At 38.8% G+C, this 57,671-nt stretch carries 51 protein-coding genes (2 of these 51 cut by a window edge); 38 read left to right on the forward strand and 13 right to left on the reverse strand.

The window, feature by feature from the left end; genetic code table 11:
• Nucleotides 1-877, reverse strand: the 5' end (the start) of a protein-coding gene (thrS, locus tag PQ456_RS10325) for a threonine--tRNA ligase (protein WP_273616045.1). Its footprint begins 1,040 nt before the window's first position; only the first 877 of its 1,917 coding nucleotides appear in the window; its start codon is at nt 875-877; the stop codon falls past the left edge of the window.
• Nucleotides 878-1,509: 632 nt separating this feature from the next.
• Here thrS and PQ456_RS10330 point away from each other — a divergent pair.
• Entirely contained in the window at nt 1,510-2,481 is a 972-nt protein-coding gene (locus PQ456_RS10330; RefSeq protein WP_273616046.1) for a D-2-hydroxyacid dehydrogenase family protein, read from the forward strand.
• Between the two features lie 525 nt (nt 2,482-3,006).
• Here the strand turns inward: PQ456_RS10330 and PQ456_RS10335 are convergent.
• From PQ456_RS10335 to PQ456_RS10345, 3 genes are all read right to left on the reverse strand, one after another.
• A complete protein-coding gene (locus PQ456_RS10335; protein ID WP_273616047.1) occupies nt 3,007-4,401 on the reverse strand; it encodes a hypothetical protein in 1,395 nt (464 codons plus the stop codon).
• A gap of 454 nt (nt 4,402-4,855) precedes the next feature.
• Entirely contained in the window at nt 4,856-6,304 is a 1,449-nt protein-coding gene (gene cls / locus PQ456_RS10340; protein ID WP_273616048.1) for a cardiolipin synthase, read from the reverse strand.
• Nucleotides 6,305-6,458: 154 nt separating this feature from the next.
• On the reverse strand, nt 6,459-7,808 hold the full coding sequence (locus PQ456_RS10345; RefSeq protein ID WP_273616049.1) for an MFS transporter: 1,350 nt from the start codon (nt 7,806-7,808) through the stop codon (nt 6,459-6,461).
• 305 nt (nt 7,809-8,113) lie between these two features.
• Here PQ456_RS10345 and PQ456_RS10350 point away from each other — a divergent pair, with 305 nt between their 5' ends.
• The 6 genes from PQ456_RS10350 (at nt 8,114) to PQ456_RS10375 (ending at nt 15,243) form a co-directional block, all read left to right on the forward strand.
• Entirely contained in the window at nt 8,114-9,169 is a 1,056-nt protein-coding gene (locus tag PQ456_RS10350; RefSeq protein WP_273616050.1) for an NAD(P)/FAD-dependent oxidoreductase, read from the forward strand.
• 214 nt (nt 9,170-9,383) lie between these two features.
• Entirely contained in the window at nt 9,384-10,724 is a 1,341-nt protein-coding gene (locus PQ456_RS10355) for a helix-turn-helix domain-containing protein (protein WP_273616051.1), read from the forward strand.
• Nucleotides 10,725-10,883: 159 nt separating this feature from the next.
• On the forward strand, nt 10,884-12,092 hold the full coding sequence (locus PQ456_RS10360; RefSeq protein ID WP_273616293.1) for a threonine synthase: 1,209 nt from the start codon (nt 10,884-10,886) through the stop codon (nt 12,090-12,092).
• Between the two features lie 213 nt (nt 12,093-12,305).
• Nucleotides 12,306-12,944, forward strand: a complete 639-nt coding sequence (locus PQ456_RS10365; RefSeq protein WP_273616052.1) for a DUF1906 domain-containing protein — start codon at nt 12,306-12,308, stop codon at nt 12,942-12,944.
• A gap of 219 nt (nt 12,945-13,163) precedes the next feature.
• Nucleotides 13,164-14,489, forward strand: coding sequence for an amidohydrolase (locus tag PQ456_RS10370; protein WP_273616053.1), 1,326 nt, complete (start codon nt 13,164-13,166; stop codon nt 14,487-14,489).
• A gap of 145 nt (nt 14,490-14,634) precedes the next feature.
• Nucleotides 14,635-15,243 (forward strand): undecaprenyl-diphosphatase, encoded by a 609-nt coding sequence (locus PQ456_RS10375; protein WP_273616054.1) that lies wholly within the window; start codon nt 14,635-14,637, stop codon nt 15,241-15,243.
• 147 nt (nt 15,244-15,390) lie between these two features.
• On the opposite strand, the gene PQ456_RS10380 is transcribed toward PQ456_RS10375, so the two are convergent.
• A complete protein-coding gene (locus PQ456_RS10380; protein ID WP_204824274.1) occupies nt 15,391-15,735 on the reverse strand; it encodes a DUF3243 domain-containing protein in 345 nt (114 codons plus the stop codon).
• Between the two features lie 375 nt (nt 15,736-16,110).
• Here PQ456_RS10380 and PQ456_RS10385 point away from each other — a divergent pair, with 375 nt between their 5' ends.
• Nucleotides 16,111-16,689: a hypothetical protein gene (locus PQ456_RS10385; protein ID WP_273616055.1), complete on the forward strand. Its 579-nt coding sequence runs from the start codon at nt 16,111-16,113 to the stop codon at nt 16,687-16,689.
• A 255-nt stretch (nt 16,690-16,944) separates the two neighbouring features.
• Nucleotides 16,945-17,496, forward strand: a complete 552-nt coding sequence (locus tag PQ456_RS10390) for a hypothetical protein (protein ID WP_273616056.1) — start codon at nt 16,945-16,947, stop codon at nt 17,494-17,496.
• Nucleotides 17,497-17,579: 83 nt separating this feature from the next.
• Here PQ456_RS10390 and mprF read toward each other — a convergent pair whose 3' ends face one another.
• Both mprF and PQ456_RS10400 read right to left on the reverse strand, forming a co-directional pair.
• Complete coding sequence (gene mprF / locus PQ456_RS10395) at nt 17,580-20,225, reverse strand: bifunctional lysylphosphatidylglycerol flippase/synthetase MprF (RefSeq protein WP_273616057.1); 2,646 nt, start codon at nt 20,223-20,225, stop codon at nt 17,580-17,582.
• A 363-nt stretch (nt 20,226-20,588) separates the two neighbouring features.
• Nucleotides 20,589-22,235 carry a multicopper oxidase family protein gene (locus PQ456_RS10400; RefSeq protein WP_273616058.1) on the reverse strand — a complete coding sequence of 549 codons (1,647 nt, stop codon included), beginning with the start codon at nt 22,233-22,235 and terminating at the stop codon, nt 20,589-20,591.
• Between the two features lie 386 nt (nt 22,236-22,621).
• Here PQ456_RS10400 and PQ456_RS10405 point away from each other — a divergent pair, with 386 nt between their 5' ends.
• Both PQ456_RS10405 and PQ456_RS10410 read left to right on the forward strand, forming a co-directional pair.
• The gene (locus PQ456_RS10405; protein ID WP_273616059.1) at nt 22,622-23,545 is read left to right on the forward strand and encodes a cellulose binding domain-containing protein; all 924 of its coding nucleotides are present in this window, start codon (nt 22,622-22,624) and stop codon (nt 23,543-23,545) included.
• A gap of 225 nt (nt 23,546-23,770) precedes the next feature.
• Complete coding sequence (locus tag PQ456_RS10410; protein ID WP_273616060.1) at nt 23,771-24,637, forward strand: VOC family protein; 867 nt, start codon at nt 23,771-23,773, stop codon at nt 24,635-24,637.
• A 106-nt stretch (nt 24,638-24,743) separates the two neighbouring features.
• Here PQ456_RS10410 and PQ456_RS10415 read toward each other — a convergent pair whose 3' ends face one another.
• Nucleotides 24,744-25,169 carry a DUF4190 domain-containing protein gene (locus PQ456_RS10415; RefSeq protein WP_273616061.1) on the reverse strand — a complete coding sequence of 142 codons (426 nt, stop codon included), beginning with the start codon at nt 25,167-25,169 and terminating at the stop codon, nt 24,744-24,746.
• Nucleotides 25,170-25,312: 143 nt separating this feature from the next.
• Nucleotides 25,313-25,774, reverse strand: coding sequence for a hypothetical protein (locus tag PQ456_RS10420; protein WP_273616062.1), 462 nt, complete (start codon nt 25,772-25,774; stop codon nt 25,313-25,315).
• A gap of 186 nt (nt 25,775-25,960) precedes the next feature.
• Between PQ456_RS10420 and PQ456_RS10425 the strand changes: the two genes are divergently transcribed.
• From PQ456_RS10425 to PQ456_RS10440, 4 genes are all read left to right on the forward strand, one after another.
• Nucleotides 25,961-26,461: a mismatch-specific DNA-glycosylase gene (locus PQ456_RS10425; RefSeq protein ID WP_273616063.1), complete on the forward strand. Its 501-nt coding sequence runs from the start codon at nt 25,961-25,963 to the stop codon at nt 26,459-26,461.
• Between the two features lie 120 nt (nt 26,462-26,581).
• Nucleotides 26,582-27,169 carry a TetR/AcrR family transcriptional regulator gene (locus PQ456_RS10430; protein WP_273616064.1) on the forward strand — a complete coding sequence of 196 codons (588 nt, stop codon included), beginning with the start codon at nt 26,582-26,584 and terminating at the stop codon, nt 27,167-27,169.
• A 47-nt stretch (nt 27,170-27,216) separates the two neighbouring features.
• The gene (locus tag PQ456_RS10435) at nt 27,217-28,668 is read left to right on the forward strand and encodes a DHA2 family efflux MFS transporter permease subunit (protein WP_273616294.1); all 1,452 of its coding nucleotides are present in this window, start codon (nt 27,217-27,219) and stop codon (nt 28,666-28,668) included.
• 150 nt (nt 28,669-28,818) lie between these two features.
• Nucleotides 28,819-29,436 (forward strand): flavin reductase family protein, encoded by a 618-nt coding sequence (locus tag PQ456_RS10440; RefSeq protein WP_273616065.1) that lies wholly within the window; start codon nt 28,819-28,821, stop codon nt 29,434-29,436.
• Nucleotides 29,437-29,513: 77 nt separating this feature from the next.
• Here the strand turns inward: PQ456_RS10440 and PQ456_RS10445 are convergent, their stop codons facing one another.
• Nucleotides 29,514-31,292, reverse strand: coding sequence for an ABC transporter substrate-binding protein (locus tag PQ456_RS10445; protein WP_273616066.1), 1,779 nt, complete (start codon nt 31,290-31,292; stop codon nt 29,514-29,516).
• A gap of 125 nt (nt 31,293-31,417) precedes the next feature.
• On the opposite strand from PQ456_RS10445, the gene PQ456_RS10450 reads away from it, so the two are divergent.
• The 5 genes from PQ456_RS10450 (at nt 31,418) to PQ456_RS10470 (ending at nt 35,734) form a co-directional block, all read left to right on the forward strand.
• Nucleotides 31,418-32,722 (forward strand): MDR family MFS transporter, encoded by a 1,305-nt coding sequence (locus tag PQ456_RS10450; RefSeq protein WP_273616067.1) that lies wholly within the window; start codon nt 31,418-31,420, stop codon nt 32,720-32,722.
• 135 nt (nt 32,723-32,857) lie between these two features.
• On the forward strand, nt 32,858-33,682 hold the full coding sequence (locus tag PQ456_RS10455; RefSeq protein ID WP_273616068.1) for a uroporphyrinogen-III synthase: 825 nt from the start codon (nt 32,858-32,860) through the stop codon (nt 33,680-33,682).
• A 120-nt stretch (nt 33,683-33,802) separates the two neighbouring features.
• On the forward strand, nt 33,803-34,612 hold the full coding sequence (thiD, locus tag PQ456_RS10460; RefSeq protein WP_273616069.1) for a bifunctional hydroxymethylpyrimidine kinase/phosphomethylpyrimidine kinase: 810 nt from the start codon (nt 33,803-33,805) through the stop codon (nt 34,610-34,612).
• A gap of 26 nt (nt 34,613-34,638) precedes the next feature.
• Nucleotides 34,639-35,253 (forward strand): hypothetical protein, encoded by a 615-nt coding sequence (locus PQ456_RS10465; protein WP_273616070.1) that lies wholly within the window; start codon nt 34,639-34,641, stop codon nt 35,251-35,253.
• 202 nt (nt 35,254-35,455) lie between these two features.
• Nucleotides 35,456-35,734 carry an HPr family phosphocarrier protein gene (locus PQ456_RS10470; RefSeq protein WP_273616071.1) on the forward strand — a complete coding sequence of 93 codons (279 nt, stop codon included), beginning with the start codon at nt 35,456-35,458 and terminating at the stop codon, nt 35,732-35,734.
• Nucleotides 35,735-35,882: 148 nt separating this feature from the next.
• Here PQ456_RS10470 and PQ456_RS10475 read toward each other — a convergent pair whose 3' ends face one another.
• Nucleotides 35,883-36,755 (reverse strand): AraC family transcriptional regulator, encoded by an 873-nt coding sequence (locus tag PQ456_RS10475; protein ID WP_273616072.1) that lies wholly within the window; start codon nt 36,753-36,755, stop codon nt 35,883-35,885.
• Nucleotides 36,756-36,966: 211 nt separating this feature from the next.
• On the opposite strand from PQ456_RS10475, the gene PQ456_RS10480 reads away from it, so the two are divergent.
• The 3 genes from PQ456_RS10480 to PQ456_RS10490 all read left to right on the forward strand — a co-directional run bounded on the left by PQ456_RS10480 (nt 36,967) and on the right by PQ456_RS10490 (nt 40,010).
• Nucleotides 36,967-38,220 (forward strand): ABC transporter substrate-binding protein, encoded by a 1,254-nt coding sequence (locus PQ456_RS10480; RefSeq protein ID WP_273616073.1) that lies wholly within the window; start codon nt 36,967-36,969, stop codon nt 38,218-38,220.
• Between the two features lie 67 nt (nt 38,221-38,287).
• Nucleotides 38,288-39,160, forward strand: a complete 873-nt coding sequence (locus PQ456_RS10485; RefSeq protein ID WP_273616074.1) for a carbohydrate ABC transporter permease — start codon at nt 38,288-38,290, stop codon at nt 39,158-39,160.
• Nucleotides 39,161-39,200: 40 nt separating this feature from the next.
• Nucleotides 39,201-40,010, forward strand: a complete 810-nt coding sequence (locus PQ456_RS10490) for a carbohydrate ABC transporter permease (RefSeq protein WP_273616075.1) — start codon at nt 39,201-39,203, stop codon at nt 40,008-40,010.
• A gap of 112 nt (nt 40,011-40,122) precedes the next feature.
• Here PQ456_RS10490 and PQ456_RS10495 read toward each other — a convergent pair whose 3' ends face one another.
• Both PQ456_RS10495 and PQ456_RS10500 read right to left on the reverse strand, forming a co-directional pair.
• Nucleotides 40,123-40,803, reverse strand: coding sequence for a response regulator (locus PQ456_RS10495; RefSeq protein ID WP_273616076.1), 681 nt, complete (start codon nt 40,801-40,803; stop codon nt 40,123-40,125).
• Nucleotides 40,804-40,825: 22 nt separating this feature from the next.
• Nucleotides 40,826-42,004: a sensor histidine kinase gene (locus PQ456_RS10500; protein ID WP_273616077.1), complete on the reverse strand. Its 1,179-nt coding sequence runs from the start codon at nt 42,002-42,004 to the stop codon at nt 40,826-40,828.
• A gap of 430 nt (nt 42,005-42,434) precedes the next feature.
• On the opposite strand from PQ456_RS10500, the gene PQ456_RS10505 reads away from it, so the two are divergent.
• From PQ456_RS10505 to PQ456_RS10575, 15 genes are all read left to right on the forward strand, one after another.
• Nucleotides 42,435-42,749 (forward strand): glutaredoxin family protein, encoded by a 315-nt coding sequence (locus tag PQ456_RS10505; protein WP_273616078.1) that lies wholly within the window; start codon nt 42,435-42,437, stop codon nt 42,747-42,749.
• Between the two features lie 84 nt (nt 42,750-42,833).
• Nucleotides 42,834-44,165, forward strand: coding sequence for an LLM class flavin-dependent oxidoreductase (locus tag PQ456_RS10510; protein WP_420540652.1), 1,332 nt, complete (start codon nt 42,834-42,836; stop codon nt 44,163-44,165).
• A 221-nt stretch (nt 44,166-44,386) separates the two neighbouring features.
• The gene (locus PQ456_RS10515; RefSeq protein ID WP_273616080.1) at nt 44,387-45,310 is read left to right on the forward strand and encodes a LysR family transcriptional regulator; all 924 of its coding nucleotides are present in this window, start codon (nt 44,387-44,389) and stop codon (nt 45,308-45,310) included.
• 596 nt (nt 45,311-45,906) lie between these two features.
• The gene (locus tag PQ456_RS10520; RefSeq protein WP_373461958.1) at nt 45,907-46,797 is read left to right on the forward strand and encodes a transporter substrate-binding domain-containing protein; all 891 of its coding nucleotides are present in this window, start codon (nt 45,907-45,909) and stop codon (nt 46,795-46,797) included.
• 35 nt (nt 46,798-46,832) lie between these two features.
• Nucleotides 46,833-47,603, forward strand: coding sequence for an amino acid ABC transporter permease (locus PQ456_RS10525; RefSeq protein ID WP_273616081.1), 771 nt, complete (start codon nt 46,833-46,835; stop codon nt 47,601-47,603).
• Nucleotides 47,600-48,310, forward strand: a complete 711-nt coding sequence (locus PQ456_RS10530) for an amino acid ABC transporter permease (RefSeq protein ID WP_273616082.1) — start codon at nt 47,600-47,602, stop codon at nt 48,308-48,310. Before PQ456_RS10525 ends, PQ456_RS10530 begins: the two co-directional genes overlap by 4 nt.
• Before the next feature lies 1 nt (nt 48,311).
• A complete protein-coding gene (locus PQ456_RS10535; RefSeq protein WP_273616083.1) occupies nt 48,312-49,064 on the forward strand; it encodes an amino acid ABC transporter ATP-binding protein in 753 nt (250 codons plus the stop codon).
• A 39-nt stretch (nt 49,065-49,103) separates the two neighbouring features.
• Nucleotides 49,104-50,138, forward strand: a complete 1,035-nt coding sequence (locus PQ456_RS10540; protein WP_273616084.1) for an LLM class flavin-dependent oxidoreductase — start codon at nt 49,104-49,106, stop codon at nt 50,136-50,138.
• 7 nt (nt 50,139-50,145) lie between these two features.
• A complete protein-coding gene (locus PQ456_RS10545; RefSeq protein ID WP_273616085.1) occupies nt 50,146-51,315 on the forward strand; it encodes an amidohydrolase in 1,170 nt (389 codons plus the stop codon).
• Nucleotides 51,316-51,521: 206 nt separating this feature from the next.
• Nucleotides 51,522-52,466, forward strand: coding sequence for an ArsR family transcriptional regulator (locus PQ456_RS10550; protein WP_273616086.1), 945 nt, complete (start codon nt 51,522-51,524; stop codon nt 52,464-52,466).
• A gap of 234 nt (nt 52,467-52,700) precedes the next feature.
• Entirely contained in the window at nt 52,701-54,410 is a 1,710-nt protein-coding gene (locus tag PQ456_RS10555; protein ID WP_273616087.1) for an ABC transporter substrate-binding protein, read from the forward strand.
• Nucleotides 54,411-54,432: 22 nt separating this feature from the next.
• Nucleotides 54,433-55,386, forward strand: a complete 954-nt coding sequence (locus PQ456_RS10560) for an ABC transporter permease (protein ID WP_273616088.1) — start codon at nt 54,433-54,435, stop codon at nt 55,384-55,386.
• 18 nt (nt 55,387-55,404) lie between these two features.
• Nucleotides 55,405-56,331, forward strand: a complete 927-nt coding sequence (gene opp4C, locus PQ456_RS10565) for an oligopeptide ABC transporter permease (protein WP_273616089.1) — start codon at nt 55,405-55,407, stop codon at nt 56,329-56,331.
• A 10-nt stretch (nt 56,332-56,341) separates the two neighbouring features.
• On the forward strand, nt 56,342-57,334 hold the full coding sequence (locus PQ456_RS10570; protein WP_273616090.1) for an ABC transporter ATP-binding protein: 993 nt from the start codon (nt 56,342-56,344) through the stop codon (nt 57,332-57,334).
• A protein-coding gene (locus PQ456_RS10575) for an ABC transporter ATP-binding protein (RefSeq protein ID WP_273616091.1) crosses the window boundary here: on the forward strand, nt 57,327-57,671 show its 5' end (the start). It continues 621 nt past the right edge of the window; 345 of the gene's 966 nt are visible here — the first part of the coding sequence; it begins with the start codon at nt 57,327-57,329; its stop codon lies off the right edge, out of view. Before PQ456_RS10570 ends, PQ456_RS10575 begins: the two co-directional genes overlap by 8 nt.

A 57,671-nucleotide genomic window follows, 5' to 3' on the forward strand; every position in this document is an offset into this window, starting at 1 on the left:
GATAACCATTTTTCAATTGCATCTCACGTGAAAAGTTCTCCAGTTCTGTCCGCAAAGCCATTCCTTTAGGCAAGTAAAATGGCATCCCGGGTGCTTCTTCTGAAAACATAAACAAATCGAGTTCTTTGCCTAATTTGCGGTGATCACGTTTTTTGGCTTCTTCCAGTACATGTAGATGTTCGTCTAATTGAGCTTTTTTCGGAAAAGCTGTGCCATAGATACGTTGTAACATTTTTTGATTGGAATCACCACGCCAGTATGCACCAGCAACATGTAACAATTTGAAAACTTTGATTTTTCCAGTAGAAGGAAGATGAGGCCCACGACAAAGATCGAAAAATTCGCCTTGCTCATAGATTGAAATTTCTGCATCTAGTGGTAGATCGTGAATCAGTTCTAATTTATAAGGATCATGGATGTCTGTAAAAATATCTATCGCTTCTGCACGGCTAATCACTTTACGGACAATAGGGAGGTTCTCGTTGATAATCTTGTGCATTTCTTTCTCAATATCATGCAATTGTTCTACAGATAAAGGGTTAGCAATATCGATATCATAATAAAATCCATCTGCAATAACAGGGCCAATACCAAGCTTTACTTGTTGATCACCGTATAGACGCTTAATAGCTTGTGCCATCAGGTGAGCAGTACTATGACGATACATAGCCAAACCTTCTGGATCATCCAGAGTGATGATCTGAGCAGCACAGTCTTGATCAATTATAGTATTGAGATCAACCAGCTTGTTATTGATCTTGCCGGCGATAGCTTGTTTACCAAGACTTGTACTGATCGAAGATGCGAACTCAGCAATGGATACAGGTGAATCTACAGAACGGATTGAGCCGTCAGGTAAAGAAATGTGAATAGACATGATAGATTCCTCCAACATATTAGAATGTAAGCGCAAAAAAGCACACTGTCCCAGAAAGGGACGAGTGCGCTTGGCTCGTGGTTCCACCCTAATTTGACCTCTCTGTAGAAATAGCTAAACACGCTATAATCATGCAGAGAACAGTCCTCATTGGAATCCATTAACGGGGATTAGGCGGTACGATCTAATAAGATAATCACAATGTATTATCGGTTCAATCATACGGCTACAAAGGGGTAATTGCACATTTGTCGACTGAAAAAGCTCTCAGCAATCGCTTTTCTCTCTGGGCAGCGCATAACGTGAATCATGTCTTTGGTCAAAGCCTGATATAAGTTGGGATGTGTTATTGATTCCTGATTATAGGAGTGTAATCGTAAAAGGTCAAGCAGAAAATAATAAAGATAATTATATAAGAATAATCTAACCTATATTATGGATACACTTAAAAAAGTATAAATATAGAATGATAATTTCTATACATGAAAAATTCATAATAATAAAATAAAAATTATGAATACAAAAAAAGAAAGTCAGTCAAAGGTAGCAATATGGTATATTAGTAAAAATAATTTATCTATCCACCGAGTTCATTTTACACAATAACCCATTAACCGAAGGAGTACTAGACGATGAAGCTGAACTGTGCCATTCTTGATGATTACCAGCATGTTGCCGAGCAGATGGCAGATTGGTCAGTAATCGAATCGCAAGTGAATATTGATAGTTATCACGAATATTTTGAAGATCGAAATGAATTGATTGAAGCGATTCAGGATTATGAAATTCTAGTTATCATGCGTGAACGGACGAAGTTTCCAGAAGATGTACTTCGTAAATTGCCTAATCTTAAATTATTGATTACTACAGGCATGCGCAACGCTTCGATTGACCTCAAAGCAGCAGGGAAATTAGGAATTACAGTCTGCGGAACACGAGGAAAAGGAGCTGCACCGACTGAATTAACATGGGCGCTTATTTTAGGATTGTCCCGTCATTTGATCCAAGAAAATGAATCGTTTCGCAACAATGGAGCATGGCAAAGTACGATTGGAATCGGATTACAAGGAAAAACATTAGGGCTATTGGGATTAGGTAAAATCGGACAACAAATGGCTACGATCGGGCAAGCGATGGGAATGAATATTCTGGCATGGAGTGAAAATCTAACAGCTGAACGAGCAGAGGCGGCTCATGTGCAATTGGCAGCTTCCAAAGAAGAACTATTAGCTGAAAGCGACTTTCTATCGATCCATCTGGTACTTAGCGATCGCACACGCCGAATAATAGGAAAATCCGAATTAGCTTTGATGAAGCCTTCTGCATACTTGATCAATACTTCACGTGCAGGCATTGTTGATCAGACTGCTATGATCGAAGCATTACAAGATGGGACGATTGCAGGAGCTGGATTAGATGTATTTGATACAGAGCCTTTACCGTCAGATCATATATTACGCAAATTACCCAATGTATTAGCAACACCGCATATTGGTTATGTATCCGATGATAATTACAAATGCTTTTATAAAGATGCAGTAGATAACATTGTAGGATATCTTAATAACGATATACAGCGAGAACTAATCTATGTGCGAACGTAACAATATACAATTTCAAAATTGATATCATTTTAAATAATAGTTAAGAAAAGTACTATTCTAATAGCTATTTTGCCAATTGATGTTGGAAATGAGCTTGTAAATATCGAAATATTATATATGAAAAGTCTGGAATTGTAGATATCACTTTGCTCGTGAAAAAGTGGTATTTATAGTTTGAGGCTTTTTTAGTATGAACAAATTGATCAGATGAATAAATCATAATTTTAGAGGGGGAATATATATTTACAACACTATAAAAATTATTTCATCATATGAAAAATTCACAATAATAAAACCAAAATAAAATCACCCGAGTTACACAACATAGATAACTCACTATTACGCTCCTGCACGTATCAAAAGCTAAATGATCTTAACGATAAAAGCAAACAAAAAACCGCCACATTATTGATTACGCATAAGTGGCAGTTTTTTATTAAAAACGTATAGATATAAATGATACCTTAAATCTCACAATGTTTACAGAATGATCGTTACACCATAGTACAAATCGCAAAAACGTAATTACTTAGAATCTCCGTTCAAATAATTGAAGAATGGCCCATCTACCCAGAATTGATAACTATCCACTTTTAGCGAAGGATCAAGCGCTTTGAAGCCAGCAGCCACATCAGCAGATTTTTCTTTCAAAGAGAACGATTGTACATAATAATTGCCTTGAGTGATTTTGTTATTGCTAATCACGTCATAGTCTTTGATTGCTGTCTGAGAATAGTAGAGCGGTTGCCACCAAGAGTTATAGATCAGCCCTTTTTGATCTTCACTATCTTTTTTCGCATAAGCTAGAATAACTTTTTGGAATTTGTTTTTGTCGGCACTATTAGCAAATTCAAAAGCCAAATCATATTCTTTAGCATTAGCGATATAATTGCCATTAGCGATCTGAGACACATGATAATCCTCAGTTGATTTAGGCTCGCCCCATTCTTTCAAATAAATAAATGCAGATGTTTTCGGTTCAAATTGTACTTTGGCAGAGATCCCTTCACTACGCAACAAACCAATCAATTGAACAGCATGTTTGATATCATCATGACCGTAATTTAGAGACAGTGCGTCTATAAAATTAGCTTCATAACGGCTATCTTTGACATTGTAACCAGTTACCAAGTTTTCTTCTAACGCTTTGTTCGCTAATTCTTGCAATTCTGGTGCTTGAATTAAACGTGACGTGTTATAAGCATCTTGCAATTTGGCATAGATATCATCATCACTGGTGTAACCGAGATAGTGTTTGTATTGCCCTTTAAATTGCAACACCTGTCCAAGCAATGTCTCTACAAATACAGGTGACGGAGAAGTAGATTGTGATGCAGTTACAGCTTTATACAGAGATTTCGGCAATAAACCACTGTCTACAGCTACAGCCAGTTCTTGACCTGTTTGGGTCGATAGAGAAGTTGGTTTGATCGCCAGCTTGGCAAGCGCTATTTTTACTTTAGCCGGAGGATATGTATACGCCAGTTCCTTGAGACCTGCTGCTTTGACAGCGAAATAAACAGCGGTACGTGCGTCTAACTTTTGATTAGGATGAACAGTAGTACTGGAGAGGATACCATTCTCATACAAAGCAGTGGCTGCCTTATATAGCTTATGGCTAGATGGGACATCAGTAAATGTAGCATCCGACTTTTCTGGAGTTAATTGAAGTGCTGTAGCAAGGTCTTGGATATACTGCCCACGACTAATCCCGTTCGCTACTGAAATATTGAATTTGGATTGTAAAAATTGTGAGTATTCCGAAGCGCTAACCTCATGCTGTGCGACAACCGCAGTAGCTGCATAACTGGTACTGCTGTATAACACAGGTGAAGCGACAACAGAGACAGCAAGTGTCCAGGCGATAACTGATTTACGAACAACTGACTTTTGTAAAAATGCTGTAGAAAATGGTAACATTCTTAATCCCCTCCAATTAATTACATAAATCCTATAGGTTTTATGAGAAATATTATTCTGAATCATAATATGGAGGGTACGAACTGTCAATCAAAATAAATGTGATCTATTGAATAGAAGATATTAATGACCAATATTAGAATAATAATCATAGATTTATCTAACATAATAGTTAATTTGTACAATAAAATACTTACTCTAAAGGGGAACTCAATGAATACAAAGATCATATGGAGTGCTTCTATAATTGGAAAAGGCTACAAAACTATGGGATCGTGCTGTAGATTATTATGCAGATTTTGATGAAAATCTTGATCGTTTACAGAAGCGTGCTAAAGATTGGAAAAACTATCAGTCTACGAATTAAATCAAATTATTAAATTAAAAAAACTCGCTATTTAACCCAAACATTCTTTCACAACAAGAATTCAGGCAGTAGCGAGTTTTTAGTTGTTTATAATATCGGAGAAAGCAGACGAGCGAATGATTCAAGCATTCGTTGATAAAGTGGACGATTCTCATAATCAGCCAGTGTAAGAACTTTGCTATCCAAGATATCTTGTAAAAAGAGTTCTTCTAGCTTGGTAGCTGTTTCGCTATCATAGACAATCGCATTCACTTCAAAGTTCAGCTTATAACTACGAATATCCATATTGGCTGTACCGACCGAAGCAATCGTACCATCGATTACCATTGTTTTGGCATGCAGAAATCCTTTTTCATACAGATAACAACTAACGTTCAGTTCTAACAATTCACGCAAATACGAGTAAGAAGCCCAGTAGACCATTTGATGATCTGGTTTTTTGGGGATCATTAGATGCACTTGAACACCGGAAAGCATTGCCGCTTTGAGCGCAGTAATCATACTTTCATCCGGTATAAAATACGGTGTCTGAATCATAATACTTTTTTTGGCTTCATAGATCATTTTGATATACGAATACTTAATCGTCTCCAAGCTGCTATCTGGGCCGCTGGATACAATCTGCATTCCAATCTTACCAGTAAATGGCTTGGTTACAGCAAACAGTGAATAATCTTCAGACATTGGAGTATTCAGTGCCAAATGCCAATCTCGCAAAAAGTGAGTCTGCATTTGCAAAATAGACGAGCCTTCTACACGTAAATGAGTATCACGCCAGTACCCGAATCGTTTGACTTTGCCTAGATATTCATCGCCCACATTGAAGCCACCGATATAACCACAATCTCCATCAATAATGACTAATTTGCGATGATTTCGATAATTTAATTTAAAATTAACTTTGGGAATACTAGGTGGGAAAAAGGCAGCAGCTTGACCGCCAGCTTCACGTAATTCATGGATAAATTTTTTGTTTACTTTGGAACTGCCCCACGCATCATAAATCAATCGTACAGTGACACCTTCGCGCGCTTTGGCTGTAAGGGCATCAATTAATTTGCGACCCAATTCATCCCGCTGAATAATATAATACTGGATATGAATATACTGCTTGGCGTTAGCAATATCTTCAAATAAAGCATCAAACTTTTCATTACCATCTGCAAAAATACGAACAGCATTATCCTGTGTATACAGTGCATAATTACTAATCAAATTCATATGCACTAATTCATGATAACGACCGATTGAAGGATCATTAAACGAGAAACTTCTGGAATGAAATTCTTGACGCTGATCTTCTACAACGGATTCAATAATCGACCTGAATTCTTTGCGCAATCTAAATTTTTTGACCCGACTCAAATTCTGACCAAAAAATAAATAGACAATAAACCCAACCACCGGTAAAAAGACCAGTATCATTAGCCATGCCCATGTAGCTCCAATATTGCGTCTTTCCAAAAACACAATAAAAAGAGCGAAAAAGATATTAATCGCAATAAAAATCCAGGAAAGATGCGATAAAATAGACATTCACCGTTTCCCACCTTAACTATGTAATAGAGTTCAACATTCAGCATACCAAAAAATAAGATATTACACACTATAAAAAGAAAAACTGCCAATAAAAGCCGGGTATCCAGCTATACTGGCAGTACGTATTGTATAAAATGTAACTGGTACCAAACTAAATTTTGATATGATGATCGGCAGGTTCTACAGGTTTACTACGCATATACCAGATTAACATGATTAGCGACAATACCGTCATCGTTAACAACACTACATAATTCATACGGTAAATTCCTGAAGACGACTCGAACGGGTTGCGAGCGATTAATAATCCGAAAACAGCTGTTGCTGTAGCACCACCGAAAAATTGAGTCAATTGGAAAACACCTACACCTGATGATAATTGCTTGCGTGGAAGCATACGAGATACTTCATTTTGTAGAGAAGCGCCTACGGCTGAGAACGAAGAAGCTAGCAACATATAAGCAGCCATCAATACATAAGGTGAGAAGGTGAGAAATCCGATTAATCCAGCAAATGTAACCACCATAATGATATAACCGATAAAAGATAACCGATAGTTACCATACTGATCGATCCAGCGACCGATAATAGGCGTCATAATCGCTGATAATATAGCACCCGGGAAGATCATTAATCCGCTAAATGAAGCCGATTGACCGAATACCTGATTAAGCACTAATGGGATTAGAAAAACCATACCTAAATTAATCGCAAAACAGCAAAATGACATAAAGAGCATTTTACGATAAGCGGTATTGCGGAACAGTTCGGGCAAAATAAACGGATTGGAAGATCGGCGTAAATGAAAGACCAATACGATAAAAGCTACAATAGCGATCAATAAGTTCACCCATGATAAGCGACCAATACTTAATAGTAGAGACGGGATAACAATCACCAATAATCCTGCTCCAACAATATCGAACTTTTGATCTTTTTTGAAAGAGAATTCCTTTTCAGAAGGAAGCATTTTCCAATAAGCAGGTACAAGCAAAACAATCAATCCTGTGACCAAAAACAACGAATTCCATCCCAGACTATCTGTTAGAAATCCACCCAATACAGGGCCTATACCAAAAGCAAGTGAACCACCTGCTGCAATAAGAGAAATCGATTTACCTCGTCGATCATTAGGCACATAACGTGTAGCAAGTACAAGCCCTAATCCTTGCATCGGCCCTGCACCAGCAGCTTGCAAAATACGAGCTAACATCGCCATCGGGAAATTATTAGCAGTAAATCCGATTACACATGAAGCAACTAATAGCAGTATGCCTACCATTAACAATTTACGTACAGGATACCAGTCAGATAAGCGACTAAAAATAACAACCGATAAAGCAAACACGATCGAATATCCTGAAATTAGCCATGAACCGAGCGAAGAGCTAATATGTAAATCAGCAAGAATACGCGGTAAAGAAACATTGAACATCGTTGTGTTCATAACAACTAGAAAAATACCAGCTGCCCACAACGGGATAACGACTTTATCTCTCATTCACAAACCCATCCTATCTGTAATCTACTTCTTTATACTTATATACTTACTAGACTATAGCTGAATATAATTGATATGGCAAAATGGATATAACCATTGTTGTTACATTTAATCGCTTACAATTCTGCTAACTGCCACAATTCTAATTATTTATTATTTTCAAATAAAATCATATTAAAAATAAAAAGCTGAAATACTATCTATTTTCTAGATAGTATTGAAACCGTTCATTTTCTAATCTATAATGATAATCATTATCAATTAAGACTATAAAGAATAACTTATCAAATAGGAGAGTGACTGTTGTGACAACTGCATTAGAGTTATATGATGTGACGATTATAGGCGGTGGACCCGCAGGATTATATAGTGCTTTTTATAGTGGAATGAGAGATATGAAAACCAAGATTATCGAATACAATCCGCAATTAGGTGGGAAAATCTTAATTTATCCTGAGAAAATGATTTGGGATGTAGGCGGACTTCCACCTTTGAGTGGAGCACAACTGATCGAAAACTTGATTCAACAAGCAATGACATTTGAGCCAACTGTCGTTCTCAATCAGAAAATAGCAGATGTGGAGCGGCTAGAAGATGGCAATTGGTTGCTTACAGCGGCAACAGGGGAACAGCATTATAGTAAAACGATTATTTTGGCGATGGGACATGGTATTCCAACGATGCGCAAATTAGAAATTGAAGGTGCAGATCGTTATGAAGTGACCAATCTTCATTATACTGTCCAAGAATTAAATATTTTTGCAGGCAAGCATGTTGTTATCTCTGGCGGTGGAGATTCTGCGGTAGATTGGGCAAATGCGCTACAACCAATTGCAGCTAGTCTAACAGTAGTGCATCGTCGTCATGAGTTTGGCGGACACGAGAAAAGTGTAGTAACGATGAAGCAGAACTGTAAAGAAGTACTGACACCTTATGGCTTAACAGCTGTTCAAAGTCATAATGGAACTCAGATTGATGAGATTACTATTACCCATGTAGAGACAGGCGAAGTACGTCATCTGCCTGTAGATGCAGTTATCGTCAATCACGGAATGATCGGTGATCTTAGCCCGCTACTTCACTGGGGAATAGAAGTTAATGAAAATGGACGTCCAATTATTGATGAGAAGCGTCAAACGACTCAACCCGGTATTTTTACTGCTGGAGACTTAATTGAATATACAAATAAATTATACTTAATTGCAGGTACATTCGTCGAAGGAGCAGCCGCTGTAAATAGTGCTAAAAAATACTTAGAACCAGAAGCCTACAGTCAAGCTTATGTATCTTCACACAACAAAAAATTTGAAGAAAAAAATAAAATGCTTGAATCAAAAGCTTCAGTGAATGTAACAGTATAAGTAGCATCATATAACAGAGAGACAAAAAGACTAAGGCAGAAGCTTTAGTCTTTTTTTGTTGGTATTTTTGTTGGTATAAGTGATGTGATATTAGGATTTATACTGAATTATGATTCCTATTTTGATTATTTTATTTTTAAGTATGTTAAAGCGCTTAAACTTCTGGTATATTATGGATATGTGTATAGATCTTACATCTGAGGAGGATACATACTTGTATAACATTCTGATGCTAGATGATGATCAAGAGATGATCGCAACAATAAGTCCTTTATTATTACATTCCGGGCTGAATATCCAACATATTTTTTCGGCAACTACATTTTCGCAGGGATTGGATTATATTCGTGAATACGATATTGATCTACTAATTACCGATCTTGAAGTAGAAGGCTTGAATGGAATAGATGATATGCAACAGGTGAAATTGATCAAACCTTCTATCGAAATAATAGTTGTTTCAACACATAATACATTTGAATATGCACAGGCAGCTATCCGTCTGGGTGTCAAAAATTACTTAATCAAACCACTTGAGCTTGAGCCGTTTCTAGATTCGGTGCGAGAAGTATTGTTGCATGTTAATATCGCTAGACCAGCGATTGAACATACTCATTGGGCTCAAGGCAATCATTTTCAGATGCAACGACATACGATTCAAAATCATATCAAGCTAAATCAGTTATTTGCTCCACATGCTTATATACCTCAAGAAGAATCGGTATATCAATCGTTAGGATTGCATGGTCCTTATTACGCTATGATCAAAATTCAGTATCAACCGCTTACTTCAAATCAGGTCGCTCTCACGGTAGCCGATCACTATTTGCTCAATTATGCGGTAATGAATCTGGCAGTCGAATTGGTGCACAATCAGTGGAATAGCGTTACTTTTGAGACAGATGAATGTGAAGTTAATATGATTATGCAATGGGATGAGACATCATATCTTCAAGGATGGCATCATAAGATTCGTCAATTGAATCAATTGGGGCAGTTATTGCATAACCATATTAATAACTATTTGCATATTCCCAATGTGATAGGGATCAGTCAGATTTTGAAAGGAAACGAATTTATCAATCAATTAAATATACAAGCTCACCGGGCATTAATGTGGCATACTCAATATCCAGATCATCATGTCTTTTATTATGGAGATATGTATTGGAAAAAGCATGAAGTCAGTGAGCCAACAGCAGTAATAGAAGAGAACAAAGGAAAGAATCCGTATAATCTGATCGTATCTCAGGTCAAAGCTTATATCGAAAAGTGTTATGGACAAAAAGGGTTAACTATTCATGATGTAGCCAAAAAAAATCATGTCAGCCCTAATTATTTAAGCTATTTGTTCAAAAAAAATACAGGCTTTAATCTATGGGAATATGTGATCAAGCTACGTATGGAAGAGAGTCGCAATTTATTGTTAGAAACAGATCTACGTAGATATGAAGTAGCAGAACGTGTAGGATATGAATCTCCAGAACATTTCAGCAAAATATTTAAACGATACTACGGCATCAGTCCTAGTGAATTCAAGCAATTGCAAGCTTAAATGGAATTTGATGCAGATTAAAATCGAGACAAAGATATATAATGCTTATTCATATGTAATAACCAAGTTAACACGTCAGATTAATTGGCAAAGCCGAAGAAGAACTGTTATGATTTGTAGTATTGATTTGCAAATTATAACAGGAAGCAGGAATCCATGATGACGTACAGTTATGTTTCTCATTTGGAATGTCCGGTATGTGATACAACGTATGATGCAAATAAAATTCAACAACTTTGTACCTGTGGTTCACCACTATTAGTACGGTATGATCTAGAACGTGTCCGTAATGAAGTGAAACGATCTGCTATTCGAGAACGCAATCCTGATCTATGGCGTTATCATGAATTATTACCTGTACAGCATGAAGATCATGTCATCACGTTAGGAGAAGGAATGACTCCTTTACTTTCTATGCCCAAGTTAGGTGAACGTTATGGACTGACTCATTTATATATGAAAGATGAAAGTTTGATTCCAACAGGAAGCTTCAAAGCAAGAGGAGCGGCAGTAGGCATTTCCAAAGCTAAAGAGTTAGGTGTCCAGCAATTTGCGATGCCAACGAATGGTAATGCAGGGGCGGCATGGGCGCTGTATGCGGCTCGCGCAGGGATCAAAGCAACGATTGTCATGCCTCAAGATGCGCCTTCTATTACTCGCACTGAAGTGTCTTTGTCTGGTGCAGAGTTATTTTTGGTCAATGGATTAATTAGTGATGCCGGTAAAATGGTTGCAGAAAAGGTAAAACACGATCAGATTTACGATGCATCTACACTCAAAGAACCTTATCGGATCGAAGGCAAAAAAACGATGGGCTTAGAAATAGCAGAACAACTAGGCTGGGCAATGCCAGATGTTATTTTGTATCCAACTGGTGGCGGTGTCGGTCTGATCGGTATTTACAAAGCGTTACAAGAACTGAAAGAAATCGGCTGGTTAGCAGGCAAATTACCTCGATTGGTTGCTGTGCAAGCCGAAGGATGCGCCCCGATTGTCAAAGCATGGGAAGAAAAGAAAGAGCGCTCTGAATTTTGGGAGCAATCAACGACGGTTGCTTTTGGGATTAATGTTCCCAAAGCACTTGGTGATTTTCTAGTATTGCGTGCATTGTATGAGACAGACGGTATGGCGATTGCTATTTCTGATCAAGAACTGCTAGAAGAACAACAACATATCGCTGAATATGAAGGTGCGTTTGTGTGCCCTGAAGGTGCAGCTACATTTGCCGCGGCTAAACGATTGACTGAACAAGGCTGGATCGGTCGTGATGAATCGGTAGTCGTGTTGAATACAGGAGCAGGTATTAAATATCCAGATACAGTGAAGATCGAAGTTCCATTGTTAGAAATTGGTGAATCGATTATATAAGTAATATAGAATAGGATCATAGACTGTAGCAGTTTTCACATCAGGTGAGGACTGTTTTTTTTATTACATAGACTATTTTGAGGTAGAAGTCATGATTAAAAAATCCTCAATTTATAATAGTGTAACTCTAACTGGAAAAATGTTACAATCTCCATATTAACAAGTACTTTTTGTTTTTGGTACACTATCTGATCAAAAAGGGGATACATCTCAATGAATCCAGCTGAAGAACGTCCAACAGACAAAGGTATTGATACAGAGTCGTTATGCGAAGAAAAAGCATTAGAGCTAAAGCAAGCCGGATATCATTTTATTGCTAGATATTACAATCAGAATAATCCCCACAAAAATCTAACAAAGACCGAAGCTCAAGCGCTAACTCAAGCAGGGTTGTATATTGTGGCTGTTTGGGAAAATGGATATCCAACATCGGTATCGTATTTCTCACAAGAAGTCGGAGAAAGTGATGCTACATCTGCCTACAATTATGCCAAACATACGATTGGACAGCCGCAAGGTTCTACGATTTATTTTGCAGTCGATTTTGATGCGTCACCAACAGATCTAAGCGAGTTTGTTCATCACTATTTTCAAAAGATTATTGATACCTTCAAAGAATTAGGCAATGAATATCATATTGGAGTCTACGGTTCAGGGCTGACTTGTGAATATATACTTAAAAACTTTTCCGAGATATCGTATACATGGTTAGCAGAATCATCAGGTTGGAGCAATTCTAGAACTTTTGAACAATGGAATATCAAACAAGTGGGAAGTGGAACAGAAGTTGGCTTCTCGGTAGACTTTAATGAAGCTCAAGGAGATGGCGGCGGATTTAGATTGGAATCATAATCTTTGTTTGCTTTACGGCTATTTGCGTTACGATATGTTATAGATCGCAAAAAAAGCAATCTCCAACTTACAATAAAGATCCAGCGATATTAAAAAGTAAAGTCTTATTCTAATCTAACTCAGATTGGGATAAGATTTTTTGTTGTTGACCTTAACGTTACGTCAATGTGTATGGTAAGAACAGAGCTTATAATCTTACTATACAGGAGGCAAAAAATAATGCGTGTCCATATTCGCAATACTACGATTTTGACGATGAATAAAGAAGAAGCACCTTTTCTCGGTGATATTGTGATCCATAACGATCGAATAGAGCATATTATTCACAAAGATCAGCAAACTATCGATCCTATCATTCTAGAACAGATAAATCATGACGATGTACAGGTTATTGACGGTACTGATATGGTGACGATGCCAGGCTTAATCAATGCACATCAACATACACCGATGAATTTGTTAAAAGGGTTTTCTGATGATCTTAAATTAATGGATTGGTTAGAAAAGAAAATGTTCCCTGCTGAAGCGCAAATGACTCCAGAAGATATCTATTGGGGTAGCCAATTGTCGATGGCTGAAATGATTCGTTCGGGCACAACAACTTTTGCCGATATGTATATGCATATGAATCAGATTGCTCAAGCTGTAGAGGAAGTCGGTATGAGAGCCTCGTTAACACGTGGATTGGTCTTTCATGACGATGATCAAGGTGCACGTATTCGGGAAGCGATAGAATTGGTAGAACAATGGCATGGACAAGCAGATGGGCGTATCACCACTATGTTCGGCCCGCATGCACCCTATACATGTCCACCGGATTCTTTGCTAGAAGTGATAGAACTTGCGAAGCAGTATCAGTTACCGATTCATATCCATCTTGCTGAGACGAAAGAAGAAGTAATCACGATGCGTGAACGTTATGAGCAGACACCGACACAATATCTATATGAGCTAGGATTATTTGAGCAATTGCATGTGATGTTAGCACATAGTGTTCATCTGACCAAACGAGATATTCAATATTTAACAGGAATGCGCGGAGGGGTTATTCATAATCCGGTGAGTAATTTGAAATTGGGTTGTGGTATTGCCCCAGTTACCGAAATGATGAAACAGGGGATTACGGTAGGATTAGGTACAGATGGAGCAGGAAGTGCTACAACACTGGATATGTTCCAGGAGATCAAAGCAGCCACATGGTTACAAAAATTAGACTATGGCGATCCTACCGTATTGCCTGCTTACCAGTCATTGCAAATGGCTACTATAGAAAGTGCCAAATTATTAGCAATTGATCATGAGACCGGTACATTAGAAGTAGGCAAAAAAGCAGATATGATTTTGATTGATTTACTTCAACCTCATTTACAGCCTGTCCATCATATTGTTTCTTTACTTGCGTATAGCGCAAATGGGGCAGATGTAGATATAACTATCGTAAATGGACAAATACTGATGAGACAACGCCAATTAATCACTATAGATGAGCAAGAAGTGATACGTCAGGGAAATATACGAGCCCAACGAATCGTAAACGGTATTTAATAGAAATGTATATCCGAAAGCCACTGCGTCTAGCATATAGATACAGTGGCTTTTTACATTATGTTTACATTAAATTTACACTGAGTTGATAAAAGTAAATGATTGCTTTAAAATATTGGGTTAGGATGTAAAGGAGGAACTGCAATTGAATGTTTCACAGGTGGACTATGAGGCTTTTCGCTGGATAAATGATGGAGCAACCATGTTTTCATTTATAAATCCATTGATGTTATTTTTATCAAAATATGCTGTTGTGTTTTTTGTGATTGGAGCATTGATTTATTGGTTTACTCGCGCACACGCTAATCGTCGTATGATTACGCAAGCTTTATTGTCGGCACTAATCGGATTTACAACAAGCTGGATATTAGGTAAATTATTTTACCGGGATCGACCCTTTGTCGATCATGAAGTATTCCAGTTAGTTCATCATGAAGCCAATGCTTCTTTTCCAAGTAATCATGCGTTAGGTGCATTTGTTATTGCTATGACGATCTGGTTATTCCGTCGTCGCGATGGTTGGATATGGTTGATTCTTGCTTCAGGTATCGCTATTGCTAGAGTCTGGACAGGTGTCCATTATCCTACAGATGTGCTTGCTGGAGCTTTATTAGGAGTTTTGATTGCTGTTGTAGTACATAGAGTATTTACACGAATATCACTCGCTAAAAGCTTGATGGAGTTAGGCATTTATCATTATGAACAAATCGAAAGAAAAGTATGGCGTAGTAAGTCAAGTTATCGTAATCGTTAAAATAGCCTAACCATCGCAACAAAAAAATCTGCTTTGAAGTCAACGTGTCTACGATCAGACACTGATGATTCAGAAGCAGATTTTTTTGATATATATCATTATTTATAAGCAATACAATCTTGCTAGAGACATAAATGACAAATTGTTTTATTTGTCTGCTTGAACCATGCGCACTAACAAGTGAGCCAGTTTGTGACGTTGGTCTTCATCGCCGACTTTCCACAATTCATATAACAATTTCTCTTCGCGGTTACGTGGTTCTTCGTGAGTAGCTAGATAATCAGCAACTTTTTGTGCAATTTTAGCTAACTTTTCTTCACCTAGTCCGATAGATTCCCCAAGTTGAATACGTTTGCCCAAATAAGACTTGAACGATTCAAAATTGCTTAAAATATCTTCTTTTTGATCATCACTCAAACGATTTAGTGTAGTTTCCACCTGTCCTGTTGCGATTTCTCCGTCTTTTTTAACGATATGTGATTCTTCTGACATTATGAATTCCTCCTCGTTGTTTGTGGTGTACTACGTTATATATAACCGCATCATACAATTCTAATCTTTTCACAATAAACTTCTTTCGAACCCTTAGAGCAGGTATTAGGACAAGGTATTAATTTTGTTATTCACTTTTAACTTTATTGCAACTTTTGCATAAAATATTTGCAGTATACTGAATATAGAAGTAAGCCACTTACTCACACCTGAACAAGACAAAAATCATACATTAATCACTAATTGGAAAAAAGTTACATGGTTCTGTAAGTACGTAATACGGGTAATAAAGGCTACACAAGGTTAATCAGTTACCAACACATTATTGTTGGCGGTCTATTGAGCTGACCGACCATTTTAAGGAGAGATGAAGCGATGTTTAAAACGATGATGGGTATTTTTGGTGCAGGGGCTGCTTCATTGATCCTCTTGACTTCTGGAAGCTTGACTCAGACTTCAGGAACGGTCACAGCCGATGCTGCTACAGTTACACAAAGCGTGTATGCAGATACGTATGCACCTGCTGCTAATGTACCGGCAGACGGAACTTATACTGTGTTTATCAACAAAATTGACCGTGATTCCAACAATGGCAACTATGAGCTAACTGTTGATCCTATCAACTGGTACCTCGGAGAAGCAGCGAATGTTGAATTTAATAAAGAAAATCCGAATAGTGGCATTGATGGAGCACCTGATGGTTACTACATTACTAATGATGATACACAAACATATAATTACGCAGTAGCAACTAATCCAAAAGTATTGATGCAAATTTATGATCATACAGGTCAATGGAAAGATATTGATACCAATTGGAATGAGCCTGTTAGTATTCAAAAGTTAAATGCGATTTTCCAAAAACCTGATCTACTTGATCCTACGGTATTTCCATACCACATTACAATAAAAGATGGACAAGTAAGTCAAATCGTACAGCAGTATATTCCTTAATATACTGTGCATCAAGATAAATACTTCAAGGGACTGCTGTACTGGCGCAATAATAGACCAGTATCGTAGTCCCTTTTGTATAGATTGGTAAAGTAATAGCTGTTCAGAATCCAAAAGTTATCTCTGCAAAATGACAAAAATTTTGCGGAGTCGTGTCAATCTGGTATGATCTTTATATACGCTTGGATGCTGAATAGGTGATCGTCTGCAACTTTTGCCACAGTTATGCGTTACATTACTTGAGGAGGTGCATTTATGATGCAACGAAATATTCAATTACTACTGAAACGGACTCCATTTGCATTAATCTTGTTAGTCGGCATTCTAATGTTGGCGGCATGTGGCAATAAGGAGCAACCAGCAACAGCTCCTGCTGAAAATGGTAGCACCGGTACTACAGAAACCAACCCAACTACAGAGGTGACACCACCTGCTACAGGAACGACAGATGATTCTTCATCTGAAAGTGTAGAGGACAACCAATCTACAGATGATAATACAGCGGGAACAACAGAAGAAAGTGTAGAAGCAGACGATAACAACGAAGCTACTGACACGACAACAGATTCTTCTGCCGCTGAAACGAAAAGTGCAACAGGTACATTTACAGGATTAGCAGACGAACATTCTGCTGAAATCATGGTAGATGGTCAACCAATGGTATTCCAATTAAGTGATGCAGCTCAAACAGTAGCAGGAAACTTGAAAGAAGAATCAAAAGTAAGCTTCCAGTATACTGAAAAAGCGATCCCTGGTGATGATAAAATCAAATCAATGACTATTACCAAATTAGAAGCTGTAAAATAATTAATCGTTATTCATAAGATCGTATAAAAAAGCTCCGAATCCACTGTAAAGTGAGTTCGGAGCTTTTTGTGTATCTACATGTATTACACTGATTCAGCTTGTTCAGGACGACGTGAGACCAGACGTACCAGATCAAGAGTAAGAATAGGAAGTGCCATCCCTGCAGGGTACGCTAGATATCTAGCTTGCCATTCAGGAGAGAACTTTTCTTTGTAGCGGCGTAATCCTTCAAATCCATACCAGTGCCCTCCATATTGGAACACCAGACGTGCTAATTTTTCTTCACGATGTGCATTTTGATTTTCGCCTACACTGGACAGTGGAGACATGCCTAGATTGAAATAAGAATATCCTTGTTCTTTTGCCCATTCGATCAAGCGGACAAACAATACATCCATCGTACCATTTGGCGTGTCATTTAAGTGACGCATGAGATCGATCGAAATCACTTGATTCTGGTCATAAGCAGGAGCCAGTGTTGCAAACGCTAAAATCTGACCTTCTGCATTACGAAGTAGAGCCAGTGGAGAACGCTGGATATACCGTTCATTGAACCAACCTAACGAATAAGCTTTTTCTTTACGATCGCCTAACCACTCATTGGAAATCTGACGTAGCTCTGCTAATAGATCCGCTTGATAAGGCGGAGACAGTACTTCAAACGTCTGTCCTTCTCGATCAGATTTATTTTTAGCTGTTCGCAAGTTTTGATTGCTTTTACCACTTAGTGTAAAGGTATCTAATGGCACAAGCGCTTCTTCGCCAAGCTTGAAGAAGTTATAACCATTTTCATGATAGATGGATAGATATTCAGGTGCTGCCTGATAAAAGACTACAGTTAAAGCATAATGGTCAGCATAACTTTGGAACTCTTGAATAGCTGCCCCGACCAAATTTTTATTTCCAATCGGATCACCGAGTACAATTAGTTTATCACGTACACGAGAATAAGGAATTAAGATTTGATCATTTTGCGCCCAGTAAAAGTTTTTATCACCCAGATACAGAAGGTGAGTCAGCAGATTACCGTCTTCTTTACCAATAAAATCTGTGAACTTTTCGATCTGTGCTTCATCTGGACGAACACCTGTATAACGATGCGGACGAAGAGTGAAGATAGAGGCTATCAAAATCAAAGCTCCGATAAATCCAATCACCGCTGTAACTGCATATTCGTGCGGGTCTAAAAACCAGTGCTGTGCACGTAATGGCAAATGTCGCAAAATAGCAGGATGAATATGTGTACCAATCAAGTAATACGATAATGCTGAAATAAAAGCAAGTAACGCCCAGATCCAGATACTACGTATAGAAATGCTAGTACTTTCACGATTAAAGCGAGCACGTGACACCCATAGTACCAATGCTACGATCAGTAGAATAATCGCTTCTTCGTAATCGAACCCTTTGGCAAAGGTGAAAATAGCCCCTGTTAACAGCAAAGCGCCTGTCAGCAAGTATGCACGCCGAATACGAAGCGAAATACCCCGTGATACAATAATCAGCATAATCCCGATAATAACAGACAATTGTTCAGAAAAGCGCATAATCGGTAAAGATAATAGATGCTCCATAAAACGTAAACGATCAATCAAGCCAGGAGTTGCCGCCGATAACAGCAAAATAACGCCGCTGGCAAAAACCAATTTGCCGAGTGCCCATGCACCTAGATCACTTAGTAAGCCAAATTGAGAAGGCCATCCCCAAAATTTAACCCATGTGTTACGCGAAGCATCCAGACTGTTCGATAGCATGTCACGCATTTGCTTAGTGCTTGGACTCATTTCAAAAGCAGCCAATACCAAACCGATTAACCACGGAACAACAAAATAGAAAATACGGAATAATAACAAAATCGTTAGTGCGCGCGATGGATCAACACCTAATGTGTGTAATCCAAGCAAAGCAATCAGATCAAATGCTCCGATACCACCAGGAGCCATACTGATAATCCCTGCAATCGCAGCTACAACGTACACACCGAATACCGGAGCAAACGGTAAATGATTGAGATCATAAAAAGCGAATAGCCAGAACAATGTACCCGCACAAGCCCATTCAAGTAAAGAAGAGCCAATCGAAGCGGCAATGACTTTCCAGGGTAACTTGCCATCTCCTTTATGGAACCATTTCGCAAATAATGAAGAACGTTGCATTAATAAAAAGAACGGTAGATATAATGAGACTCCCCATACTCCTAATCGAAGCCATGGATGCTCCTGAAAAATAGGCTCAACTGGAAACACACCGATCAATGTCAAACAGCCGAGCAAAGACAATCCTACTAATACAATAGGAGATAAGAAAAGTACTGCAGCACCCATCGTTTTCATAGGTACGCCACTTTTCTTATAGAGCAATGTACGTAATCCTACACCGGTAAGACCAGCAAACCCAATCATATTGTTGAATGTATTTGCGATCCAAGCATACCGATAAGTTGTTTTCCAATTCACATCAAGCTTGAACTGCTTTCGTATTAAATAATCGTAAGTACTCATTGCCGATACAGCGATAAAAGAAGCAATGATTAGTTGAATAACGATATGAACAGGCATCATACGTAACTCATGAATAATTTTAGCTAAATTGATATTCTGAATCTCATGTCTTCCATATACAAAAATAATGGCTAGAATAGCTACAGGAATCAGTATCCTTATAATTTTAGCGCGATATAAAGCTGTGAATAATTGTAAGATTTTAAGCTTTCGAAGCGATTCTCTCATTGTGTCGTCGACTCCACCTTTAGACAGATTAAACTTATGATTTGTAAGTACAGCATATTAGCTTATCCTAATTTGCACATATGATATTCTTGGTAAATGGATGTATATCTGGATGGTGTAACATTCTTATCTATCATACTACATCGGTATGTGTAAAACACAATTTGATAGGATTCTATACATTGCCTGTATATTGTATTTGAAGCGTAATAAAAAATCCCTTCTAGTTGAAGTGTAGGGGTTCATTTAGGAATGAACATTTTCTCACTATCTACTACAAGGGGAGAATATAACTATAATAAACAATTATCTTATGGTTTTATTTACACTAATGTAACGAATATCAAAAATAGCAAAAACTTCTTACTCTGAAATATTGCCTGCTTCTGGATCAGGTTGATATTGCGATTTGTAATCTTCATAGATGACATCAGTCATCATGCCCATAGATGCGTGATGAAGTTCATGACAATGCACCATCCACATCCCCGGGTTATTTGCACGAAAAGCAATGACATAAGTGTCACCGGGGCGCACATTGATAGTATCTTTCCAGATCGGTGAGCCTGTTAATGATTGACCATTTTTGGATAATACTTCAAATGAATGACCATGAAGATGCATAGGGTGATCTTCATTTTTCGATTCATTAATCAATGTTATTTTGACAGCTTCCCCTGTTTTGACTTTGAGCTGGCTAACTTGAGGATAGGCTTCTTTATTAATCGTATATGACATTTTACCATCAATTACACCCATATCCAAATCTAACGTGTATTCACGATCAAATGCAGAAGATAATGTAAACTCACTTGTGGTTGGTTGACCATAGGTTGTAAGATCAAGCGTTGCTTGGTTACCATCTGGAATAGATACCATCTGTGCTTGGTGCGCTGTAATCTGTTGCTCTATTTCAGTTGCAGTAGGTTGACTATTAGCCTTCTCGATTAGAATAGGAATACGAACAGATTGTGCAAATGTAGACTCTCCGACCATACCTATCCACGATAGACCCACCTGATCTGCTGTAAATTCGATATCATACCGTTCGCCAGGAGCGATAACAAGTAATCCATTTTTCAATACCTGAGGTTGATTGATATCTTGTCCATCAGTTGCTGTGACACGATAAGCAGGGGAATGAATATATAATGTCTGAGTCATATTACCTGCATGAATCAATCGCAAACGTACATGATCCCCTTGATGAACTACGATCGGTTCAATAGATTTTCCGCTTCGTCCATTAACCGTATAGATATTGTAAGCACCTAGATTACTATTGATAGCTAGTGTATTACTTTCACTTTCAGGAGCAGTTGTATTGGGATCTGACCATTCATCAAGTACCAGTGTATGATCAGCAGAGACAGAATCTTGCTTTTTCTTCACAATAAAAGAGCCGTATAATCCTTTACCAATCTGATTTAAGCTATCTTGATGAGAATGATACCAGTACGTACCTGCATGATTCGCTTTGAACGTATAAGTGAAGCTGTCCCCCGGTTGAATCGCATCTTGAGTCATTCCGGGCACGCCGTCCATATCATTTGGTAAGACCACACCATGAACATGTAGCGAAAGAGGTACGTTAAGTTTATTTTTTAAATGGATCGTCACTATATCGCCTTCCGTCACTTCGATCTGTGGGCCGGGTACAGAACGATTGAATGTCCATACAGGCAAATATTTACCTTTTTCAATTTCTAAATAAGACGTTTGCGCAGTTAAATTGATCATTTTGCTTGTGATGGTCTGCGGTGGCGTTGTTATCTGAGTAGGGCGCTTCGTGACACTACCTTCTGGCGCAGTAGCTGTTGTGCCTATATGATCCATCGACATAGAATGTTCGGTATGTACAGATGTACTTGGTGACTCTGATGAAGGGGAAGTTGTTGTTGATGGTGATGCGCTACAGCCGGTTATTATCGCTAAGCCAATCAGCAAGGAAGTGAAGCTAATAGAAGTGCGTATATTGAGTATAAATAGAGATGTTAATAATGATTTCACTGTATATTCTCCTCTATCGATGTAAGATTGTTCTACTCTATTATGCCTTTTTTTAACTTCTATAGTCTCAATAGGAATTGTCATTTTCTTGACGATTGAAATGATAACGCTAATTATGTACAATGACAAAAATGTTACTTTTTGTTGAATCATGTGTTTAAACGCAATACTTACTGTTTAATAATCATTCACGAGGCTCTGTTGTTAGAGGTTGTGTAACCGCTATATTCTAACAATGTACAGAATGATAAAGAAGAAAGGAGCACAGAAAATCATTACAATATCAACATAGAAGAATAGAGCCGAATACTTAACAGCATGATGAGACGCAAAACATTTTACCGAGCAATTATATCTAAAAACAACAATACGGAGGTATACGATTCATGGGAAACAAATCTAAAAAAGCTTCACTTATACTTGCTGCTACTATTCTGGGAACAACGGCGGGAAGTTTTCTTGTGGCGCCTAGCGTTAATGCTGCAATCGAAAGCAATGTAGTGAAAAACGATATTAACTGGGATACTCCTTCTGCTCCAGCCGCACCTTCTCAAGTGAATGCTCGTGCAGGTTCTGAACAAGTCGTTTTAACTTGGGCTCCTGTTGATAATGCCAAAAGTTACAACGTAAGACGTTATAATGTAGTAAACAATACGTATGATAGTTTTAAAGCTAACGAAACGACTGTTTTGACAACAGGTGTAACCGATGCAGTCTATACAGATACTTCTGTAACAAATGGTCAAATCTATGGTTACGTAGTGAATGCAGTATACGGTGATGGACAAATGAGCCAATTGTCGATGCCTGTTATAGCTACACCGATGGCAATGTCCGGCAATGTAAAAGATTCGATCGTATTGCAATACAAATCAGGTACAACAGCAGGTAGCAACAGCATCCAACCTACATTTAATATTATGAACACTAGCGGTACACCTGTGAACTTGAGTGATATTCGTGTACGTTACTATTTCAATGGTGGTAAAGATTTGACTGCCAAAAATTTCTCTGCGAGTAACGTAAGCTTCGGTTCTCGAAATATCGAGCCTAACTTTGTTAGCCTGGAAAAAACATATGCACAAGCAGATAGCTATATCGAATTGCTATTTAATGCAGAAGCAGGAATCATTAGAGCAGGTGGAGAAACAGGCCCAATGACATTTACAATCCAGAAAAATCAAAGCGGATCTTCTCAAGCAAATGATTATTCCTACAAAGATACTTCTGAATTAACAGAGTGGAATAAAGTAGCTGTTTACTATCAAGGTGATCTTGTATGGGGAACAGAACCTGATTTGAATAACTAATCGTTAAACAATAATGTGCAGTTAATAAATAATCAGTGTGCAATCATATAAGTACGACCTAAAGTGATCTTTTCGAAGATCACTTTTTTAATGATCACTCCAAATTAACGATCTACAATTAACACTTACATATACGCTTTTTATATTAACTTATACTTGCATAGTTACTTTCTAAATGGTAATATACTTATATAAAATAACTAATGAAAAGAAAGGGACTTTCCTATGAATACTCCTATCATTAATCCAGCACTTCAAATCGGGCTGGTCAAACTTCGTATTAGCCAATTAGAACGTTCATTAACTTATTACACCGAGGTTATTGGACTTAAAATATTACGTCAAGACGATACTACAGCAGACTTAACTGCGGATGGACATACTGTTTTACTTCAATTAGAAGAAATCGAAAATGCGCAGATTTTACCACGCCAATCTGCGGCTGGCTTATATCATTTTGCTATTCTTGTACCTGATCGGACTAGCTTAGGATTGGTGCTTCGTAATTTAGCGATGCGTAACCAACAAATCGGGCAAGGTGATCATCTTGTTAGTGAAGCATTGTATTTGAATGATCCTGATAATAACGGTATCGAAATCTATGCAGATCGTCCTCGTTCAACATGGCAAAAAGACGAACGCGGGCAATATATTATGGGAACTGATCCTGTTGATGTAGATGGGTTATTAGCACTGGCTGAAGGCAAAGAATGGACAGGGTTACCCGCAGGTACAATAATCGGACATGTTCATTTCCATGTGCCTACTTTAGCAGCGGCTCGTCAATTTTATGTCGATATATTAGGATTTGAAATTATGCTTACTGACGATCGCAGTGTGTTGTTTATCTCTGCGGGTGGTTATCATCATCATTTAGGACTCAATGTATGGGCAGGTGTTGGCGCTCCTATCGCTCCGTCAAATGCCGCCGGTATCAGTTATTACACATTGAAAATGCCAGATCAGGCTTCTATTCAAGAAGTTGCAGATCGTGCTAGAGCAGCCGGTATCCCTGTAGAAGAAACAGAAGGGCAATTATGGTTGACAGATCCTTCAAATATTCAAGTCCGATTTTATAGTGATGCTTCTTAAATATTGTCTTATATGTAACGCTACGATCAAAAGAACGAATAGATCAACAAAAAAACCGATGCGTATCTGCACCGGTTTTTTCATGCTTTTGGCTTCATGTTACATATTAGTAAAAAGAATCGGTGTTGATATCTGTTTCCACACCATCTTCATAATATGAATCTTCACTATACGATCCTTCATTTGTTCCATACGCAAATGCCGCAATAAAAGCAAATACGATAAAAGCGATCATAATCAAATGAATGAGTGTGCCTAAAGCACCGCAGATTAATCCGGCTATTGCCATTCCTTGACCTGCTTGTCTACGTGTTTTTAATTCTTTAAGTGCAAGAATCCCGAAAATAATGCCTAATATACCAATAACAATTCCGATACCAGGTAACATCAACAAAGCAGCTAAAGAAGAAATACCTAAAACAAGTGCTGCAATTGCTTTTCCGTTATTAGTCATCGGATATTGTGGTGGGTAAGGAGCAAATGGGGGAGGATTCTGATTGCCGGGCGGATGGTAAGGCTGATTTGGGTCCATAAATGTACCTCCTTTAGATATGTATCATTTACCCGTTTTTAATTCTTATCATACCATTTAATCTGGATATAAAAAACAGGAGTCTTTTCTGGCGGGAAAAGGCTCCTGTAGGGTAAACCAATCATAGACTACTTATTTGATTGTTAGATCGAAGTGTGACTTGGTAGTGGACGCGTTAAGTTCAAGTACATTGCTGTCAATTCGTCAAACCATGTTTTGTCTTTGCTAATCAAAGCGATATCGATCAAGCTTTTCAATTGTTCAGGCTCTAATGTAACCGCATCTTGAAAAGAAATCTCTGCTGAAGCAGTGACAATACCAAGAGAATCTTGTTGCAAATATACACGAATCGTACTGTCCATATATTCTTGTCTCAAAAAGTAAATAATTTCGCTCATTAGAATAGGACGAGAGTGCGTAGGGTATGTGCACTCCATTACTTTAACCCAGTAATGTTTGTTGGTCAGGTGAACAGATCCTTTTTCATCAATTAAGCGTTGGTCTGCTTCAATATGGTAACGAAGGTCAAATGTTTGTATAGGGAAATTTTTGCTTAATTGTTTATGAAGGACAGCATAAATTTCTTGTTCGTTTAATTTAATCATGCTAATCATTCCTTTGCTTTTATATATTTTTAGAAAACCGTTTGAATTTTAAGGGTCAGGTCAACTTTTAAGGTGATAAATGAGTAATTATGAAGCTGTTAAAATATATATCGGTCAATAGACTCATATTTTGTATATATTTTGTCGAAAAAAAGGAAAAAATGTTATAGGAAATGAGGACTATATATGTCAGAAGTTCAAGATCATTTGAAAAAAGGCTTAGCGATCTTATTTATCGGCTTTAATCCAAGTCTACGTTCAGGAGAAGTAGGGCACCATTATGCCAATCCACGTAACCGATTTTGGAAAATTCTTTATGAATCTGGTCTTACGGATCGATTGTATAGACCGGACGAAGATCACGATTTATTAGAAATAGGTTATGGATTTACAAATATCGTTTCCCGTCCTACCCGTGGAGCAGAAGATATTTTGCCTGAAGAATATGCAACAGGTCGTCAACAATTACGAGAAAAGCTAAAAACTTATCAACCCCAAATCGCTTGTTTTGTCGGTAAAGGAGTGTATCTTCAATACAGTCAAAAAGCTAAAGCATCATGGGGATTTCAAAAAGAGCCTATTATAGAAGGAATACGAGAATTTGTAGCTCCGTCTTCTAGCAGTCTTGTGCGAATGCCTGTAGACGATATTATTGATATTTATCGACATCTTTCTATAGAACAATAAGGGGAAATCGAAGGAAAGCGTAATCAAATAAACGAATAAAATAAAAGTTTGACAATATTGCCGAAAACCGTTTTAATTATGTAGACCGATCGTTATAATGAATTTGAAGGATGTGAACATATGGCTGAAAAGTCTAACTCACGCGATCTGATTGTAGAGACAGCTGCGAGACTTTTCTTTTCACAAGGGTATCATGCTACAGGATTAAGTCAGATTATCAAAGAAAGTGATACGCCTAAAGGTTCTTTGTATCATTATTTTCCGAATGGCAAAGAAGAATTAGCCTATGTATGTATTGAGAAAACCAATCATCATGTATTGGAAAAGTTCAAATCTGTTTTTGAACAACATCAAACAACAGGCGATGCAATTCAAGCTTTTATTCGCGATATGGCAGATGATACTGAAAAATCCGGGTTTACTGGCTTTCTGCCTTTTAGTTTCTGGGCAGCAGTAGAAACGTCATGTATAAGTAACAAGCTACGATCCGCTTGTCAGGATGTTTTTATCGATTGGCAAGAAGTGATTGCAGAACGTTTGCAACAAGAAGGTGCTTTAGAAGTTCGTGCCAAAGAAGCTGCATTGCTCATGATATCAATGATGGAAGGTGCTTTGATTATTTCCCTAACCAATCAAAGTAAACAACCGATGTTGATCGCCGCCGATTACTTATCGGCTATCATGAAGACAGCTGTGTTAACAAAATAAACAATAGATAGAGACAGTTTTAGGAGGATGGGAACGTGGACGTAAGTATGAACGCAGATGCTATCAAAGGTCAGCCAGAAGGAAGACAGTACAAAGTATTACCAATTATGATTTCATTGTTATTAAGTGGATTTATCGGCTTATTCAGTGAAACTGCATTGAATGTAGCGATCAGTTCTTTGATGGGATTACTTAGTGTAGATGAAGCAACAATTCAATGGTTAACAACAGGATATTTATTGGTATTAGGTATTCTGGTTCCTGTATCTGGATTATTACTACAATGGTTCAGTACAAGACAATTATTTATTACTTCTTTAACATTTTCGATTGTTGGTACGATTGTAGCTGCATTGTCGCCTAACTTTGAAATCTTGTTAATTGCTCGTGTATTGCAAGCAGTAGGTACTGGATTGTTATTACCATTGCTATTTAATACGATTCTTATTATTTTCCCGATTGAGAAGCGTGGAGCAGCGATGGGCTTGATCGGTCTTGTTATTATGTTTGCACCAGCGATTGGACCTGCAATTTCAGGTCTGATTTTAGCTAATTTAACATGGCACTGGATTTTCTGGATTTCGTTGCCGTTTCTTGTGATCGCTTTGATCTTTGGAGTGATGTTCTTAGAAAATGTATCGACAATCACCAAGCCCAAAATCGATATTCTCTCGATTGTATTATCTACACTTGGATTCGGTGGTATCGTATTCGGATTCAGTAGTGCAGGTGAAGGTTCTGGCGGTTGGGGAAGCCCTGTTGTAATCGGAACTTTGTTGTTGGGTGCAGTATCTCTATTATTATTTGGCTTCCGCCAGATGAAAATGAAGCAACCGATGATCAACTTGCGTGCATTCAAATTCCCGATGTTTACAATCGGTCTGATTCTTGTATTTATCTGTATGATGATGATCTTATCGTCTATGTTGATCTTGCCATTGTACTTGCAACAAGGTATGGCGTTGACTGCATTGGGTGCAGGTCTTGTATTGTTGCCAGGTAGTCTATTGAATGGTTTCTTATCACCAGTCATGGGTCGTTTATTTGATAAATTCGGTCCGAAATGGTTAGTGATTATTGGTTTATCTATTGCTACGATTGTATTATTCTTATTCACTAGAATTCATTCTACAACTCCGGTGGGTCTGATTATTGGGTTACACGCTTCATTAATGGTGGGTATATCGATGATTATGATGCCAGCACAGACCAACGGTCTGAATCAGTTGCCACGTGAATACTATCCAGATGGTACAGCGATTATGAATACACTACAACAAGTTGCTGGAGCTATCGGTACAGCGCTCGCTGTAAGTATTCTGAGTGCTGGTCGTGCTAACTTCTTGAGTGGTGTCGCTAATCCGAAAGATCCGTCAAATGTATTAGCAGCATTTACAGTAGGGGTGCAACATGCCTTTATCTTTGCTGTGGTGATTGCAGCGATCGGTCTGGTATGTGCGCTGTTTATCAAACGTGTTAATGTTAAACACGGTATGTAATTAATTGGAGTAAGCCAACTTAATTCCTATTCTGAGGAGTTAGGTTGGCTTTTTGCTATCCGTATTCCAATAGATTTGGTAAGAAAATCGTAATTTAGTTTAAAGTATAAAAGGATACGTATTCTATAGAAGAAAAAAAGGAGAATGATTATGATTACGATCGATCCCACATCTATTACTAATATAGATAATTATAAATTAATCACCGGTTCTGTGATTCCCAGACCAATCGCTTTTGTTACCAGTCAATCCAATACAGGTGTGCTTAATCTAGCTCCATTTAGTTATTTTAATATCGTGGCTTCTGATCCACCGATGCTTTCTATTTCGGTTGCACGCAAAAATGGAGAAATGAAAGATACTGCACGTAATGTCATCGAAAATAAAGAATTAGTAGTTCATATTGTGCATGAAGACTTAACCGAGCAGATGAACCATACAGCCGCTTCACTACCAGGCGATCAAAGCGAACTTGAATTAACGACTCTTCATACAATTCCTAGTGACAAAATAAAAGTTCCTGGTCTTGAAGAAGCGTTGATTCGTTTTGAATGTGTGTTAGAACAACATGTACCGATTAGTAATGATAGCGGTGAAGTTGTACAAGATTTACTGCTTGTACGTATTATTTGTTACCATTTTGATGAAAAAGTAGTCGATGCAGAACATTTCTATATCTGGGCAGATGTGTTGAAACCTGTCGCTCGTCTTGCAGGCAATAATTACGCAGGACTTGCACAACAATTTACGATAGAACGCCCGAGTTAAATCCATAATAAAGTGCTATTGAATAGAATATAAATAGAATAGTTAAAATCAAAAAGACTGAGCCTTGATAATAAGGTTCAGTCTTTTTGCGATAGTGTAGGCTTAATCCATAATTTGGACAGATCGATCCAACCAAATGCATCAGGATATAACCCTTGAAAAGAAGGATCAAATAACAACTTTTGGTTGGAATGATAGACAGGTATAAATAAAAACGAAGTGTGTAAAAATTGCTCAATCTTTTCAACATGCTTACTATAATCAGGCAACGGTGCCGCTACAAAAGGAACCAGTAATTGATCTAACTCTTTTAACTGAGCAGGATTTAATAATTGACGTACATAAGTCGAGCGGTTACTAAAAAAGTTAAGCAATCCCCAGACGATATTTTCTTCTAACATTTCTTGCCCCATAAATAAATCAGCTTCTTGCATCACTGCTTGAGAAGCAAATGAATCGCGCGGGCATAGATTAATGATCAGACCTATCGAACGCGCACGATCCTGTAGCCATAGACAGACTGCATGGTTTTCTGCTCGATTCAGATAATTCAGGTTCAAAGGTTGCCCTTGATAGTCTGTTTGTTGCAGATATTCACGTGCTTGTTCTAATGAATATGTAGGAGCATGTGTTTGTTTACTTTTCCACGGAAATAAGCTGTAAGCAGGCTTGAGCCAATAATCAGAACATTGCTCTGTCAACAGCGGACGATCCAACAACATATGAATCACTTGCCTAAAAGTGAAATCGTGCTGAATCCCTTCTTTGCAAAAATTGAACATAATAAAGTTACATCCAATCACTTTGTAATTCACTTGAGCTGGATCGGTATAATCGGTAGCTTTATTTTGACGAAATAGCTGATAACGTCGGTCTGCTTGATAATCAGCTGTCACAAAATAAATATCAACCCGATCCAACAACGATCTTCCTTCAAAATAACTATCAAAAGCATCTAATATAATATGATCTTCACTAGCCGTCGTTAAGCGAAAAGCTCCTGTTCCGACCAATTGTCGACCTTTATCCGCCATATCATGATCATGCGGAAGAATCGACATACACAATGAACTAATATAGTTCAAGAAAAAGGGATCAGACCGTTGTAGAACAAAGCTGATCGTATAATCGTTATGAATGACTACAGATTCAACATGTGTAAATTGCCAAAAAGCCGGTGAATCGAGATCGCGTAGACGCTCCCATGTATATTTCACATCCTGCGCCGTTAAAGTTCGACCATGATGAAATCGAACACCTTTACGTAAATAAAATGTCCAACATTGATCGGTATTATCGCTTTCCCAATAATGAGCCAATTGAGGTACAAACGTCTGCGATTCTGCTTGATAAGCTATTAATAAGTTACACATTTGACCGATCAAATGAGACTCAAAAGCTGTAAATACAAATGCTGGGTCTAATGACTCTAAAATACGACTCTGGTTAATCCGTAACACATCGAGTGTCTGAGAACCGTGATGTTCGATATGAAGTCCAAACTGCTGTTCAAGCCGATATTGAAGTCGTTGAACATAAGTATGGGGTAACTGTGGATGTTGTAACCATTGCGCAGCTTCTTGCAATTTACCTTGAGTAAGCAGTTGCTCGAAATAGAGACTTAATACATGTTCGAGTGAGTGAAGTATCGTTAGCGTAGAATGATGTCCACGACCACGACCGCTTTGCCAGTGAATATGTCCTTCTTCTTGCAATTTACGTATAATCCATTTGACATTGCGGGTTGTACAGTGCAGAAGAGAGGCTAAATGTTCAATCGTTAGCGTATGTGTACTATGTATAGCTGGATCATCTAATGACAATAGAATGGTTATGTAATGCTCTTGATGTTTCATATTTTACTCTCCTAAGTGTTGCTGAGTTACGATTTATAAAAGGGGAAACGATTGATTTAATCTTACTCTTTTTCTTCCTCTTTCTCCAGTTGATAATAAAAGAACTGGAAGAGGGGGAATTAGAAATGGAATTTTTGCAACTACATCGAACTATTCAACTGCGTATTTTGACTACATTTATAACCCGGTTAACAGGAACAATGATTTTTCCATTTATGGCGATTTATTTTGCTGGCTATCTTGGTGCAGGTATTGCAGGTGTTTTATTATTTTCTAGCTTAATGATTCAGCTTGTTGCAGGATTGTATGGTGGATATTTGGCAGATCGGTGGGGACGTAAAACGTTAATGGTATGGGGAGAAGGTATTCAATGTCTAGCTTTTCTCGGTATGATGCTAGCTAACTCGCCATACTTACAATCTGCATGGATTACATTTGCGATGATGATTGTACATAGTCTCTGCAATGGTCTAATTATACCGGCTTCAGATGCTATGTTAATTGATGTAAGTACACCACAGACGCGTACATTAATGTATAGCGTCAATTATTGGTCGATCAATCTCGCGATTACATTCGGAGCATTTATTGGTGGAGCGCTGTTCAGTTCACATCGGATGGAGTTGTTTGGACTATTGACGGTCACAGGGTTGCTGATCTGGTTGATCACAGTCTTTTTGATTACAGAAACGTATGTACTGCAAGCCAGTGCACAACAGACCAAGCGGTGGAATATCCTCACTAGCGGAAAATTGATTATTCGCAATTATCATCAAGTGTGGAAAGATCGACTTTTTATTATATTTGTTTTGGGAAATATGCTATTGTTATCTACTGAATTTCATCTGACTCAATATATAGGAGTTCGTCTGCAAAAAGAATTTGTTCCACAATCGATGTTGATCTGGGGCGATTGGCAGTTAGAACTAAACGGTATCAAAGTTCTAAGTATGATTCAGATCGAAAATACAATCGGGATTGTGCTTCTTTCCTTATTTCTTGCTGGCGTGATCCGTCGTTCCAAACGTCAAATTTCTTGGATGAATATAGCGGTTCTGATCTATATTACCGGTTTTGCAGTGATGGCATTTAGCAATACATTATGGATACTTGTTGGAGCAATGTTGTTAGCTACTGTAGGAGAGTTAATTCATGTGCCTATTCGTCAATCTCTACTAGCTCAAATTATCAACGATCAATCACGTAGTTCTTATATGGCTGTCAATGGAATAGGGACACAAGGAGCAAGAGCAATAGCCGCTCTAGGGATCACCTTAGGCGTATGGGTTCCTGCATACGGAATGTCGATCATAATCGCTATCGTTGGATTAATCGGATTTCTGTGTATTTCTTATGTGATCAGTCGGGTACAAGCTTCTACAAAAGCATCTTCAACACAAGGGGTTACCAAAAACCAAGTAACATTGTAAGATATAGAAAGTTGAAATGATTATTATATCTAGTAAGCTATTTTGCTAAAATGAAAATCAATTTTAATTTTATTGGTCGCACTGATATAGCCAAGTGTTTAATAGTAGAAACAGAATGTTTGAGGGGGGATTACGATGAATAAAGTAGCCAAGCCGTTGAGTGGCAAAACGATTGTGATCGCAGGTTCTAGAAAATTAGATGAAATGTCGTCATTGATTCAAAAACAAGGTGGAACCGCTATTGTTCGATCGTTACAAGGTGTAACTACATTTAAAGAGCAAGAGATGGAGCAAGAATTACGTCTATTTATCGAAAATCAACCAGAATGGGTTATTTTCACAACAGGGATAGGTGCCAAAGCGTTGTTCGATGCCGCAGATCGCCTGGGAATCAAAGATGCATTTGTTCAAACTGTTCAACAAGCCAAAATCGCAATCCGTGGCTACAAAACATATAACTTTCTCAAAACCCAAGAACTAGCACCGGATATTCGAGACTCAGATGGCACGATGAAAGGTCTGGAAGAACAGTTAGAATCAGTTACTTTTACCAAAGAACAAATATGGATACAATTGCATGGAGAGCCTGCTCCAGATTTGGTTCAGTTTTTGGAAGCGAAAGGTGCTTCATCTGTACATACATTGTTGCCTTATCTCAATATTGAGCCTGAAGCAGAGACATTACAGCAATTGCGTAAAGATATCCAGCAGAGCCAAATCGATGCAATCTGCTTTACTACGGCTGTTCAAGTTCGTTATTTATTCAAAGACGCTTCTAAGAACGGATATGAGGATGAATTGCGATCTGCTCTGAATCAACAAGTACTGGCTGTATCTGTAGGCAAAGTAACATCAGAAGCGCTCACTCAAGCAGGCATCACACGCATCGTAGCTCCCGAAAATGAACGAATGGGTGCAATGATTATAGAAATGGCGAAATATTATGAGGAACAAAAGTAGCATTCATGAATACTTTGTGTACTAAAATGAAATTTTTCATTTTATTTCATTGAAAAAGGTTCATTCTCATGTAAGCTTATGCTAAAATAAACTATTATGTAGTGAAGGAGAAATACAAAGATGACTATACCTAAAACGTTAACTATAGCCGGATCAGATACAAGCGGTGGAGCTGGTATTCAAGCCGATTTAAAAACTTTTCAGGAATTGGGCGTATATGGAATGACCGTTCTTACAACGATTGTTGCTATGGAGCCTAAAACATGGGATCATCAAGTATTCCCTATTGATCTGAATGTGGTGGAAGCGCAATTGCGTACCGTGTTAGATGGCATCGGATTTGATGCTTTGAAAACAGGTATGTTAGGTTCAGTAGACATTATTGAACTGGTGGCGCATCATCTGAATCGTTATCCTATGGATCGCGTAGTTATTGATCCTGTAATGGTATGCAAAGGCACAGATGAAGTTCTTCAACCGGAAAATACAGAAGCGATGTTAGAATTCTTGATTCCTGGTGCAGATCTAGTGACTCCGAACTTGTTTGAAGCTTCTCAATTGGCTAAAACAGGTCCTATCACTACAGAAGATCAAATGAAGCAAGCAGCTGCTATTATTTATGAGCGTGGAGCAAAGCACGTATTGATCAAAACACGCGGCAAGATCAAAGAAGGCAAAGCATTGGATTTATTGTATGATGGCAAAACATTTGACTGGTTCGAAGTTGATGCGATTGCAACGGAATTTACACATGGTGCAGGTTGTACCACTTCCGCAGCCGTAACAGCTGGACTTGCTAAAGGATTGTCGGTCAAAGATGCTTATGCTGACGCGAAAAACTTCATTACTCAAGCAATTGCTAACGGATTCCGTCTGAACGAATTTGTAGGTCCAACCCTGCATGTGGCACACCGTCTGCAATTGAAATAACAGCATCTGGAGCGGAGGATTGCTCAATGAATCGCTTATCCAAATCGTTACTCGGTGGAGCGCTCGTTTTACTTTTTTTGATTATCAGCGCTTGTTCTGGCAATAGTACACAGCAACCGTCATCCACGGATAATGGAACCACAGAACAATCACCAACCGAATCTGCAACTCCTTCAACAGAAGGAAGTACAGACAAGCCTGCAACAGGTACAGATTCAGCAACCGGTACAGACGGAACATCGTCGAGTACAGAAGATGCTACAGGCACAACAGATAGTGGAAGTGAAAGTGTTCCTGCTGCTAAGCCAGAGCTAACACCTGCGAATGAAGGTCAAGTCGATATTACGATTGTGCAACAAGGGCCGGGGCAATTTTTTGTACGTTTAAATGAATTTCCTGAAGGATACTTGGTAAGCAATTTAGACTGGACTGGGCCAGGTTACAGTGAAGCAGCTACATTTGATGAAGCTGTGAAGAACGGTCAAGAAGGCAATAATGGATTTTATGCAAGTAGCGATCATCGCAATTTCGGCTTTATTTATGATGGACGTATTGCTGGTGAAGAAGGCAAGTTTACTTTAACATTCCGCAATCAAGCGGGAGACGAATTAACCTGGTATAAAGATTTAACATTGCAATAATATCGCAGTCATCAAATGTTGAACATGCTGTACTAAATACTCAAGCCTCTGCCGATATATGCGGTAGGGGTATTTTGAGGGGCTATTTTTGCAAAAAGATGTACGGATAAGCTTTATGTATGCAAATGATGTAAATTACATGATTATTCAAAAAAATAAACTAAAGCACTGCATCGATCAGTGCACGAGAGGAACTTTTATAATGAGAATCAATACATTCAAAACAGAACAAAACTTAGACAGAGGTCACTTAACAGCAATCGCTAACGAAGCTTCACGCTTTGCTTCTGATATTCGTATTTCTTTTGGTAACCCTGACAACCGTAGAGAAGTTGATGTGAAAAGTCTTTTGGGTATGATGTTGATGATTATTCCTGCTGGAACAGAAATCGAATTAACTACTCGTGGTAAAGACGAATTGGAAGCTTTGGAAAGTGTACAAAACTTATTTGAACAAGTCATGTTCGCACCATCTGTTTAATATCTATACGTTACTTTCAAAAAATGAATTTTAAGCTATAAATCATAAAAATGTATAACAAAAAAACCTTTAGTCTATCAAAGACTGAAGGTTTTTTTGTTGTAGATAACGGGTAATGCCTAAATAAGTCATTCAGTTACCATTTTGCTTAGAAGCGCTCTGTTCTGTACTTTTTCGGTGTGATTCCAGTATGTTTTTTGAAAGCTTTGGAGAATGAGAATAGATCAGGATAGCCGACCGAGTAAGCAATTTCTGCTAATGAATAATTGGTTTCGGTAAGTAATTGACGTGCTTTGCTCATTTTGAGACTACGAATATATTCAGCTGGAGGAGTCTGATGAACCTGATGAAATTGTTTACTAAAATGAGTACGATGTACACCGACATGACTGGCGACATCTGCTACTGTAATCCCGCGATCATAATGACTATGAATATAAGCGATCGCTTCTTCCATCCAAGAAGTCGTCGATGATAACACATCGGATACATAATGATTCACATGAGAAGGATGGTCAGAAGATAATTCTGCAAAAATGCTATATAACAATTCCAATCGTCGCAATTCACTGCTAAATTCATTGGAATCTTCATTAGTAGCTAAAATCTGTTCGAACTTTTCTTGTAATTGATCAAATAATTCTGCACTAACTTCACTATATCCTTGATGCATACCACTTTGCTCTATAAGTAATCTGGCTTGAGGACCGGTAAAACAAATATAATACGTTTCCAGATCTTCATCCATATTATTAATATATTCAAAAGGCTCATTAGGAGAAATACACCATACGTTGTAAGAGCCAAGAATATAACTTTGACCTTTATGAATAATCACTCCGCCATGTCGATTAGCGATCCAAAAGCAATTATCAATGCCTGTAAATAAACGTCTACTATGGGCTTTGAGAAAATAACGACCCGCTTGAGCAATTCTTAATCCTCCGGATTGTGAGAATAAGGAAGGAGAAATAAGAAACCGTTCAACCACTTCACGATTTGTTTCAATAGAACGAAGCATATTGAACTTTCATCCTTTCCAAATGTAATCTAACTTCTTTATTATATACTACATAATGACAAAATAATACAAGACAAAATGACATTGTTCGTTTACAATCAAATTGCTATGATCTAAATCATGGTATTCCCACTAAAATGATGGGTTTTGACAACAATAATCATTTTTACTGATGTACCAATAGATTCTAACAGCAGATGGAGGACGCGTAATGAAAAATATAAAAATGAAATCTTCTTTTGTTTTGGCACTGACTTTACTACTGACGGTGGTTCTATCTGCTTGTGGAAATAGTTCGGACAGCTCGGCAGATGGAAAAGTAACGATCAGCTTTTTACATTGGCGTGGAGAAGATACACAGGCGTTCCAGAAAATCATTGATCAATTTGAAGCGAAAAATCCAAATATCAAAGTAGATATGCAGACATTAACTTCAGATCAATATCAATCTACAGCACAAGCTAAATTAACCGATGGTTCTGTAGGAGATGTATTTGCTTCTTTCCCGGGTGCACAATACGCAGCTTTATCCAAAGCAGGTCTATATACAGATTTAACCAATGAGTCTTTTTTGAAAAATTACAATGCAGACTTAATTGATGTAGGTGCCAAAGATGGCAAGCAATGGGCGGTACCGTATCAATTGGTGTACAACCAACCGATCTATAATACTGAAATTTTCAAAAAATATAATTTGACCCCTCCAACCGATTGGGACGGATTCCTTAAATTATGTGCAACACTCAAACAAAACGGAATTATTCCGATTGCTTTTGCTGGAGCAGATATTGGTCCAGGGCAGTTAATGAATACAATGGTGATGAATAACGAACCAAGCGAAGATATTTTCACCAAAGTTGAAGCAGGTCAAGCCAAATTAACAGATGAATTCTGGGTCAAAACGCTCACTCAATTTAAAGAGTTGAATGATAATGGTTATTTCCAAGATAACTCGCTAGGAACGAAAGACGCAGCAGCAGGTGCTTTATTTATTCAAGGAAAAGCAGCGATGTTAGCGAGCGGTTCTTATCAACTAGCACAGAATGCAAAACAGAATCCAGAACTAAAACAAGCATTATTAGCACCTATTACTGTATCGGCAGATCAAGCCAAATATGAAGGGGTACACACCAGTACATTTATGTTAGGTGTAAATAGTCGCTCTAAACATCAAGCAGAAGCTAAAAAATTCCTTGAGTTTTTGAGTCAACCGGATGTGGCTAGTCAGTATGCAAATGAAACAGGACAAAATGTAACATTGAAAGATATCACTTATGATAGTCCAGAATTGAAAATTGCTGGCGATTGGGCGGACAAAAAGACTATATTCCAACCTCGTTTTACTATTTTGAATTCTGAAAATCAAAAAGCAGTCACCAACTCTATTCAATCGGTGCTAGGTGGAGCAACACCTGAACAAGCTGCGCAAGATGCACAAGCGATTGTAGATCAACAAATTAAGTAAATCTCAAGATAAGCAGAAAACGCGCTTTAGATCATAGAAGCGCTGAAGGGCAAGGTAATAGGAACTTATGATGAATCGCAAAACACTTTGGTTCTTTATGCTACCCGGACTGTTATTATATACAGGGCTATTTGTTTATCCAGCCGTATCTGGTTTATTTTATTCTTTTACCAATTGGGATGGCGTATCGACTTCTTATGATTTTGTAGGGATATCTAATTACAAAGATAGCTTCGATAGTATTGTGTTTCGCAAAGCATTTTTTAATAATGTGAAATTTATGTTAACGGTTGTTATTATTCAGACGATTGTGTCGTTGGTTCTTGCATTAATTCTTGCTAAAAATACACGTACTCGTGTGTTTTTACGTGCATTGTACTTTTTTCCAGCGATCTTATCGTCTGTATCGGTAGGGTTAATCTGGTCGTTTATTTATGATCCTTCTCTGGGATTGTTAAATACTGCTTTAACCAGTGGTGGATTGGAGCAATTTACAGCGAGCTGGACAGGAGATGCCAATATTGCGCTATATGCTATCGCGTTTGTGCAAATATGGGCGCATGCCGGACAGATGATGATTGTATTTATTGCCGGTCTACATGCGATTCCAGAAGAGTTAATGGAAGCCGCACGTATTGATGGAGCGACACGTTTCCAGATTTTCCGCAAAGTCACATGGCCATTACTTGCACCATCTGCAACGATTGTTGTATCGTACACAACGATTCAATCATTCAAAGCGTTTGATCTGATCTTTGTTATGACAGATGGTGGGCCTAACTATGCGACTGAAATTCTGACAACGTATATTTATCATCTGGCGTTCTCGAATTATTCATTTGGTCTAGCCTCCGCAGGTTCGATGATTTTCCTTGTACTGCTAGGACTGTTAACGATGGCGCAATTTAAAGCTCTTCGTAGAGGCGGTGCTAACGGATGATCGAACGCCGAATAGATAAGCAGCAGGATGGTGAACGGCGATGAAATGGATCGGACGTATCATTATGGTGCTGTATGCTCTGCTTGTAGCAGCACCATTGTATTTTGTAATCACATCTTCGTTCAAAACAAGTCAGGCGTTTTTTGCTAATCCATTAAGCTGGCCGAATCCCTGGACGATTCAAAATTTTATATCAATTTTTGATGCTCAACCGATGTGGCAGTATTTCTGGAATAGTGCTCGTGTGACACTAAGTACTGTCGCTCTTGATCTATTTCTAGGCAGTCTAATTGCGTATGCGATTATTCGTCTAGGTGGACGTATGGGAAGATATACTTTTGTTTATTTTGTGGCTGGCTTAATTATTCCGTCACAGGTTAGTATGCTGCCACTGTATTCATTAGTACGCCAAATTGGTTGGTCTGATAATCTTGGCGCATTGGTTCTAGTAACGGCAGCAGGGTTATTGCCTTTAACTGTGTTTACACTAACAGGATTTATGGAAATGTTAAGCAAAGAGATGATGGAAGCGGGTAGTATTGATGGTGCAAGTGAATGGAAAATTTACTGGCGTCTAGTCTTGCCATTATCTGGGCCTTCACTTGCAGCAACCGCCGCATTTCTATTTGTAATGGTCTGGAATGATCTATTGATTCCAATGTTGCTGATTAATAGTACTGACAAATTAACATTGCCACTGGCTTTGATGCAGTTCCGCGGCGAGTATGTCACCGACTATACGTTGCTATTAACAGGAGTGGTGATTACCGCAGTACCGATGGTTATTTTGTTTATTTTCTTACAACGTTTCTTTGTTACAGGAATGACCGCAGGATCGGTCAAAGGGTAATACAGCAAATACAATAAATAGCAGTATATTAAAAAAGTCAGTTTACCGAGAGAGAAAACACTCAACGTAAACTGACTTTTTTTGTATATATTCTAATCCATAGATAGATGAACTATTTTACCAACTGCTGACGGATTGCAGTCACGACAGCTTGTGTACGGTCTTTTACACCTAACTTTTGAATAATATTATGCACATGTGTTTTGATTGTACTTTCGGATACATATAATTCTTCTGCAATTTCAAAATTACGTCTGCCATAAGCCATCGCTTGCAATACTTCTAGTTCACGATCTGTTAATGGCTCTAACACAGGCGCTGGAACATAGGAAGAGTTGGGTGGGTATGCCGATTCATTTTCACCTAATAGTTGAATGAGTGCTCCTCCAGCAGTTGTACTATTATAGATTGCACCGCCTGCCAGAATCGACCGAATCCCGACAATCATATCATTCATATCAATATCTTTGAGCAAATAACCAGAAGCACCTGCACGTATCCCATCAATCACATAGTCTTGAACATCAAATGTAGTCAGTAAAATGATTTTGATCTCAGGATGTACCGATAGAATACGGCGGGTAGCATCTATACCTGACAATTCAGGCATCTGGATATCCATTAAAATAAGATGTGGACGATATTGTAATGCTAATTGGATCGCTTCTTGACCTGTTGCGGCTTCAGCAACCACTTGCATATCGGCTTGTAGATCAAGTACATAACGAATCCCTTGCCGGATAAGAGCTTGATCATCTGCTAACATAATACGTATAGGCTCTGTTGAACTCATATAGAGATTCTCCTTGATTCATTTAATTTTTAGTGATCGGGTGATTATTCAGAGGCAGTGTCACTTTGATCCAGAGACCGCCTTGTGGACGAGCAGCAAATGTACATTGACCGTGTATCGTTTCACAACGGCGAATCATATTTTGGATACCGAATCCGTATTGTAACGGTTGATCTCTACGATACTTACCATCATCAGCGATTGAAAGTTGGACATGCTGAGCAGTCTCAGTAATAGTAATCTCAACCGTATTGGCTTCAGCATGGCGGATAATATTAGTTAATGACTCTTGTAATACACGATATAATACGCTATCAATTAATTCGCCCCATATACTAAAAGTCCCTTGAGCGTTAAAGCTTAATTGTAACCCTGCACGATGGGTGATCTGAGTCGCTAATTCTTGCAGACCTTCGATACCACCTTCGTGCACAGACCAATCTTTCACCACACTACGAACTTCCGCAAGACCTTGTCTGGATACATCGAGCAACTGATCGACAGTTGATTCAGCGCGTTCAGGATCTTGCTTGATCATCCATTTCAAAGCTTGCATCTGTACAATAAGCGAAGTGAAATGATGACCTAATCCATCGTGAATCTCTCCTGCTATCCGCGTACGTTCGGTTAATGCAGCATAACGTATCGATTGGACAGTACTGTCCTGCAATTCTGCATAAGTTCGTTGTAGCTCCATATGAACTTGTTCCAGTTCTTTAAGTTGTTCACTGTTAATCTTCAGCACACCAATATAACGGCTAAGACTGTGAATGCCAAAATAGATACTGGCAAGCACGACAATCAGACTATATGGATAACCATTGTCTAGCCCGGAAATTAACATGACTACGCCTACTATAATCAATACTACAGTTGCTACTTTTTGCTCTCGACTTGAAATAAAGCTTAATATCACAAACCATGCCCATAGAACAGAATTATAATCTTGAGGTTCTTTGGAAATATAAGCAGAAAGCCAGATCATTGAGAACAAAAAAAGCGTAAAAACGATAATATAAGTAATCGACAATTTAATACTAGACCATAGCATAAATACGTAAAAACACATCGTGACAAAAAACAGCATCCACACAAGAAAAGAATGATCCATATAATAAATGGTTAGATTATAAATAATAATCATCGTTAATAATAAACGGAATAAAAATAAATACTTTAAAAAATCTTGTGATTTTTGCAAAGTTTGACTTCCTTTCACATCAAATACTGATTTCTATTTTAGCATGTTCCTAAGAAGTGATTCAGATTTAAATATAATCAAGTACAACATATTCTTATTATACAGAAGAAGCCTAGTTAACTATATCTTAATAGCGCTCACTTTTCGTCATCATAATGATCGGTTTTGAAAAGGTGAAAATCAATCGCTAGGTGGAGGTAATATCAGATAGGCAAACACTTTAATCACAATGATAGAAGATTTTGATACATGTATAGAATGTATTGATATAGTAATCAATTGACGCTGTGGACAGCAGGGTGCTAGACTTTATATAATCTTAACCAACTTAATAGGTCGGAATTATAAGATATGATTCAAATGCCAAACCTATTTCCAAAAGAATCACTTTTATTGTAATGCGCACCTATATTCAGAGGAGGACAACGACATGTCATCAACAATTGAAACTACTGCAAATCAAGGTCAACATATTATTTTGTGGAGTAAAACAGGATGCCACTTCTGCGGGGAGATTAAGAACTATCTAGAATTAAATAATCATCATTATACCAATCTAGAAGTTGCAGGTAACGATGGTCTACGCGATGTACTTGAAGCTAAATACGGTATCCGGCATGTGCCTGTCGTCGAAGTAGGTCGTAATGGCACATATACTGCATTTTTAGAAACTGATTTGGAAGGGTTGGCTCAGTTGTTAGCTCAAGAAGCAGAATCGGCTCAATCCTCAGCAACCGTAATTTAATCTTCCAATAATACTGAAATGCTGACTATAAATATTCTATAAACTATTATCGATCGTAACGATAAAAAGAAGGAGTGATCAATGATGACCAATCACAAACGACAATTGAAATTTGGAGCAATCATCCATGGGATTGGAGGAAGTATGTCTACATGGCGACATCCCGAGGTACAAAGTGATGCAAGTGTAAGCTTTGACTTTTACAAACGGCAGACGCTCAAAGCAGAAGAAGGCAAGTTCGATCTGGTCTTTATTGCCGATGGATTGTTTATCAATGAAAAGTCATTACCACACTTTTTGAATCGATTTGAGCCGGTTACGATATTGTCTGCGCTTGCAGCAGTCACTTCCCGAATCGGGTTAGTAGGAACAATATCTACCAGCTATAGCGAGCCATTTACTGTGGCACGTCAATTGTCTTCGATCGATCATATCAGTGGAGGACGTGCTGGATGGAATGTGGTCACATCTCCACTTGAAGGATCGGCACGTAACTACAGTCGAGGCGACCATCCTTCTCATCCTGAACGGTATCAGATTGCGGCTGAATATCTAGAAGTAACCAAAGGATTATGGGATTCATGGGAAGAAGATGCTTTTGTTAGAGATAAAGAGTCCGGTGTCTTTTTTGATCCTGAGAAACTGCATACACTTAATCATCAAGGGAAGCATTTTTCTGTTCAAGGCCCTTTGAATATCGGACGATCCCGTCAAGGACAGCCTGTCATTTTCCAAGCAGGTTCTTCAGAAGATGGCAGAAATCTAGCCGCCCAATCAGCCGATGCGATCTTTACCGGGCAAGAGACTTTAAGTGATGCGCAAGCCTTTTATACCGATGTGAAAAAGCGTGCAGTTCAGTATGGTCGTCAGGAAGAAGAGTTATTAGTCTTGCCAGGGATATCGCCTATTATTGGCAGAACCGAAGCTGAAGCCGAGCAGAAATATCGCGAAATTGCTGATCTGGTGACGATTGATAAAGCACTTGATTTTTTAGGACGCTTTTTCGATCATCATGACTTTTCACAATATCCATTGGATGCGCCTTTTCCAGACTTACATGATATCGGAAGTAATAGTTTCCGTAGTGGAACAGATAAAATTAAAAAAGATGCGCGTGAGCGTGGTCTAACTTTACGCGAAGTTGCATTACAAGCAGCTACACCGCGTGGAAATTTTATCGGTACACCGGAGCAGATCGCTAATCAAATCGAAGAATGGTTTCTACAAAAAGGATCGGATGGATTTATTATTCACTCCGATCTTCCAAGCGGATTACACGATTTTGTAGATTTGGTCGTGCCTATTTTGCAAGCAAAAGGGATTTATCGTCAAGATTATGAGTACGATACATTACGTGAAAATTTGGGAGTGCCTATTCCACAGAATCGGTATCAAGCCAAAACGTTAAAAGTGTAAATCGTATTTAATACGCTGTGTTCTGATCTAATTTAAACATAAACGATTTTCCCAAAATGGTGATAAGTCAAAGAAGTGCCCGTTGCTCCTGATCCCAGTGGTCATAAGGGGTGACGGGTTATTTCAAATTGCCTATTCTTCCGTTGACAAGTGTCAAAACAGGGAATATGATACATAAAACCAAGTTAGTTAATGGGAAAAGTAAGAAAGGGGATGGAATGATGAATATTGAAAATATAGAGGCATTTGTCTATATCAACCATTATGGCAGTTTTAATAAAGCAGCAGAAGTGTTATTCCTTTCTCAACCGTCTGTATCAGCGCGTATCCAGACATTAGAAAGAGAACTTGGCTGCAAATTATTTGAACGTCTGGGTCGACAAATTTTATTAACCGAAGAAGGAAGAAGATTTCTACCGTATGCACAGCAAGTCTTACAAGTGATCCAAAAAGGCAAACAACGTATTCAAACAGCAAAAGTCACACCACAGGAGCTGACCATCGGTTGTACCGTAGCTGTCTCTAATTATGTTATTCCTGAACTGCTTCCCAAACTCAAACAAAAATATCCACAAACCAATTTTAAGCTGATCACTTCAACGACTGATCAACTGTTGCATAAATTAATGAACAAAGAAATCGATATCGGGTTTGTCCGTAAAGTGATGCATCCGGCGATTCGAACAGTTTCTTTTTACGAAGATCCTATTTCACTATACGTATACAAAGATCATCCATTTGTACAAAAAGGACGTGCAACGATCGCATCATTGCAGGAACAACCTTTAATTTTCTTTGAATGCGGATCATTAGACTGGCTTCGGATTCATCGTGTATTCGAAAGTCTTGAATTTCCGCCAGATATCGCTTTCCATGTCGATCATTCTGAAACTGCCAAAAAGCTAGTGTTACAAAAAGCAGGCATCGCCTTTTTACCCGGACTTAGTGTCCATGAAGAAGTGATGCGTGGCGACCTGGTACCGATCTATATTCCAGAAGTCACAGGAATCTCTTTACAGACCAGTCTAATCACACTAAAAGAACAACCATCAACATTCGCTACCACACTAGCCGAATTACTACACGAAAACGACTACTTCCGTAGCCAACAACCCGACCAATCGCTACTTCACTCTACGATCTAATGAAAAAGAGTAGAAGAAAAGACAAACGTATCTTTCTAAAAATCAATAATAGATACACACAAATCATAATCGATATAGACAACAAAAAAGTAATCAAAACAATCACCATTTCACATGTATATCTCATAGCAAATGAATGACCTATAGAACAAATCAATATAAAGATGACACCAATACACCCAATCTTTCCAACTAACATCATCTTTATCTTTACTTGCTACCCTCCCACAAGGGAAACAAATGCACCACCCAAGTAGCATGTCATCTGTTACCATCATCCCACCAAGCACAAGCGAAGAGGGAAGATTCATTCTGAAAGAGCGAAGCGCTCGCATTTAAAAGAATATCCCCACCGCAAAGCGGTAAATTCAAGGGATATTCTTTTACCAGCGACGACAAGAATAATCTACCCTCATAGCGCCTGTACTCTATTGCACCACGACACCTATCATTTGTTTCCCCCACACCTATTGATTTGTTCAATACACCGATAGAACTTTCCTATTATCCAGGTCATTGACGGTAAGAAAGGACGATGATAGATTTATCACATGCTAAATCCGATTAAGTTGATATGAATTAGGGGGAAGAAGAAAATGAAGAAAAAAACAGGATTAACAGTACTTACATTATGGGCAGTTGTTTGGATGCTGGTACTATCGGGTTGCGCATCTGTTAGCGAATCAAGTGGAGGTTCAGCAGGAGGAACATCTTCTGCATCAGATAGCAATAATGCAACAGCGTCTACAGGTGGTGTTAAAAAAATTATCGTCGGTACAGGTACAGCCTTTCCGAATGTCTGCTTTATTGATGAAAATGGCAAGCTTACTGGATACGATGTGGAATTGGTACGTGAGATCGATAAACGTCTACCAGATGTAGAATTTGAATTTAAAACGATGGAATTCTCAAATCTGTTACTAAGCTTAGAAACAAACAAAATAGATTTTGTCGCTCACCAGATGGAGACGAATCCTGAACGTGAACAAAAATATCTATTTAACAAAGTGCCATACAGCATTTTCCTTAATCGTGTAGCTGTTGCGAAAGACAATAATGCGATTAAAGGATTAGATGATCTGGTTGGGAAAAAAGTGCTTACAGGAGCTACAAGTAATGCGGCTTACCTACTTAATGAATATAACAAGACACATAACAACGGTATAGATGTTGTCTATAGTAGTGGAGCAGCCAATGATACTGTTCAACAAATCGTATCAGGACGGGTAGATGCCACGATCACGACAGATTTTGCTAATCGTTTCAATACAGATGCAGACGGTAATGTAGCACTCAAAACAGTCGGTGAACCGTTAAATCAATCCAATGTCTTTTTCGTGTTCCGCAAAGATGAGCAACCTCTTGCAGATGAGATCGATCAAGCGATCACAGAAATCAAAGCAGATGGAACACTCAAAAAATTAAGCGAACAATGGTTAGGTGACGATTTTACCAAAACGCTAGAAGAAGCCAAAGTAACCAAATAAATAATGAATAGCTAGTAGAAAGGAGCACATCATACATGAGCAGAAAATTCGATATCACCTATGTGTTTGATTTTATTCCTAAATTGTTGGCTTATCTCAATATAACACTGCTCATTGTAGGCAGCTCGATTCTACTAGGTCTTGTTATCGGAATGCTTGTCGCGTTACCCCGTCTATACAATGTGCCTGTGCTCAAGCGTATCTCGCAAGTGTATGTCTCCTTTTTTCGCGGGACACCGATTCTGATTCAATTATTTCTGATCTATTATGGACTGCCGACGATTCTGCAATGGATCAATATTGATATTTCTAGAGTAGCAGTGTTGTACTTTGTGATTCTGGCTTATGCACTGAACAGTGGAGCTTTTGTCTCTGAAATGATAAGAGCTTCAGTCAGTGCAGTAGATAAAGGACAGATTGAAGCCGCGCAATCCATAGGCATGAGCGGATACCAGACGTTTACACGTATTATTTTGCCACAAGCGTTAGCGATCAGTATTCCGTTATTCGGTAATCTGGTGATCGGCAATCTGAAAGACACTTCACTTGCTTTTACTCTAGGCGTGATGGAAATGACAGGCAGATCACAGACGTTAGGAACAGCTACACAACATTTTGTAGAGACATATATTGCTTTATCTTTGATCTACTTTGTAATCAGTATGATCTTGGAACAAGGATTCCTCTGGTTAGAACGTCGTCTACATCGTCATGAAGCAAGTGTAAGGCAGAGTTCTAAAGTGATGGGGCGTAAATGGCTAACCCGTCCTGTATCTGCACTTAGCAAAGGAGGTAGAAGTGGATGACACTGGATCCATCGTTTATGTGGACAGCCTTTCTAAGCCTTTTTAAAGCATTACCGACTACGCTTATGATTACTTTCGTATCTGTAATCTGCGGTCTATTGATAGGAACGGGGGTAGCCTTATGTCGAATTTATCGAATTCCTGGATTGTCTCAACTTTCTACCGCTTACGTGACTTTTATACGCGGTACACCGATGTTGATGCATTTGTTGTTAATTTATTTTGGCTTACCGATTCTGATCGATAGTGTATCTGCTCACTTAGGATGGTCATTTACTTCGGCATCGATTCCGCTCATTGGATTTGTATTTATCGCATTTTCGATTACAGCAGGAGCATATATGTCTGAAGTGGTACGAGCAGGTATTGTTGCTGTAGATCGTGGACAGATCGAAGCGGCTCACTCGATTGGCATGACAACACCACAAGCGTTACGCCGAATCGTATTACCACAAGCGTTAGCAGTCAGCCTTCCGAATTTGTCCAATTCAGTGATTGGGATGTTACATGGATCTACACTTGCTTATACGATCTCTGTTGTAGAAATTAACGCCCAAGCACTAGTAGTTGCTGCGAACAACTGGAAGTACTTTGAAGCGTATATCGCCGCTGCTGTCTTGTTCTGGGGACTGACCTTATTGATCGAACGGGGTAGTGGATGGTTAGAAAAACGTCTCAACGCTTATCATCGTGGAGGTGTGATGTAATATGATTCAACTGGAGCAAATATCCAAGTCATTTGGCAAACAGGAAGTGCTTCACCATATCGATCTGCAAGTTAAAAAAGGTGAAGTGGTGGTTATTTTGGGCCCGAGCGGTTCAGGCAAGACGACATTACTGCGCTGTATTAATTATTTGGAAAAGCCTGATGCAGGACAGATTACAATCGGTAATCTACGTGTCGATACGAAGCATCCTACCAAAAAAGAAATCCATGCGCTACGTCAACAAACAGCGATGGTATTTCAACAATATAATCTATTCAAACACAAAACAGCACTCGAAAATGTAATGGAAGGATTAACGATTGTTCGCAAAATACCCAAAGATAAAGCACGTGAGATCAGTGTACAGGTACTTGAAAAAGTAGGGCTTGGCACTAAATTGGACCATTATCCAAGCCAGCTATCCGGTGGTCAGCAACAACGTGTCGGAATTGCTAGAGCACTGGCTTTGAATCCAGAAGTAATCCTTTTTGATGAACCGACTTCAGCACTTGATCCAGAACTGGTGGGTGAGGTGTTAAGTGTAATTCGCAAAATAGCTAAAGAAGGTATCACCATGATTGTAGTAACACATGAAATGGATTTTGCCAGAGATGTGGCTAATCATGTGGTCTTTATGGATGGCGGCGTAGTTGTAGAAGAAGGAACACCGGAAGAGATTTTTCAACGTCCCAAAGAAGAACGTACCCGTCAATTTTTGAGCCGTATTACACCACAGGCTACGTATTTTATTTAGAAAATAATACACATAGATCGATTGAGGGAGGAACAGAAGATGAGTATTCCGATAGGTATTTTGGATCAAAGTCCACGATTTGCAGGAGAAAGTGCAGAAGATGCTTTTCGACATACGATAGAGCTTGCTCAAATTGCCGAGGAATTGGGGTATCGTCGATTCTGGGTATCCGAGCATCATGATTCTGCTAATGTGTCTGGTTCTTCACCGGAAGTATTGATCTCTTATTTGCTCGCCAAAACCAAAAAAATTACGATTGGTTCAGGTGGAGTGATGTTGCAACATTACAGTCCGTATAAAGTCGCCGAGAACTTTAATGTATTATCTACACTTGCACCTGGCAGAGTAGAATTAGGCATAGGACGTGCTCCAGGTGGATTACCTCGATCAACACGCGCTTTACAAGGAGATCATCAGGCAAGCCCTGTAAGCTTAACCGACAAAATTATAGAAACCCGCAATTATATTTACAATCGAATAGCAGACGATCATGCGCTAGCAGGTATCCATGTAAGTCCAAATCCTACGCAACCTGCTGATCTATTCGTACTTGGAGCGAGTTCCAATAGTGCAGAAGTAGCAGCCAAATTAGGATTACCCTATGTGTTCTCCCAATTTATTAACGGGGATGAAGAAGTGGCTCTTACAGCTGTACGTAATTATCGTGAACAATTTGTTCCTTCGATCGAATATCCGAAGCCACATGTTATTCTGGCTTTATCTGTTATAGTCGCTGAGACCGAAGAAGAAGCTGCTCAATTAGCAGGCGAGAATCTATCTGTTAAAATTCATCTGGAAAGTGGTAAAGTACTTACAGTAGCTACCATCGAACAAGCCGAAGAATTTGGTAGACAATCTGCTGAAAAATATCGAATTGAAGTAAAAGAAGCCAAAGTAGTCAAAGGTTCTCCTTCGTCGGTGTATCAACAATTGTCTGATATTCGTCAGCGATATGGTATAGAAGAATTGGTAGTGCATACAGTGATTCAGAATTTTCATAAGCGTGTGCGTTCATTTGAATTATTACAACAGGCTTTTGTTCAGGCAGAGGTAGAAGCTTCATTGGAGGTGTAAATAGCGCATGGCGTTAACAGAAGGACTTCAACAGCAACTTAGCGATATTCGTAGACATATTCATCGTCATCCTGAATTATCAGGAGAAGAGATACAGACAACAGCTTATATCCGTCAATTGTTAGAAGCGGCAGATATTCAGATTTTGTCTTTTCCTAATCTGAAAACAGGTGTGATCGCAGAAATAGGAACCGGTGAATCGGTTATTGCGTTACGTGCAGATATTGATGCTTTGCCTGTACAAGAAGAGACAGGACTTGCTTTTGCTTCAGAAGTAAATGGTAAAATGCATGCATGTGGTCATGATTTTCATACTGCTTCTTTGTTAGGGGCGGCGTATTTGCTCAAAGAACAAGAACATCAACTGCAAGGAAGAGTGCGACTAATTTTTCAACCTGCGGAAGAAAAAGCCAAAGGAGCACAGGAAGTGATTGCAAATGGAGCGCTTGAAGGTGTACAAGCGATCTTCGGACTTCACAACAAGCCTGACCTGCCTGTAGGTACAGTAGGGATTCGCAATGGTGCACTGATGGCAGCGGCAGATGGATTTATTGTAGAAGTGACAGGAGTCGGTACACATGCTGCGGTACCAGAAGCAGGGATTGATCCTATCGTGGTGTCTGCGCATATTGTAACAGCAATACAATCTATCGTTAGTCGTAATATCAGTTCTCAACAAGGTGCTGTTATTAGCGTGACCCAGTTGAATAGCGGACATGTATGGAATGTGATTCCTGATCTCGCTGTCCTGCAAGGAACGATCCGTACATTTGATGAACAGGTACGGGAGCAAGTGCTATCTCGATTTGAACAGATTGTTGAAGGGGTAGCCACTGCTTTTGGGACTTCTGCCAAAGTAAAATGGTTAGCCGGCCCTCCTCCTGTTCTCAATGATGAGCAGTGGACAGGTGCAGCCCAGATTGCAGCAGAGCAAAGCAATCTTCAAGTGGTTGAGCCTGCGGTATCACCAGCAAGCGAAGACTTTTCATTTTATCAAAAAGAAGTGCCAGGTGTATTTATCTTTGTCGGTACGTCAGGCCCGCAAGAATGGCATCATCCGTCATTTGATGTAGATGAACGTGCATTAAGCAGTACCGCTACATTTTTGGCAAATACAGCACGTGTTGCTTTGAAGCAAGTAGAGCAACAACCTATTTCATCCACATCCACATATTGATTTTCATGTTAATAATCTTTATTTCAATCTGGTTATAATGGAAAGCTGTTTCTTTAGAGAAAGTAGTCATCAACAAAGGCTATCATGATCAAAGAAACAGCTTTTTTGTTATGGTTTGTAACTAATAACTGACTGCAATTATGATCAGAGATTGCCAAAGTTATCCTTGATACGATAAAATACGCCCAAGAAAGGTTGTGTCTGTATTGAGTGATTCGGTGACGGTTCCCAAGTCAGTATCCTATACTATTGAGCTTCAATTTAACCCTTTATATGAATGTCTTAACAGCTTGCATACGTATATCTGCCGTCCTTCTTACAAAAAGATCGATTTAGATCCTTCTTGGGCCAAATCGGTAGAGGAGCAGTTACCTCCTGCATTTGCAGAGCGTCTTGCTCAGACGGGAATCGATGCAGAGTGGAGATTGATTGTTTTGCTGGTCTGTTGTTGTCCCGACCAGACACCGGAACAATTTATACAATGGATAGAAGATATGACAGTAAAGCAACTAGAAGTACTGATCGCTGAACATACGTCACTGCCGGTTACCGGAGTGGCTCGTCTGCGTAGCCGAATACTGATGTTGTTCCAACAATGGAATGAATATTACTTTTCCCGGATCGATCAGCAGATCATCACAGGGCTGCAACAAGAATACGAGCAGAAGCAAGCGATATTAATGCAGAACCATCATCTGTCTACTTTTGTAGATGAAGTGACCAACGGTATTGTATTTGAACCGCATGCTGAACTCAAGCGTCTGATTCTTGTACCTCATTATCATTTCAAACCGCTTAATATTATTTATGCATATCATTCATTTGTTATCTGTCATTATCCTGCCAAATTATATCTGGGCGATTCTTCTGAATTACCGCCTTATGAATATCGAGTCATTCGGGCATTGGCTGAACAGAGCCGTTTGAAAATATTAAAATATCTATATAATGGTCCACGTAGCTTTATTGAAATTGTACGTTATTTGGGATTATCGAAAGGAATTACGCATGATCATGTGACCAAGTTACGCAGTGCTGGATTACTTCATGCCCATATTCAAGGAGAAACGCTCACTGTCTATAGTCTGCGAACTCATGCTATTGATCATCTACAGCAGATGTTAATGCATTTTATTGAAGATAATCAATAAATAAAGATTCCTATACGATTAGATCGTTTCTATACAGGAACGATCTTTTTGCTATGCGCTGAGATATAAGCGGAATGGAACACACGACTGATCTCATCAACTGTTATATATTAACTTTTTTCGGAAATGATTTTAAGTTCTCTCTTTACAGAACCGTTTTAGATTCCTATAATAGCTTTACCGACTAATAACATAGTTAACAGGTCGGAATAATAAATATTAGGGGAATGTATAATGAAAAAAAGTGTAACTTTACTATCCGGCGTGCTTATGGCTTCTTTGTTATTTACAGCATGCTCTAGTGGAGGAGCTGATAATAGCAGTTCTTCAGTAGCCAATGGTACAACCGAAGCATCACCGACGACTGCTCTCACCAGTTTGTTCAAAGCACCTGATCTTACCAAGTTACCTGCTACCGCTCAGCAACGTACAGATACGATCATTATGGCGTTAACTGATCCAGCCGGAGCATTTACTCCTTATTTTCATCAAAGTGGATACGATGGCAATGTCTCTTCATTATTGTATGCACCGCTTGTGACAACAGATGATAAAGGGCTACCGGCTCCGAATCTAGCGGAAAGTTGGGATTTGTCCAAAGATCAACTTACATATACGTTTCATTTGCGTAAAAATTTGAAATTTAGTGATGGCTCACCGCTTACAGCAGACGATGTAGCGTTCACATGGACGATTTTGCATGACAAATCGTATGACAATGATTCGCTTATTCCCACATTAGGCATCGTAGGTGGAGCAGATTACAAAGCTGGCAAAGCGTCTACTATCTCTGGCATTAAAGTTATTGATCCACAGACTATTTCAGTTACGATTGCGAAGCCTAATGCAACTGCACTATTGACGTTAGGTAGCGATGTATTGTCCAAAGCTTATTATGGCAAAGACTATAAATTCGGCGAACTGGAATATATCAAAAAGTTACATCAGACTCCACTTGGGAATGGCCCGTATGTATTAACCAAGTTTATTCCGGGACAAGAAGTACGTTTTACAGCTAATGAAAATTATTTCAAAGGCGCTCCCAAAACAAAAAACTTTATCTACAAAACATCAGAAGGAGATACTTGGCAGTATGTGGAGACAGGGGAAATTGATTTTGCTTCCTTTAGTGCGACACAAGAAAATATCGATAAACTCAAAAGTTTGGGATTTGTAGATATTTTGCCGTATACACCAAGCACGTATAGCTTTTTACAAGCCAATCTGGAACATGAAGCTTTGAAAGATAAAAAAGTACGTCAAGCGATTGCTTACGGATTGGATCGTCAAAGTATTTATGTAGACGCGAACCAAGGGGCAGGAGAAATAGCTAATATTCCTGCGGCTCCTATCTCATGGGCGTATACAACAGATGGTATTAATCCGTATGCCTATAGCGCAGAAAAAGCGAATCAATTGCTTGATGAAGCAGGTTGGGTCGCTGGAGCAGATGGTATTCGTGAAAAAGATGGCCAAAAGCTGACTCTTCATTATCTAGGTTCCAAAAGTCCACAAACGGATATCTTTATCGCTGTCGCTACAGAAAACTTCAAAGCGATCGGCGTTGATTTCCAACCGGAAGTATTTGCAGACTTTAACTCACTTGCTTCCAAAGTCGAAGGCGGAGATTATGATCTAGCTTCATTCTCGACACCGATGTTAACCGATCCTTCAGATGGGTTAGTGCAATTTTTGGATGGAGAGATCAAAGGGTATGATAATCCTGAATTTGTGAAATTATATAACGAAGCATTAGCAACCAACGATATTGAACAACGCAAAAAAATCTATGCAGATATTTTCAAATTATTAAACGATGATCTACCTGTTATTTTCACTAACTACAAAAAAGTGGTCTATGCCTATAACGGACGTATTCAAGACTTAACAGTCAGTCCATTTAACGGTATTGCATCAAGTGTACCGCAATGGAATTTGAAGTAATCGGTAATAAGGAGTTGAGCATATGAGTAGCTATTTAATCAAGCGTCTAGCGTATACTCTGTTTATTTTATTAGCAGCTTCGTTATTGATCTTTTGCCTGTATGCATTAACTCCGGGGGATTTTATAACAGGTAATATCAAGTTAAGTCCTGAACGCAAAGCAGAATTGCGTGAGTTATACGGGCTAAACAAACCGTTATTAGAGCGATATATCATCTGGATGAACAATGCGTTTCATGGGAATTTTGGGTATTCGCTGGATAAACAACAACCGGTACTCACGTTATTTAATCAGTATGTATGGAATTCATTTTTGTTAGCGATTGTCTCTACATTTCTAACGTGGCTTATTGCTGTGATTATCGGTGTAATCGCAGCGTATAAACAGTATTCATGGTTTGATACGCTCGTGATGGTCGGTATCTTTGCCGCTATGTCGATTCCGTCGTTTTTTATTGGACTATTTCTGATTAAAATATTGGCGGTTGACTTCAAATGGTTACCGCCGGGAGGCATGTTAACGACAGGTAGCAATGCTACAGGAATCGCTTATCTAAAAGAAGTGATTCATCATATGACGTTGCCGGTCATTGTTATGACATTGCTGGGTGTAGGATCATTAACCCGTTACTTCCGCAGTAATATGATTGATGTTATTCAGCAAGATTATATCCGTACGGCTCGTGCCAAAGGATTGAGTGAGCGCAAAGTGTTATTTACCCATGCTTTGCGTAATGCGTTATTGCCTGCGATTACACTGGTAGGATTTGAATTACCTGCGCTATTTGGTGGGTCGCTGATTATTGAACGAATTTTCAATTGGCCGGGGATAGGTCAATTGTATATGCAATCATTTACAGTTCGAGATTATCCGCTATTAATGGGCTTTACGATGTTTATAGCTGTACTAACCGTTATCGGTACATTATTATCGGATATTTTGTATCATGTCGCTGATCCGCGTGTAAAAATCTAGCGGACTAAGGAGGATCATATGCCATCTATACAGGCTGAAGTGACGAATGTATCTACCCATAGACCTCAAGCTGTCAAATCGTCTTTGTGGCGACAGTCGATTCGTAAATTAGTCAAAAATAAATTGGCTGTAGGTGGATTTGCAGTCGTTGTGTTTATGTTTTTGCTTTGTTTTGTAGGGCCTTTATTTTCGCCGTATACCGACAATAAAGTGAATATGGCAATGATGAATAAAGCGCCTAATATCCATCACTGGCTGGGAACCGATAAGTTAGGACGGGATGTATTAACACGTGTGATGCAAGCAGGAAGAATCTCGTTAACAGTAGGGATTGCATCGATGTTTTTGTCTGTATTTATCGGAACATTGTTAGGAGCGATAGCAGGATATTATCGAGGGATTGTTGATCAAGTGATTATGCGTATCGCTGATCTGCTACTCACGATTCCCAGTCTGCCGTTATTGTTTATTTTTGGAGCCTTATTATCAGAATGGAAAGTACCTACAGATTACCGAATGTATATCGTAATGCTTATTCTCAGCCTTGTAGGTTGGCCTTCACTAGCACGTATGGTGAGAGGGCAATTGTTATCTTTGCGTGAACGGGAATTTATGCAAGCAACGATCGTTTTGGGATTACGTGATCGTCGTAAATTGGTGAATCATTTATTACCGAATCTAGTCCCATTATTAATAGTGATTGCTACGCTGAATATTGGTGGCGCTATTCTTAGTGAATCGGTATTAAGCTTCTTTGGACTAGGTGTTATGCCGCCTACACCTACATGGGGCAATATGATTGATGCGGCAAATAATATGATCGATTTTCAAGAACGTCCGTGGTTATGGGTTCCACCCGGTTTTTCTATTTTTGCAACAGTGATAGCCATTAATATTTTTGGTGATGGGTTGCGAGATGTGCTTGATCCGAAACAAAAAAGGTAGGTGAATCAACATGAGTACCGACTCGTTATTGCATATTCAGCATTTAAGCACCTATTTTGATACCGATGATGGTACAGTCAAAGCAGTCGATGATATCAGCTTGCATGTTCGTCCCGGTGAAATTGTCTGTATTGTCGGTGAATCCGGTTGTGGTAAAAGTATCACTGCACTCTCTGTAATGGGATTGATCGAAGCGCCTGCTGGACGGATTGCAGATGGTGTGATTGATTTTAATGGGCAAAATTTATTGAATTTGAGCAAAAATCATCTACGAAGTATTCGTGGGAATGATATCGCTATGATTTTTCAAGAACCGATGTCTTCACTCAATCCTGTACTTACGATCGGTGAACAAATGAGCGAGCCATTAATCATTCACAAAAAAATGAATAAAAAACAAGCTCAACAGCGAGTATTGGAATTGATTACGCAAGTAGGTATTTCTCGTCCAGAACAGATTGCCAAGTCATATCCGCATGAATTAAGTGGAGGAATGTTACAGCGCATTATGATCGCTATCGCCATCTCTTGTGATCCCAAGCTGTTAATTGCCGATGAGCCTACAACGGCGCTTGATGTTACGATTCAAGCACAGATTCTAGATATGTTACGAGAATTCCGTAGTCAATCGGATATGTCGATTCTGTTGATTACACATGATCTAGGTGTGGTCGCTGAAATGGCAGATTATGTGATTGTTATGTATTCAGGCAAAATAGTAGAAGAAGGCGAAGTGGTTGAATTATTTGCTCATCCTCGCCATCCGTATACTCAAGGGCTACTTCGTTCTAAGCCTATTATCAATCAACGGCAAAAAGAACTGTATTCGATTCCAGGATATGTACCGAACCCGCTTGAATTGCAAAAATCCTGTTATTTTCATGAGCGATGTGAGCATTGTATGGATATTTGTCGTACCGAAGAACCGCCACTACGTGATCTAGAAAACGGTCAAAAAACGGCTTGCTGGTTATATGAAAAGGAGGCAACCGTTCATGTCTGAAGCACTGCTAGATATTCAGCATCTCAAAAAATACTTTCCTATCAAATCAGGGCTACTTAGTAGAACAGTCGGACAGGTGAAAGCTGTCGATGATATTAGTATTACGATTCAGCCAGGAGAAACATTTGGTCTGGTTGGAGAGTCGGGTAGTGGCAAAAGTACAGTAGGACGTACAGCTATTCGGTTAACCGACAAAACCGCTGGAGAAGTTCGATTTAAAGGAACCGATATTTATCATTTACCACCGGAGCAGTTGCGACAGTTACGTCCCAAAATGCAGTTGATCTTTCAAGATCCATACAGTTCGCTGAATCCTCGTGTACGGATAGGCGAAGCG

This window comes from Paenibacillus kyungheensis, from assembly GCF_028606985.1.
Classification (GTDB): domain Bacteria; phylum Bacillota; class Bacilli; order Paenibacillales; family Paenibacillaceae; genus Saccharibacillus; species Saccharibacillus kyungheensis.

Bases quoted from the DNA above. Each gene is read 5' to 3' on its own strand.
- PQ456_RS10330 (WP_273616046.1), top strand. From the start codon at position 1,510: ATGAAGCTGAACTGTGCCATTCTTGATGATTACCAGCATGTTGCCGAG.
- PQ456_RS10335 (WP_273616047.1), bottom strand. From the start codon at position 4,401: ATGTTACCATTTTCTACAGCATTTTTACAAAAGTCAGTTGTTCGTAAA.
- cls (WP_273616048.1), bottom strand. From the start codon at position 6,304: ATGTCTATTTTATCGCATCTTTCCTGGATTTTTATTGCGATTAATATC.
- PQ456_RS10345 (WP_273616049.1), bottom strand. From the start codon at position 7,808: ATGAGAGATAAAGTCGTTATCCCGTTGTGGGCAGCTGGTATTTTTCTA.
- PQ456_RS10360 (WP_273616293.1), top strand. From the start codon at position 10,884: ATGACGTACAGTTATGTTTCTCATTTGGAATGTCCGGTATGTGATACA.
- PQ456_RS10365 (WP_273616052.1), top strand. From the start codon at position 12,306: ATGAATCCAGCTGAAGAACGTCCAACAGACAAAGGTATTGATACAGAG.
- PQ456_RS10370 (WP_273616053.1), top strand. From the start codon at position 13,164: ATGCGTGTCCATATTCGCAATACTACGATTTTGACGATGAATAAAGAA.
- PQ456_RS10380 (WP_204824274.1), bottom strand. From the start codon at position 15,735: ATGTCAGAAGAATCACATATCGTTAAAAAAGACGGAGAAATCGCAACA.
- PQ456_RS10385 (WP_273616055.1), top strand. From the start codon at position 16,111: ATGTTTAAAACGATGATGGGTATTTTTGGTGCAGGGGCTGCTTCATTG.
- PQ456_RS10390 (WP_273616056.1), top strand. From the start codon at position 16,945: ATGATGCAACGAAATATTCAATTACTACTGAAACGGACTCCATTTGCA.
- mprF (WP_273616057.1), bottom strand. From the start codon at position 20,225: ATGAGAGAATCGCTTCGAAAGCTTAAAATCTTACAATTATTCACAGCT.
- PQ456_RS10405 (WP_273616059.1), top strand. From the start codon at position 22,622: ATGGGAAACAAATCTAAAAAAGCTTCACTTATACTTGCTGCTACTATT.
- PQ456_RS10410 (WP_273616060.1), top strand. From the start codon at position 23,771: ATGAATACTCCTATCATTAATCCAGCACTTCAAATCGGGCTGGTCAAA.
- PQ456_RS10415 (WP_273616061.1), bottom strand. From the start codon at position 25,169: ATGGACCCAAATCAGCCTTACCATCCGCCCGGCAATCAGAATCCTCCC.
- PQ456_RS10420 (WP_273616062.1), bottom strand. From the start codon at position 25,774: ATGATTAAATTAAACGAACAAGAAATTTATGCTGTCCTTCATAAACAA.
- PQ456_RS10425 (WP_273616063.1), top strand. From the start codon at position 25,961: ATGTCAGAAGTTCAAGATCATTTGAAAAAAGGCTTAGCGATCTTATTT.
- PQ456_RS10430 (WP_273616064.1), top strand. From the start codon at position 26,582: ATGGCTGAAAAGTCTAACTCACGCGATCTGATTGTAGAGACAGCTGCG.
- PQ456_RS10435 (WP_273616294.1), top strand. From the start codon at position 27,217: ATGAACGCAGATGCTATCAAAGGTCAGCCAGAAGGAAGACAGTACAAA.
- PQ456_RS10440 (WP_273616065.1), top strand. From the start codon at position 28,819: ATGATTACGATCGATCCCACATCTATTACTAATATAGATAATTATAAA.
- PQ456_RS10445 (WP_273616066.1), bottom strand. From the start codon at position 31,292: ATGAAACATCAAGAGCATTACATAACCATTCTATTGTCATTAGATGAT.
- PQ456_RS10450 (WP_273616067.1), top strand. From the start codon at position 31,418: ATGGAATTTTTGCAACTACATCGAACTATTCAACTGCGTATTTTGACT.
- PQ456_RS10455 (WP_273616068.1), top strand. From the start codon at position 32,858: ATGAATAAAGTAGCCAAGCCGTTGAGTGGCAAAACGATTGTGATCGCA.
- thiD (WP_273616069.1), top strand. From the start codon at position 33,803: ATGACTATACCTAAAACGTTAACTATAGCCGGATCAGATACAAGCGGT.
- PQ456_RS10465 (WP_273616070.1), top strand. From the start codon at position 34,639: ATGAATCGCTTATCCAAATCGTTACTCGGTGGAGCGCTCGTTTTACTT.
- PQ456_RS10470 (WP_273616071.1), top strand. From the start codon at position 35,456: ATGAGAATCAATACATTCAAAACAGAACAAAACTTAGACAGAGGTCAC.
- PQ456_RS10475 (WP_273616072.1), bottom strand. From the start codon at position 36,755: ATGCTTCGTTCTATTGAAACAAATCGTGAAGTGGTTGAACGGTTTCTT.
- PQ456_RS10480 (WP_273616073.1), top strand. From the start codon at position 36,967: ATGAAAAATATAAAAATGAAATCTTCTTTTGTTTTGGCACTGACTTTA.
- PQ456_RS10485 (WP_273616074.1), top strand. From the start codon at position 38,288: ATGATGAATCGCAAAACACTTTGGTTCTTTATGCTACCCGGACTGTTA.
- PQ456_RS10490 (WP_273616075.1), top strand. From the start codon at position 39,201: ATGAAATGGATCGGACGTATCATTATGGTGCTGTATGCTCTGCTTGTA.
- PQ456_RS10495 (WP_273616076.1), bottom strand. From the start codon at position 40,803: ATGAGTTCAACAGAGCCTATACGTATTATGTTAGCAGATGATCAAGCT.
- PQ456_RS10505 (WP_273616078.1), top strand. From the start codon at position 42,435: ATGTCATCAACAATTGAAACTACTGCAAATCAAGGTCAACATATTATT.
- PQ456_RS10510 (WP_420540652.1), top strand. From the start codon at position 42,834: ATGACCAATCACAAACGACAATTGAAATTTGGAGCAATCATCCATGGG.
- PQ456_RS10515 (WP_273616080.1), top strand. From the start codon at position 44,387: ATGAATATTGAAAATATAGAGGCATTTGTCTATATCAACCATTATGGC.
- PQ456_RS10520 (WP_373461958.1), top strand. From the start codon at position 45,907: ATGAAGAAAAAAACAGGATTAACAGTACTTACATTATGGGCAGTTGTT.
- PQ456_RS10525 (WP_273616081.1), top strand. From the start codon at position 46,833: ATGAGCAGAAAATTCGATATCACCTATGTGTTTGATTTTATTCCTAAA.
- PQ456_RS10530 (WP_273616082.1), top strand. From the start codon at position 47,600: ATGACACTGGATCCATCGTTTATGTGGACAGCCTTTCTAAGCCTTTTT.
- PQ456_RS10535 (WP_273616083.1), top strand. From the start codon at position 48,312: ATGATTCAACTGGAGCAAATATCCAAGTCATTTGGCAAACAGGAAGTG.
- PQ456_RS10540 (WP_273616084.1), top strand. From the start codon at position 49,104: ATGAGTATTCCGATAGGTATTTTGGATCAAAGTCCACGATTTGCAGGA.
- PQ456_RS10545 (WP_273616085.1), top strand. From the start codon at position 50,146: ATGGCGTTAACAGAAGGACTTCAACAGCAACTTAGCGATATTCGTAGA.
- PQ456_RS10555 (WP_273616087.1), top strand. From the start codon at position 52,701: ATGAAAAAAAGTGTAACTTTACTATCCGGCGTGCTTATGGCTTCTTTG.
- PQ456_RS10560 (WP_273616088.1), top strand. From the start codon at position 54,433: ATGAGTAGCTATTTAATCAAGCGTCTAGCGTATACTCTGTTTATTTTA.
- opp4C (WP_273616089.1), top strand. From the start codon at position 55,405: ATGCCATCTATACAGGCTGAAGTGACGAATGTATCTACCCATAGACCT.
- PQ456_RS10570 (WP_273616090.1), top strand. From the start codon at position 56,342: ATGAGTACCGACTCGTTATTGCATATTCAGCATTTAAGCACCTATTTT.